General features: G+C 73.8%; 47 protein-coding genes (2 of these 47 only partly in view). 30 read left to right on the top strand and 17 right to left on the bottom strand.

From position 1 onward, the window contains the following. The 6 genes in view from ABD236_RS15905 to cobI are tightly spaced (each overlapping or abutting the next) and all read left to right on the top strand, a layout consistent with a single transcriptional unit that may run on beyond the window. On the top strand, positions 1 to 1149 hold the 3' portion of the coding sequence (locus ABD236_RS15905) for a cobyric acid synthase (RefSeq protein WP_344074342.1). 360 nt of this gene lie to the left of the window's left edge; only the last 1149 of its 1509 coding nucleotides appear in the window; the start codon falls outside the window, past its left edge; the stop codon is at positions 1147 to 1149. Then, the gene (gene cobN, locus ABD236_RS15900) at positions 1146 to 4799 is read left to right on the top strand and encodes a cobaltochelatase subunit CobN (protein ID WP_344074341.1); all 3654 of its coding nucleotides are present in this window, start codon (positions 1146 to 1148) and stop codon (positions 4797 to 4799) included. Before ABD236_RS15905 ends, cobN begins: the two co-directional genes overlap by 4 nt. Continuing rightward, positions 4796 to 6820, top strand: coding sequence for a putative cobaltochelatase (locus tag ABD236_RS15895; protein ID WP_344074340.1), 2025 nt, complete (start codon positions 4796 to 4798; stop codon positions 6818 to 6820). Before cobN ends, ABD236_RS15895 begins: the two co-directional genes overlap by 4 nt. After that, positions 6820 to 7419 (top strand): cob(I)yrinic acid a,c-diamide adenosyltransferase, encoded by a 600-nt coding sequence (gene cobO / locus ABD236_RS15890; protein WP_344074339.1) that lies wholly within the window; start codon positions 6820 to 6822, stop codon positions 7417 to 7419. The genes ABD236_RS15895 and cobO overlap by 1 nt, the downstream gene beginning before the upstream one ends. Beyond that, complete coding sequence (locus tag ABD236_RS15885) at positions 7413 to 8978, top strand: cobyrinic acid a,c-diamide synthase CobB (protein ID WP_344074338.1); 1566 nt, start codon at positions 7413 to 7415, stop codon at positions 8976 to 8978. Before cobO ends, ABD236_RS15885 begins: the two co-directional genes overlap by 7 nt. After that, positions 8975 to 9703 (top strand): precorrin-2 C(20)-methyltransferase, encoded by a 729-nt coding sequence (gene cobI, locus ABD236_RS15880; RefSeq protein ID WP_344074337.1) that lies wholly within the window; start codon positions 8975 to 8977, stop codon positions 9701 to 9703. Before ABD236_RS15885 ends, cobI begins: the two co-directional genes overlap by 4 nt. A 32-nt stretch (positions 9704 to 9735) precedes the next feature. Here cobI and ABD236_RS15875 read toward each other — a convergent pair whose 3' ends face one another. Beyond that, entirely contained in the window at positions 9736 to 10455 is a 720-nt protein-coding gene (locus ABD236_RS15875; RefSeq protein ID WP_344074336.1) for a ZIP family metal transporter, read from the bottom strand. A gap of 77 nt (positions 10456 to 10532) precedes the next feature. Here ABD236_RS15875 and cobM point away from each other — a divergent pair, with 77 nt between their 5' ends. From cobM to cobC, 6 genes are read left to right on the top strand one after another with little or no spacing between them, the layout of a single operon-like run. Continuing rightward, positions 10533 to 11369, top strand: a complete 837-nt coding sequence (gene cobM / locus ABD236_RS15870) for a precorrin-4 C(11)-methyltransferase (RefSeq protein WP_344074335.1) — start codon at positions 10533 to 10535, stop codon at positions 11367 to 11369. Continuing rightward, positions 11366 to 12625, top strand: coding sequence for a precorrin-6y C5,15-methyltransferase (decarboxylating) subunit CbiE (gene cbiE, locus ABD236_RS15865; RefSeq protein ID WP_344074334.1), 1260 nt, complete (start codon positions 11366 to 11368; stop codon positions 12623 to 12625). The genes cobM and cbiE overlap by 4 nt, the downstream gene beginning before the upstream one ends. Further along, complete coding sequence (cobJ, locus tag ABD236_RS15860) at positions 12622 to 14334, top strand: precorrin-3B C(17)-methyltransferase (RefSeq protein WP_344074333.1); 1713 nt, start codon at positions 12622 to 12624, stop codon at positions 14332 to 14334. Before cbiE ends, cobJ begins: the two co-directional genes overlap by 4 nt. Before the next feature lie 53 nt (positions 14335 to 14387). Then, entirely contained in the window at positions 14388 to 14927 is a 540-nt protein-coding gene (locus ABD236_RS15855; RefSeq protein WP_425543881.1) for a precorrin-8X methylmutase, read from the top strand. Beyond that, positions 14924 to 15835, top strand: a complete 912-nt coding sequence (locus ABD236_RS15850) for a sirohydrochlorin chelatase (protein ID WP_344074331.1) — start codon at positions 14924 to 14926, stop codon at positions 15833 to 15835. Before ABD236_RS15855 ends, ABD236_RS15850 begins: the two co-directional genes overlap by 4 nt. Continuing rightward, on the top strand, positions 15807 to 16877 hold the full coding sequence (gene cobC / locus ABD236_RS15845) for an Rv2231c family histidinol phosphate aminotransferase CobC (RefSeq protein WP_344074330.1): 1071 nt from the start codon (positions 15807 to 15809) through the stop codon (positions 16875 to 16877). The genes ABD236_RS15850 and cobC overlap by 29 nt, the downstream gene beginning before the upstream one ends. A gap of 401 nt (positions 16878 to 17278) precedes the next feature. On the opposite strand, the gene ABD236_RS15840 is transcribed toward cobC, so the two are convergent. Together ABD236_RS15840 and ABD236_RS15835 are read right to left on the bottom strand one after the other, a co-directional pair. Further along, positions 17279 to 18181 carry an SCO1860 family LAETG-anchored protein gene (locus ABD236_RS15840; protein ID WP_344074329.1) on the bottom strand — a complete coding sequence of 301 codons (903 nt, stop codon included), beginning with the start codon at positions 18179 to 18181 and terminating at the stop codon, positions 17279 to 17281. Positions 18182 to 18530: 349 nt separating this feature from the next. Further along, on the bottom strand, positions 18531 to 19622 hold the full coding sequence (locus ABD236_RS15835; protein ID WP_344074328.1) for an amidohydrolase family protein: 1092 nt from the start codon (positions 19620 to 19622) through the stop codon (positions 18531 to 18533). Positions 19623 to 19740: 118 nt separating this feature from the next. Between ABD236_RS15835 and ABD236_RS15830 the strand changes: the two genes are divergently transcribed. From ABD236_RS15830 to ABD236_RS15805, 6 genes are all read left to right on the top strand, one after another. Continuing rightward, a complete protein-coding gene (locus ABD236_RS15830; protein ID WP_344074327.1) occupies positions 19741 to 20838 on the top strand; it encodes a pyridoxal-phosphate-dependent aminotransferase family protein in 1098 nt (365 codons plus the stop codon). A 291-nt stretch (positions 20839 to 21129) separates the two neighbouring features. Continuing rightward, positions 21130 to 21639 carry a diaminobutyrate acetyltransferase gene (gene ectA, locus ABD236_RS15825; RefSeq protein WP_344074326.1) on the top strand — a complete coding sequence of 170 codons (510 nt, stop codon included), beginning with the start codon at positions 21130 to 21132 and terminating at the stop codon, positions 21637 to 21639. After that, the gene (gene ectB / locus ABD236_RS15820; protein ID WP_344074325.1) at positions 21636 to 22910 is read left to right on the top strand and encodes a diaminobutyrate--2-oxoglutarate transaminase; all 1275 of its coding nucleotides are present in this window, start codon (positions 21636 to 21638) and stop codon (positions 22908 to 22910) included. The genes ectA and ectB overlap by 4 nt, the downstream gene beginning before the upstream one ends. Before the next feature lie 32 nt (positions 22911 to 22942). Next, positions 22943 to 23347: an ectoine synthase gene (locus ABD236_RS15815; protein WP_344074324.1), complete on the top strand. Its 405-nt coding sequence runs from the start codon at positions 22943 to 22945 to the stop codon at positions 23345 to 23347. Between the two features lie 5 nt (positions 23348 to 23352). Further along, entirely contained in the window at positions 23353 to 24207 is an 855-nt protein-coding gene (gene thpD, locus ABD236_RS15810) for an ectoine hydroxylase (protein WP_344074323.1), read from the top strand. A 99-nt stretch (positions 24208 to 24306) separates the two neighbouring features. Continuing rightward, complete coding sequence (locus ABD236_RS15805) at positions 24307 to 24960, top strand: hypothetical protein (protein WP_344074322.1); 654 nt, start codon at positions 24307 to 24309, stop codon at positions 24958 to 24960. Here the strand turns inward: ABD236_RS15805 and ABD236_RS15800 are convergent. The 4 genes from ABD236_RS15800 to ABD236_RS15785 all read right to left on the bottom strand — a co-directional run bounded on the left by ABD236_RS15800 (position 24954) and on the right by ABD236_RS15785 (position 29112). Then, the gene (locus ABD236_RS15800) at positions 24954 to 25718 is read right to left on the bottom strand and encodes a hypothetical protein (RefSeq protein ID WP_344074389.1); all 765 of its coding nucleotides are present in this window, start codon (positions 25716 to 25718) and stop codon (positions 24954 to 24956) included. The two genes, ABD236_RS15805 and ABD236_RS15800, sit on opposite strands and share 7 nt — an antisense overlap. Before the next feature lie 402 nt (positions 25719 to 26120). Then, positions 26121 to 27170: an aminotransferase class V-fold PLP-dependent enzyme gene (locus tag ABD236_RS15795; protein ID WP_344074321.1), complete on the bottom strand. Its 1050-nt coding sequence runs from the start codon at positions 27168 to 27170 to the stop codon at positions 26121 to 26123. Between the two features lie 116 nt (positions 27171 to 27286). Beyond that, on the bottom strand, positions 27287 to 28006 hold the full coding sequence (locus ABD236_RS15790; protein ID WP_344074320.1) for a DsbA family oxidoreductase: 720 nt from the start codon (positions 28004 to 28006) through the stop codon (positions 27287 to 27289). A 116-nt stretch (positions 28007 to 28122) separates the two neighbouring features. Beyond that, the gene (locus ABD236_RS15785) at positions 28123 to 29112 is read right to left on the bottom strand and encodes a GlxA family transcriptional regulator (protein ID WP_344074319.1); all 990 of its coding nucleotides are present in this window, start codon (positions 29110 to 29112) and stop codon (positions 28123 to 28125) included. 76 nt (positions 29113 to 29188) lie between these two features. Here ABD236_RS15785 and ABD236_RS15780 point away from each other — a divergent pair, with 76 nt between their 5' ends. After that, entirely contained in the window at positions 29189 to 30574 is a 1386-nt protein-coding gene (locus ABD236_RS15780) for an MFS transporter (protein ID WP_344074318.1), read from the top strand. Positions 30575 to 30955: 381 nt separating this feature from the next. Here ABD236_RS15780 and ABD236_RS15775 read toward each other — a convergent pair whose 3' ends face one another. Then, positions 30956 to 32509: an aldehyde dehydrogenase (NADP(+)) gene (locus tag ABD236_RS15775; protein WP_344074317.1), complete on the bottom strand. Its 1554-nt coding sequence runs from the start codon at positions 32507 to 32509 to the stop codon at positions 30956 to 30958. A 193-nt stretch (positions 32510 to 32702) separates the two neighbouring features. On the opposite strand from ABD236_RS15775, the gene ABD236_RS15770 reads away from it, so the two are divergent. From ABD236_RS15770 to ABD236_RS15750, 5 genes are all read left to right on the top strand, one after another. Further along, positions 32703 to 33473 carry an IclR family transcriptional regulator gene (locus tag ABD236_RS15770; RefSeq protein ID WP_344074316.1) on the top strand — a complete coding sequence of 257 codons (771 nt, stop codon included), beginning with the start codon at positions 32703 to 32705 and terminating at the stop codon, positions 33471 to 33473. A gap of 34 nt (positions 33474 to 33507) precedes the next feature. Continuing rightward, on the top strand, positions 33508 to 34764 hold the full coding sequence (locus tag ABD236_RS15765) for a sensor histidine kinase (protein ID WP_344074315.1): 1257 nt from the start codon (positions 33508 to 33510) through the stop codon (positions 34762 to 34764). After that, positions 34761 to 35414, top strand: coding sequence for a response regulator transcription factor (locus ABD236_RS15760; RefSeq protein WP_344074314.1), 654 nt, complete (start codon positions 34761 to 34763; stop codon positions 35412 to 35414). The genes ABD236_RS15765 and ABD236_RS15760 overlap by 4 nt, the downstream gene beginning before the upstream one ends. A gap of 95 nt (positions 35415 to 35509) precedes the next feature. Next, positions 35510 to 36964, top strand: a complete 1455-nt coding sequence (locus ABD236_RS15755; protein WP_344074313.1) for a peptidoglycan D,D-transpeptidase FtsI family protein — start codon at positions 35510 to 35512, stop codon at positions 36962 to 36964. A gap of 109 nt (positions 36965 to 37073) precedes the next feature. Beyond that, positions 37074 to 38291, top strand: a complete 1218-nt coding sequence (locus ABD236_RS15750) for an MFS transporter (protein ID WP_344074312.1) — start codon at positions 37074 to 37076, stop codon at positions 38289 to 38291. 144 nt (positions 38292 to 38435) lie between these two features. Here the strand turns inward: ABD236_RS15750 and ABD236_RS15745 are convergent, their stop codons facing one another. After that, positions 38436 to 39626, bottom strand: coding sequence for a TerD family protein (locus tag ABD236_RS15745; protein WP_344074311.1), 1191 nt, complete (start codon positions 39624 to 39626; stop codon positions 38436 to 38438). 93 nt (positions 39627 to 39719) lie between these two features. Beyond that, a complete protein-coding gene (locus tag ABD236_RS15740; protein WP_344074310.1) occupies positions 39720 to 40544 on the bottom strand; it encodes an NAD-dependent epimerase/dehydratase family protein in 825 nt (274 codons plus the stop codon). 327 nt (positions 40545 to 40871) lie between these two features. On the opposite strand from ABD236_RS15740, the gene ABD236_RS15735 reads away from it, so the two are divergent. The 3 genes from ABD236_RS15735 (at position 40872) to ABD236_RS15725 (ending at position 45594) form a co-directional block, all read left to right on the top strand. Continuing rightward, positions 40872 to 41858 carry a 5-dehydro-4-deoxyglucarate dehydratase gene (locus ABD236_RS15735; protein WP_344074309.1) on the top strand — a complete coding sequence of 329 codons (987 nt, stop codon included), beginning with the start codon at positions 40872 to 40874 and terminating at the stop codon, positions 41856 to 41858. Further along, positions 41855 to 42994: a hypothetical protein gene (locus ABD236_RS15730; protein ID WP_344074308.1), complete on the top strand. Its 1140-nt coding sequence runs from the start codon at positions 41855 to 41857 to the stop codon at positions 42992 to 42994. Before ABD236_RS15735 ends, ABD236_RS15730 begins: the two co-directional genes overlap by 4 nt. 341 nt (positions 42995 to 43335) lie before the next feature. After that, a complete protein-coding gene (locus ABD236_RS15725; RefSeq protein ID WP_344074307.1) occupies positions 43336 to 45594 on the top strand; it encodes a protein kinase domain-containing protein in 2259 nt (752 codons plus the stop codon). Between the two features lie 7 nt (positions 45595 to 45601). On the opposite strand, the gene ABD236_RS15720 is transcribed toward ABD236_RS15725, so the two are convergent. Both ABD236_RS15720 and ABD236_RS15715 read right to left on the bottom strand, forming a co-directional pair. After that, positions 45602 to 47038: an alkaline phosphatase PhoX gene (locus ABD236_RS15720; protein ID WP_344074306.1), complete on the bottom strand. Its 1437-nt coding sequence runs from the start codon at positions 47036 to 47038 to the stop codon at positions 45602 to 45604. Positions 47039 to 47439: 401 nt separating this feature from the next. Beyond that, positions 47440 to 48879, bottom strand: coding sequence for a hypothetical protein (locus ABD236_RS15715; RefSeq protein WP_344074305.1), 1440 nt, complete (start codon positions 48877 to 48879; stop codon positions 47440 to 47442). 354 nt (positions 48880 to 49233) lie between these two features. On the opposite strand from ABD236_RS15715, the gene ABD236_RS15710 reads away from it, so the two are divergent. Then, positions 49234 to 51072 (top strand): endonuclease/exonuclease/phosphatase family protein, encoded by a 1839-nt coding sequence (locus ABD236_RS15710; protein ID WP_344074304.1) that lies wholly within the window; start codon positions 49234 to 49236, stop codon positions 51070 to 51072. Position 51073: 1 nt separating this feature from the next. Here ABD236_RS15710 and ABD236_RS15705 read toward each other — a convergent pair whose 3' ends face one another. The 3 genes from ABD236_RS15705 to ABD236_RS15695 form a co-directional block, all read right to left on the bottom strand. Continuing rightward, positions 51074 to 51799, bottom strand: coding sequence for an antibiotic biosynthesis monooxygenase family protein (locus ABD236_RS15705; protein WP_344074303.1), 726 nt, complete (start codon positions 51797 to 51799; stop codon positions 51074 to 51076). Between the two features lie 104 nt (positions 51800 to 51903). Beyond that, positions 51904 to 52560: a hypothetical protein gene (locus ABD236_RS15700; protein ID WP_344074302.1), complete on the bottom strand. Its 657-nt coding sequence runs from the start codon at positions 52558 to 52560 to the stop codon at positions 51904 to 51906. Beyond that, positions 52557 to 52730 carry a hypothetical protein gene (locus ABD236_RS15695; protein ID WP_344074301.1) on the bottom strand — a complete coding sequence of 58 codons (174 nt, stop codon included), beginning with the start codon at positions 52728 to 52730 and terminating at the stop codon, positions 52557 to 52559. Before ABD236_RS15695 ends, ABD236_RS15700 begins: the two co-directional genes overlap by 4 nt. Positions 52731 to 52865: 135 nt before the next feature. Here ABD236_RS15695 and dapA point away from each other — a divergent pair, with 135 nt between their 5' ends. After that, on the top strand, positions 52866 to 53738 hold the full coding sequence (gene dapA, locus ABD236_RS15690) for a 4-hydroxy-tetrahydrodipicolinate synthase (RefSeq protein ID WP_344074300.1): 873 nt from the start codon (positions 52866 to 52868) through the stop codon (positions 53736 to 53738). Positions 53739 to 53852: 114 nt separating this feature from the next. Here the strand turns inward: dapA and dapD are convergent, their stop codons facing one another. Next, complete coding sequence (gene dapD, locus ABD236_RS15685) at positions 53853 to 54860, bottom strand: 2,3,4,5-tetrahydropyridine-2,6-dicarboxylate N-succinyltransferase (RefSeq protein ID WP_344074299.1); 1008 nt, start codon at positions 54858 to 54860, stop codon at positions 53853 to 53855. A gap of 10 nt (positions 54861 to 54870) precedes the next feature. Then, positions 54871 to 56112, bottom strand: a complete 1242-nt coding sequence (locus tag ABD236_RS15680) for an MFS transporter (protein ID WP_425543880.1) — start codon at positions 56110 to 56112, stop codon at positions 54871 to 54873. A gap of 151 nt (positions 56113 to 56263) precedes the next feature. Here ABD236_RS15680 and ABD236_RS15675 point away from each other — a divergent pair, with 151 nt between their 5' ends. After that, positions 56264 to 57100: the 5' portion of a winged helix-turn-helix transcriptional regulator gene (locus ABD236_RS15675; RefSeq protein ID WP_344074297.1), read on the top strand. It continues 51 nt past the right edge of the window; only the first 837 of its 888 coding nucleotides appear in the window; its start codon is at positions 56264 to 56266; the stop codon falls past the right edge of the window.

The raw sequence follows: 57100 nt of genomic DNA, 5'->3' as shown, positions 1-57100 counted from the left end.
GAGCGGCTGCGGGGCACATATGACGCCGTGATCTGCGAGGGGGCGGGCAGTCCGGCCGAGATCAACCTGCGGCGCACCGACATCGTCAACATGGGCATCGCGCGCGCCGCGAGGCTCCCGGTGGTGGTGGTCGGCGACATCGACCGGGGCGGGGTGTTCGCCTCGTTCTTCGGTACGACGGCGCTGCTGAGCCCCGAGGACCAGACCCTGGTCGCCGGGTACATCGTCAACAAGTTCCGCGGCGACGTCTCGCTGCTCGAACCCGGCATCGACATGCTGCGCGGGCTCACCGGGCGCCACACGTACGGGATCCTGCCGTTCGCGCACGGGCTCGGCATCGACGAGGAGGACGGCCTGCGGGTGTCCCTGCGCGGCGCCGTGCGCGAGTCGGTGGTGGCGCCGCCGGTGGGCGAGGACGTGCTGCGGGTCGCGGTCTGCGCGATCCCGCTGATGTCCAACTTCACCGACGTGGACGCCCTCGCCGCCGAACCGGGCGTGGTCGTGCGGTTCGTGGACCGGCCCGAGGAGCTGGCCGACGCGGATCTGGTCGTCGTGCCGGGAACCCGGGGCACGGTCCGGGCGTTGGAATGGCTGAGGGAACGGGGGCTGGCGCGGGAGCTGGCGCGCAGGGCGGCCGAGGGGCGTCCGGTGCTGGGGATCTGCGGCGGGTTCCAGGTGCTCGGCGAGCACATCGAGGACGAGGTCGAGTCACGGGCGGGTTCCGTGACGGGTCTCGGACTGCTGCCCGTACGGGTGCGGTTCGCGGCCGAGAAGACACTTGCACGGCCGACCGGTGAGGCGCTGGGCGAGCGCGTGGAGGGATACGAGATCCACCACGGCGTCGCCGACGTGCTGGGCGGGGAAGCCTTCTTGGACGGATGCCGGGTCGGTGCGGTCTGGGGGACGCACTGGCACGGGTCACTTGAGAGCGACGGATTCAGGCGACGGTTCCTGGAGCTGGTGGCGAGCGCCGCGGGACGGCGTTTCGTGCCCGCCCCGGACACGTCGTTCGGCGCGCTGCGCGAGGAGCAGCTGGACCGCCTCGGCGACCTCATCGAAGAACACGCGGACACGGACGCGCTCATGCGGCTCATCGAGCAGGGCGCGCCCGCAGGACTTCCCTTCATCGCACCTGGAGCACCCGCATGAGCACTGTGCTGTTGTTGTCGACCGCCGACACGGATCTGCTGGCGGCCTGGGCCTCCGGGGCGCCCTTCCGGATCGGCAACCCGACCCGTATCGACGTGGCCGAGGAGCTGCCCGCGCTGATCGAGGGCGCGTCGGTGGCCGTCGTGCGCCTGCTCGGCGGCAAGCGCGCCTGGGAGGACGGGCTCGCCGCGCTGAAGGCGTCCGGGATCCCCACGGTGCTGCTGGGCGGCGAGACCGTGCCGGACGCGGAGCTGATGGCCGAGTCCTCGGTCCCGGCCGGAGTGGTCGCCGAGGCCCTGCGCTATCTGGTCGAGGGCGGCCCCGGCAACCTGGTGGAGCTGTCCCGGTTCCTCTCCGACACCGTGCTGCTGACCGGTGTGGGCTTCGCCGAGCCGCAGAAGATGCCCGAGTGGGGCGTGCACGGCACGCGCGCGTACGTGGCGGGCCGCCCCACCGTCGGCGTGCTCTTCTACCGCGCCCACGAGCTCTCCGGCAACACCGCCTTCGTCGACGTCCTGTGCGACAGCATCGAGGCCCAGGGCGCCAACGCCCTCCCGGTGTACGTGGGTTCGCTGCGCGGCGCCGAGCCCGCGCTCTACGAGACGCTGGGCAAGGCGGACGCGCTGATCGCCACCGTGCTCGCGGCGGGCGGCACCACCGCCTCGCAGGCGAGCGCGGGCGGCGACGAGGAGGCGTGGGACATCGGCGCCCTGGCCGAGCTGAACGTGCCGGTGCTGCAAGGCCTCTGCCTCACCTCCTCCAAGGCCGCCTGGGAGGCCTCGGACGCCGCGCTCTCCCCCATGGACGCGGCGATGCAGGTCGCCATCCCGGAGTTCGACGGCCGGCTGATCACCGTCCCGTTCTCCTTCAAGGAGCAGGGCCCGGACGACGTCCCGGTCTACGCCGCCGACCCCGAGCGGGCCTCGCGGGTCGCCGGGATCGCGGTGCGCCACGCCCGTCTGAAGCACAAGCCGAACGCGGAGAAGAAGCTCGCCCTGGTCTTCACCGCGTACCCGACCAAGCACTCCCGGGTGGGCAACGCGGTGGGCCTGGACACACCCGCCTCCGCCGTGCGCGTCCTGGACGCCCTGCGGGACGCCGGTTACGTGGTGGAGGGCCACCCGGACAACGGCGACGAGCTGATCCACCGGCTGATCAACGCCGGCGGCCACGACGTGGAGTGGCTCACCGAGGAGCAGCTGGCGGCCGCCCCCGCGCGCGTGCCGCTCGCGGACTACCGCGCCTGGTTCGAGAAGCTGGAGCCCGAGCTGCGCGACGGCATGCTGGAGCACTGGGGCGAGCCCCCGGGCCAGTTGTACGTGGACGGCGACGAGATCGTGCTCGCCTCCCTCCAGTTCGGCAACGTCGTGGTGATGATCCAGCCGCCGCGCGGCTTCGGCGAGAACCCGATCGCGATCTACCACGACCCGGACATGCCGCCCTCGCACCACTACATGGCGGCTTACCGCTGGCTGGAGAACAGTTTCGGCGCCGACGCGATCGTCCACATGGGCAAGCACGGCACCATGGAGTGGCTGCCCGGCAAGGGCCTCGGGCTGTCCTCCGGCTGCGGCCCGGACGCGGTCCTGGGCGATCTGCCGCTGGTCTACCCGTTCATCGTCAACGACCCGGGCGAGGGCACCCAGGCCAAGCGGCGCGGCCACGCCACGGTCGTGGACCACCTGGTGCCGCCGATGGCCCGCGCCGACACCTACGGCGACCTGGCCAAGCTGGAGCAACTCCTCGACGAGTACGCCCTGGTGAGCGATCTCGACCCGACGAAGGCCCCGGCCGTGCGGGCCCAGATCTGGACGCTGGTGAAGGCTGCTGAGCTCCACCACGACCTGCATGTCGACGAGCAGCCGGACGACGGCGACTTCGACGAGTTCGTCATGCACATCGACGGCTATCTGTGCGAGATCAAGGACGTCCAGATCCGCGACGGCCTGCACATCCTGGGCGGCGGCCCCGAGGCCGAGCCCCGGGTGAACCTGGTGCTCGCGGTGCTGCGCGCCTCCCAGGTGTGGGGCGGCCAGGCCAACGCGCTGCCCGGGCTGCGCGCCTCGCTCGCCGAGCACTTCGGCTTGGTGGAGAAGGAGCTGCTGGCCGAGCCGGGCGCGCCGGTGAAGGTGGCGGTGGAGCTCAGCGACCTGGTCGACGGCCCCGCGCGCACGGCGGCCGACGCGATCGACCTCCTGGAGCAGCTGTGCCGCCGCCTCGCGGAGGGCATGGAGGAGCGCGACTGGGCCACCCCGGCGTGCGGCCCGCTGGTGAGCGAGGTCCTGGGCGCCGAGCTCGCCCCGGCCGTGGCGGTCCTGGAGTTCGCCTGCCGCGAGGTGGTGCCGCGCCTGGCGCGCACGACGGACGAGATCACCCACATCCTGCGGGCCCTGGACGGCGGCTATGTCCCGGCGGGGCCGTCCGGCTCCCCCACCCGGGGCCTGGTCAACGTCCTGCCGACCGGCCGCAACTTCTACTCGGTCGACCCCAAGGCCATCCCGTCCAGGCTGAGTTGGGAGGTCGGCCAGGCGCTGGCGGACTCGCTGGTGCAGCGCTACCTCGCGGACACCGGCGCGTACCCGAAGTCGGTGGGCCTCACCGTGTGGGGCACCTCCGCGATGCGCACCCAGGGCGACGACATCGCGGAGATCCTGGCGCTGCTGGGCTGCCGCCCGGTCTGGGACGAGGCCTCCCGCCGGGTCACCGGCTTCGAGGTGGTCCCGGTCGCGGAGCTGGGCCGTCCCCGCATCGATGTCACCGTCCGCATCTCCGGCTTCTTCCGGGACGCGTTCCCGCACGTGGTCGGCCTGATCGACGACGCGGTGCGGACGGTGGCGGAGCTGGACGAGCCGGCCGAGTCCAACTACGTACGGGCGCACGCCGACGAGGACACCGCCGAGCACGGCGACCGCCGCCGCGCCACGGCCCGTATCTTCGGCTCCAAGCCGGGGGCGTACGGGGCGGGCCTGCTCCCCCTGATCGACGCGCGCAACTGGCGCTCGGACGCGGACCTCGCCGAGGTGTACGCGGTGTGGGGCGGCTACGCGTACGGGCGGGGCCTCGACGGGCGCGCGGCGCGCGGCGACATGGAGACGGCGTTCCGGCGGATCGCGGTGGCGGCGAAGAACGTCGACACCCGCGAGCACGACCTGGTGGACGCCGACGACTACTTCCAGTACCACGGCGGCATGGTCGCCATGGTCCGCCATCTGACGGGCGAGTCGCCCGAGGCGTACGTGGGCGACTCGGCCACCCCGGACCAGGTCAAGACCCGCACCCTGGGCGAGGAGACCCACCGCGTCTTCCGCGCGCGCGTGGTCAACCCGCGCTGGATGGCGGCGATGCGGCGCCACGGCTACAAGGGCGCCTTCGAGATGGCCGCGACCGTGGACTACCTGTTCGGGTACGACGCGACGGCGGGCGTGGTCGACGACTGGATGTACGAGAAGCTCAGCGCGGAGTACGTGTTCGACGAGACGAACCGGGACTTCATGAAGAAGTCCAACCCCTGGGCGCTGCGCGGCATCACGGAGCGGCTCCTCGAGGCGGCCGACCGCGGCCTGTGGGCCGAACCGGACGCGGAGACGCTGGAGCAGCTCCGCGCGACCTATCTGCAGCTCGAAGGCGACCTGGAGGGTGACGACGCATGAGCACGCCTTATCCGTTCACCGCGATCGTCGGTCAGGACGACCTGCGTCTCGCGTTGCTGCTGAACGCGGTGTCACCGGCAGTGGGCGGTGTCCTCGTCCGGGGCGAGAAGGGCACCGCGAAGTCGACCGCCGTGCGGGCGCTCTCCGCGCTGCTGCCCGAGGTCGACGTGGTCACGGGCTGCCGGTTCTCCTGTGACCCGGCCGCGCCCGACCCGGCGTGCCCGGACGGGCCGCACGAGGCCGGGACGGGGGCCGCGCGGGCCGCGCGGATGGTGGAGCTGCCGGTCGGTGCCTCCGAGGACCGCCTCGTCGGCGCGCTCGACATCGAGCGGGCGCTCGCCGAGGGCGTGAAGGCCTTCGAGCCCGGCCTGCTGGCCCACGCCCACCGCGGGATCCTCTATGTGGACGAGGTCAACCTCCTCCACGACCACCTGGTCGACCTCCTGCTCGACGCCGCCGCCATGGGCGCCTCGTACGTGGAGCGCGAGGGCGTGTCCGTACGGCACGCGGCGCGGTTCCTGCTGGTGGGCACCATGAACCCGGAAGAGGGCGAGCTGCGGCCGCAGCTCCTCGACCGGTTCGGGCTGACCGTGGAGGTCTCGGCCTCCCGTGAGCCCGACCAGCGGGTCGAGGTGGTCCGCCGGCGCCTGGCGTACGACGACGGGCCGGCGGCCTTCGCGGCGCGCTGGGCCGGCGAGGAGAGCGCGGTACGGGCGCGCATCGTCGCGGCGCGTGCGCTGCTCCCCCAGGTGCGGCTCGGGGACGGCGCGCTGCGCCAGATCGCGGCCACCTGCGCGGCCTTCGAGGTCGACGGCATGCGGGCCGACATCGTGATGGCGCGCACCGCCACGGCGCTGGCGGCGTGGGCGGGGCGTACGGACGTGCTCGCCGAGGACGTCCGGCAGGCGGCGCTGCTGGCGCTGCCGCACCGGCGCCGGCGCAACCCCTTCGACGCCCCGGGTCTGGACGAGGACAAGCTCGACGACACCCTCCAGGAGTTCGGGGACTCGGGCGAGGACGACGACCCGGATCCGGACGGGCCGGGCGGCGGAGGCGGACAGCCCCCGCAGGACGGCGGCCCGACGCCGGACGCCGGCCCGACGCCGGACGCCGGCGCGGGCGACACCCCCGCGCGCCCCGAGGCGGGCGAGGGCGGCGAGCCGCAGGCGTCCGGCGGCGGCGAGCAGCAGGCCGCCCGGGCGGGCGAGCCGTTCCGTACGAAGATGCTGAGCGTGCCGGGCCTGGGCGAGGGCGCGGCCGGGCGCCGCTCACGGGCCCGCACGGCGCACGGGCGCACCACCGGCGCCCGCCGCCCGCAGGGCGCCCTCACCAAGCTGCACCTGGCGGCGACGGTCCAGGCGGCCGCGCCGCACCAGCGGGCGCGCGGGCGTTCGGGGCGCGGCCTGGTGGTGCGGCGCGACGATCTGCGCCAGGCGACCCGGGAGGGCCGCGAGGGCAATCTGGTGCTCTTCGTCGTCGACGCCTCCGGCTCGATGGCGGCCCGCCAGCGGATGGGTGCGGTCAAGGGCGCGGTGCTCTCGCTGCTGCTCGACGCCTACCAGCGGCGCGACAAGGTCGGCCTGATCACCTTCCGGGGCAAGGACGCGGAGGTGGCCCTGCCGCCGACGTCGTCGGTGGACGCGGCGGCGGCCCGGCTGGAGACGCTGCCGACGGGCGGGCGCACCCCGCTCGCGGCCGGGCTGCTCAAGGCGCACGACGTGCTGCGGGTGGAGCGGATGCGCGACCCGTCGCGCCGGCCGCTGCTCGTGGTGGTGACGGACGGGCGGGCCACCGGTGGCGTGGACCCGGTGGCGCTGGCGGGCCGCTCGGCCCGGCTGCTCGCGGCCGAGGGCGTGGCCTCGGTGGTCGTGGACTGCGAGGCGGGCCCGGTGCGCCTGGGGCTGGCTGCGGAGCTGGCGCGCGAGCTGGGCGGCCCGGCGGTGACGCTCGACGAGCTGCGGGCGGACTCGATCGCCGGTCTGGTCAAGGACGTGCAAGGGACTTCGAGGAGGGCCGCCTGATGCCGCAGGGACAGCCGAGTGTGGTGCCGGAGGACGGCCTGACGACACGTCAGCGCCGTAACCGGCCGCTGGTCGTGGTGCACACGGGCATCGGCAAGGGCAAGTCGACGGCCGCGTTCGGGCTCGCGCTGCGGGCCTGGAACCAGGGCTGGCCGATCGGGGTGTTCCAGTTCGTCAAGTCGGCGAAGTGGAAGGTCGGCGAGGAGAACGCGCTGAAGGTGCTGGGCGCCTCCGGCGAGGGCGGCAGCGTCGACTGGCACAAGATGGGCGAGGGCTGGTCGTGGGTCCAGCGCGACGCGCAGCTCGACAACGAGGAGAAGGCCCGCGAGGGCTGGGAGCAGGTCAAGCGGGACCTGGCGGCCGAGACGTACAAGCTCTACGTGCTCGACGAGTTCGCCTACCCCATGCACTGGGGCTGGGTGGACACGGACGAGGTCGTCGCGGTGCTGCGGGACCGCCCGGGCACCCAGCACGTGGTGATCACGGGGCGCAACGCGCCGGAGAAGCTGGTGGACTTCGCCGATCTGGTGACCGACATGTCCAAGGTCAAGCACCCGATGGACGCCGGTCAGAAGGGGCAGCGGGGTATCGAGTGGTAGCACGTCTCGTCATCGCGGCCCCCTCGTCGGGCAGCGGGAAGACCACGGTCGCGACGGGCCTGATGGCCGCGCTCGCCGCGACCGGGCTGACCGTGTCCCCGCACAAGGTCGGCCCCGACTACATCGACCCCGGCTACCACGCCCTGGCGACGGGGCGGCCGGGGCGCAACCTCGACGCGTATCTGTGCGGGGAGTCCCTGGTGGCTCCGCTGTTCGCGCACGGGGCGCGCGGGTGCGACATCGCGGTGGTCGAGGGCGTGATGGGGCTGTACGACGGGGCGGCCGGGCTCGGTGAGCTGGCCTCCACCGCCCAGGTGGCGAAGCTGCTGCGGGCACCGGTGGTACTGGTCGTCGACGCGTCCTCGCAGTCGCGGTCGGTGGCGGCGCTGGTGCACGGGTTCGCGTCCTGGGACCCCGAGGTGCGGATCGGCGGGGTGATCCTCAACAAGGTCGCCTCGGACCGGCACGAGGCGCTGCTGCGTTCGGCGCTGGACGAGTCGGGGGTGCCGGTGCTGGGCGCGCTGCGGCGCGCCGCCCCCGTCTCGACGCCGTCGCGCCACCTGGGCCTCGTGCCGGTCGCCGAGCGGCGGGCGGACGCGGTGGCCGCCGTGGCGGCGATGGCGGAGCAGGTGCGGGGCGGGTGCGATCTGGCCGCGCTGGTGGGGTTGGCGCGGTCGGCGCCGCCGCTGGGGTGCGAGCCGTGGGACGCGGCGGCGGTGTTGTTCCCCCACCCCGCCCCTTCCCCGAACCCTCCGGGGGTGGGTGGGGGTGAAGGCGGTTACCCGGGGGCTGCGCCCCCGGACCCCGAGCGGGGCCTGCGGCCCCTGCACCCCGCTTCGGGGCTCCGCCCCGGGCCCCGCTCCTCACACGCCGGAGGGGCTGGAGGTGCCCTTGAGGGGCGCGGGGAACTGCGCGACCAGCCACCGACTGCCCGCAGACGAACACCGGGTTCAGGGCCGCGCCCCGTCGTCGCCCTCGCCGGTGGCCCCGCCTTCACCTTCTCGTACGCCGAGCACGGTGAGCTCCTGGCCGCCGCCGGGGCCGACGTCGTCGTGTTCGATCCGCTGCGGGACGAGCAACTGCCGCCGGAGACGGCCGGGATCGTCATCGGTGGCGGCTTCCCCGAGGTGTACGCCGCCGAGCTCAGTGCCAACGAGCCGCTGCGCAAGGCCGTCGGCGAGCTCGCGCGCTCCGGGGCGCCCGTCGCCGCCGAGTGCGCCGGGCTGCTCTATCTGGCCCGGTCGCTCGACGGGCAGCCGATGTGCGGCGTCCTGGACGCCGACGCGCGGATGTCGGAACGGCTGACACTCGGGTACCGCGAGGCCGTGGCCGTGGGCGACAGTTGCCTGGCCGAGGCCGGAACCCGGCTGCGCGGGCACGAGTTCCACCGGACCGTCCTCGACCCGGGGGCGGGGCCCGCGCCCGCGTGGGGGCTGGTGCACCCGGAGCGCCGGGTCGAAGGGTTCGTACAACAGGGCGTGCACGCGAGCTATCTGCATACGCACTGGGCCGCTCGGCCCACCATCGCCCGTCGGTTCGTGGAGAGGTGTGCCGGATGAGCAGGCTGGTCGGAGTCGGAGTCGGGCCCGGGGACCCGGAGTTGGTGACCGTCAAGGGCGTCAAGGCGCTCCAGGGCGCCGACGCCGTGGTCGTGCCCGTGATGGACACGGGCGAGCGCGGGCGTGCCGAGGCGACCGTGCTCCACTACGTGGCCGGCGCCAAGGTCGTCCGGGTCGTCTTCGCGCTCAACGAGCGGTCCGACCGGGGCCGGCGCGAGGCCGCCTGGGACGCGGCGGGCGAGCAGGTCGCGGAGCTGCTGCGCGCCCACGAGAGCGTCGCCTTCGCCACCATCGGCGACCCCAATGTGTACTCGACGTTCACCTACCTCGCCCAGACGATCACCGAGCTGGTGCCGGGCACCGAGATCGCGACCGTGCCCGGGATCACCGCGATGCAGGACCTCGCCGCGCGTTCGGGCGCCGTGCTCACGGAGGGGACGGAGCCGCTCACCCTGGTCCCGGTCACCGCCGGGGCGACTGTGCTCAAGGACGCGCTGGAGGGGCCGGGCACGGTGGTGGCGTACAAGTTCGGCCGCCAGGCGGGCGAGGTGGCGGCGGCGCTGCGGGCGACCGGCCGGATCGACGACGCGGTGTGGGGCTCGGCGCTGGGCCTGGACGAGGAGTTCATCAGCCCGGCCGCCGAGCTCGACGGCGGCGCCCTCCCGTATCTGTCCACGCTCATCGCGCCCGCCCGGCGCGAGGGCGGCCGCGGCGGCAAGCTGTGACCCCGCCGCCGAGCCCGCCCCGGGCGCCGCGCTCACCCCGCGATGCCCACGACCAGCCAGATGAAGGCCACGCCCGCGACCGTGCAGAGCAGGGTCGAGCGGGCGGGGTGGTCGTGGTGCGCCTCGGGCAGGATCTCGGCGGCGGCCAGATACAGCAGCACCCCGCCGAAGAAACCCAGATAGCTTCCGAGCAGCTCGGCCGGAAGGGTGAACAGCAGCGTCGAGGCGGCGCCGACCATCGGCGCGAGCGCGTCCGCGACGAGCATGGCGACGGCCTTGCGCTTCTCGTTCCCGTACAGGCTGGTGATCGTGTAGGTGTTGAAGCCGTCGGCAAAGTCGTGGGTGATCACGGCGACCGCCACGGCCGCGCCCATCCCGCCGCCCACCTGGAACGCGGCGCCGATCGCGATGCCGTCCATCAGGCTGTGCCCGACCATCGCCGCGGCGGCCGTCAGGCCCACCTGCGGCGCCCTCTCGTCCGCCCCGTGGGCCGCCCGGCGCACCGCCAGCAGGCGTTCCACCAGGTGGCCGAGGAGGAAGCCGCCGACGAAGAGCAGCAGCGCGGCGGGTACGCCGAAGACCTCGTCGCCGGCCGCCTCCAGCGCCTCCGGCAGCAGGTCGAGCCCGACCACCCCGAGCATCAGCCCGCCCGCGAGCCCCAGCACGAGATGGCGCCGGTCGGTGACGCGCTGGGCCGTCCAGCCGCCGACCAGTGTCATCAGGAACGCGCCGAGCGCCACGAACACCGCCATGCGCCCTTGCTAACCGACTGACCCACCCCCGCGCATTTCGCTTTACCGACTGTGTGACGTACGAGAGGACCCCTCCCATGGCCGATGCCCCCACCGGCAGGCTGACCGTCGTCGGCGCCGGCCCCGGCGCCGCCGATCTGCTGACGTTCCGCGCCGCCCGCGCGATCGCCGAGGCCGATGTGGTCATCTGGGCCGCGAGCCTGGTGCAGGCCGAGGTCCTGGACCACGCGCGCGAAGGCGCCGAGATCCTGGACTCGGCGGCGATGTCCCTGGAGGACGTCGTCGCTGTGTACGAGCGGGCCGCCCGCGAGGGGCTGAAGGTCGCCCGTATCCACTCCGGCGACCCGGCGCTGTGGGGCGGCACCCAGGAGCAGCTGGACCGCGTCGAGGGCCTGGGCCTCGAGGTCGAAGTCATCCCGGGCGTCTCGTCGTTCTCGGCGGTCGCGGCGATCGCCCGGCGCGAGCTGACCATCCCGGAGATAGCGCAGTCCGTGATCCTCACCCGGCTCGGCGGCGGCAAGACGCCGATGCCGCCGGGCGAGGAGGTCCGCGAGTTCGCGCGGCACGGCACCACCATGGCGGTCTTCCTGTCGGCGGCCCGCTCCGGCCAGCTGGTGGAGGAGCTCCTGGAGGGCGGCTATCCGACCTCGACGCCGGTCGTGGTGGCGTACCAGGCGACCTGGCCCGAGGAGCTGGTGCTGCGCTGCACGATCGGCACGCTGGAGGAGACGGTCAAGGAGCACAAGCTCTGGAAGCACACGCTCTTCCTGGTCGGCCCGGCCCTCTCGGCCTCCGGCACCCGCTCGCACCTCTACCACCCGGGCCACTTCCACGGCTTCCGCCGCGCGGACCCGGTGGCCCGGCGCGCGCTGAAGGCCGAGAACGCCGAGAAGACGGAGCGCTCCCCGTCATGATCACCGTCATCGGTACGGGGACGGGCGCGCCGCTGGCCCCGGACGCCCTGGAGGCGTTGGCCGAGGCCACGCTGGTGACCGGCGCCGCCCGCCATCTGGCGGCGGCCGAGATCCCGCCCGGCGCCAAGCAGGTGGTGCTGGGGCCGCTGGCGCCCGCCCTCGACGCCATCGCCGAGCACCGCGAGCGGGGCGGCCGGGTCGTGGTGCTGGCCTCCGGGGACCCCGGCTTCTTCGGGATCGTGCGGGCGCTGGCCGAGCGGTTCGGGCCACGGGAGCTGGACGTACGGCCGGGGACCGCCTCGGTGGCGGTCGCCTTCGCCCGCCTCGGGCTGCCCTGGGACGACGCGCTGGTGGTCAGCGCGCACGGCCGGGACCTGCGGACGGCCGCCAACGTGTGCCGCGCGCACCCCAAGACCGCCGTGCTGACCGGGCCCGGCGCCGGGCCCGCCGAGCTGGGCGCGGAGCTCGCCCGCCGGGCGCCCGAGCGGATCCTGGTGGTGGCCTCGGCACTGGGCGACCCTCGGCGGGAGCGGCTGGTGCGGGTGACCCCGGCCGAGGCCGCGGCCCGGGAGTGGGACGCGGTCAGCGTGATCGTCTGCCTGGACGAGGAGAAGGCGCTCTCGCCGCTGCGCACGGTCGCGGGAGGCCGGACCACGCCCGAGCGCTGGGCGCTGGAGGAGAGCGCGTTCGCCCACCGCGACTCGATGATCACCAAGGCGGAGGTACGGGCGCTCGCGCTGGCCCGGATCGGTCCCCGGCTGGGCGATCTGGTCTGGGACATAGGGGCCGGGTCGGGCTCGGTGGCCGTGGAGTGCGCCCGGTTCGGGGCGGCGGCGGTCGCGGTCGAGAAGACCGCCGAGGGCTGCGAGCACGTCCGGGCCAACGCCTCGGCGCACGGCGTGGACGTCCGGGTGGTGCACGGCGCGGCGCCCACGGTCCTGTCGGATCTCACGGATCCGGACGCGGTGTTCATCGGCGGGGGCGGCCGTGAGCTGCCCGCGATCGTGACCGCGTGCGCCCGGCGGGCCCGGCGCTCGGTCGTGGTGGCGCTGGCCGCCCTCGACCGCGTCCCGGCGGTCCGGGTGGCGCTGGCCGGGGCCGGTCTGGAGACCGACGGGGTGCTGCTCCAGGCGTCCCGGCTGGCCCCGCTGCCCGGTGACGTGACCCGGCTCGCCGCCACCAACCCCGTCTTCCTGCTGTGGGGCGACCGCCCCGCACCCCCTGCTGTATCGGTTGTCGAAGGAGCTGTTCAGTGATCGGCCTGATCTCCGCCACCGCGGCGGGCGCCGTAGCCCGCGACCGGCTGGCCGCGGCCTGGCCCGGCCGGGTCCGGGTGTACGAAGGACCCGTGCGGGAGGCCGTGGAGCGGGCCTTCGCGGAGTGCGACCAGCTGGTGTGCTTCCTCGCCACCGGCGCGACCGTCCGGCTGCTCGCCCCGCTCCTCGCGGACAAGGCCTCCGACCCCGGTGTGGTCTGCGTGGACGAGGCCGGGCGCTTCGCGGTGTCGCTGCTCGGGGGCCACGGCGGCGGCGCCAACGCGCTCGCCGGCGAGGTCGCCGAAGTCCTCGGCGCCACGCCGGTGGTGACCACCGCGACGGACGCGGTGGGCGTGCCGGGCCTGGACACCCTGGGCCTGCCGGTCGAGGGCGCGGTGGCGGCGGTCTCCCGGGCGATCCTGGACGGCTCGCCGGTGGCCCTGCGGGCGGACGGCGTGTGGCCGCTGCCGGCGCTCCCGGCCCAGGTGCGCCCCGACGCCGAGGGCTCCGCCGCTCTCCACATCACCGACCGGCTGCTCGAACTCGGCCCGGACGAGGCCGTGCTGCGCCCGAAGTCGCTGGTCGTCGGGGTCGGCGCCTCCAAGGGCGCCCCCGTCGACGAGGTGCTCGGGCTCATCGGGGAGGCGCTCGCGGACGCCGGTCTCAGCCCGCTGAGCGTGGCCGAACTGGCCACCGTGGACGCGAAGTCCGAGGAGCCGGGGATCGTGGCGGCCGCCTCCCGGCTCGGGGTGCCGCTCACCACGTACAGCGCGGAGGAGCTCGCCGGGATCGCCGTTCCCAACCCCTCGGACGCGCCGCTCGACGCGGTCGGCACGCCGAGCGTGGCGGAGGCGGCGGCGCTGGCGGGCGGCGGTGAACTCCTGGTGCCCAAGCGGAAGTCGAGCCCCGAGGGGCGTGCCGCGATGGCCACCTGCGCCGTGGTGCGGCGTCCCGCGCGCGGGCGGCTGGCGGTCGTCGGGCTCGGCCCCGGCGCCCGCGACCTGCTCACCCCGCGCGCCAAGGACGAGCTGCGCCGGGCCTCGGTGCTCGTCGGCCTCGACCAGTACGTGGACCAGATCCGCGATCTGCTGCGGCCCGGCACCACGGTGCTGGAGTCGGGGCTCGGCGCCGAGGAGGAGCGGGCCCGTACCGCCGTGGCGCAGGCGCGCGCCGGGCACGCGGTCGCGCTGATCGGCTCGGGCGACGCGGGGGTGTACGCGATGGCCTCGCCCGCGCTCGCCGAGGCCGCCGACGACATCGAGGTGGTGGGCGTGCCGGGCGTGACGGCCGCGCTGGCCGCCGCCGCGATCCTGGGCGCGCCGCTGGGGCACGACCACGTCTCCATCTCGCTCTCGGACCTGCACACGCCGTGGGAGGTCATCGAGCGCCGGGTACGGGCGGCGGCCGAGGCGGACATCGTGGTCACCTTCTACAACCCGCGCAGCCGGGGCCGCGACTGGCAGCTGCCCAAGGCGCTCGGCATCCTCGCCGAGCACCGCGCCGCGCACACCCCGGTCGGCGTGGTGCGCAACGCCTCGCGCCCCGACGAGAGCAGCCGGCTGACCACGCTCGGCGCGCTGGATGCGGCGACCGTGGACATGATGACGGTGGTGACCGTGGGCAACACGGCCACCCGCGAGATCGCCGGCCGCATGGTGACCCCGCGCGGCTACCGGTGGCAGACCGGCACCGCCGAGGAGGCCTCGTGAACCGGCCCTGGGAGCGTACGGTCCACCCCATCGAGGTGGAGTCGTACCGGCGGATGCGCGCCCGCCTCGACACCTCGCACCTCGCGCCGCTGACCAGGGCCGTGGTGGAGCGGGTCGTCCACTCCGCCGCCGACCTCGGCTATGCCGCGGACCTCGTCATGGACGAGGACTGCCTGGTGAAGGCCCATGCGGCGCTGCACGCCGGGGCGCCGGTCGTCACCGACGTGGAGATGGTCGCGGCCGGCATCACCCGGCGCGAGACCGTCTGCCGGCTGCGGGACGCCGAGTCCGGCCCCGGGCTGACGCGTTCGGCGCACGCCATCCGCCTGGCGTACGAGGAGGTCGGCCCCGGCGCGCTCTGGGTGATCGGCAACGCGCCCACCGCCCTGGAGGAGCTCCTCACGCTCGACACCGCGCCCGCGCTGGTGATCGGGCTGCCGGTCGGCTTCGTCGGAGCCGTCGAGTCCAAGCAGGCGCTCCGCGAGAGCGGTCTGCCCGCCGTCAGCAATGTTTCCGAGAAGGGCGGCTCGGCGGTGGCCTCCGCCGCGCTCAACGCCCTTCTGTACCACCCCCTCACCGAGGAGAACCAGTGACCACCCCCCAGACCAAGCCCGCCCTGCTCATCGCCGGGCACGGCACCCGGGACGACGCCGGGGCCGAGGCGTTCCGCGCGTTCGTCGAGGAGCTCGGGCGCCGCAACCCCGAACTGCCCGTCGCGGGCGGCTTCATCGAGCTGTCCCCGCCGCCGCTGGGCGAGGCCGTCACCTCACTGGTGGAGCGCGGGGTGAAACGGTTCGCTGCGGTGCCGCTGATGCTGGTGTCCGCCGGACACGCCAAGGGCGACATCCCGGCCGCGCTCACCCGCGAGAAGGAGCGCCACCCCGGTATCTCGTACACCTACGGGCGCCCGCTCGGCCCGCACCCGTCGCTGCTCGCGGTCCTGGAGCGCCGGGTCGACGAGGTCATCGGCGACCTCGACCGCTCCGAGGTGACGGTCCTGCTCGTCGGCCGCGGCTCCACCGACCCGGACGCCAACTCCGAGGTCCACAAGGCGGCCCGGCTGTTCTGGGAGGGGCGCGGTTACGCGGGCGTGGAGACCGCGTTCGTCTCGCTCGCGGCGCCGGACGTGCCGTCCGGTCTGGACCGCTGCGAGAAGCTGGGCGCCCGCCGGATCGTGGTCCTGCCGTACTTCCTGTTCACCGGCATCCTGCCGGACCGGGTGCGGGAGCAGACCGAGGAGTGGGCGGCCGCGCACCCCGAGCTCGACGTCCGTTCCGCCGAGGTCATCGGCGCGGCCGAGGAGCTGCACGCGCTGGTCCTGGAGCGGTACGAGGAGGCGGTGAAGGGGGATCTGCGGATGAACTGCGACTCCTGCGTCTACCGGATCGCGCTGCCCGGCTTCGAGGACAAGGTGGGAATGCCCCAGCAGCCCCACTTCCACCCGGACGACGACGGCCACCATCATCACCACCATGGCAGCCATGCGCACGCACATCACTGAGCACGATCTGCGCCACCACGGTGACGCGGAGGTCCGTGACGGCGGCGAGGGTCTGACCGACCTCGCCGTCAACGTACGGACGGGCACTCCCCCGGAGTGGCTGCGGGAGCGGATCGCCGCCTCCCTGACCGGGCTCGCCGCCTACCCCGACGGGCGGGCGGCGCGCGCGGCGGTCGCGGCGCGGCACGGGCTGCCGGTGGAGCGGGTGCTGCTCACGGCGGGGGCGGCGGAGGCGTTCGTGCTGCTCGCGCGGGCGCTGCCGTTCCGCCGTCCCGTGGTGGTGCACCCGCAGTTCACCGAGCCCGAGGCGGCGCTGCGGGACGCGGGGCACTCGGTGCGGCGGGTGCTGCTGCGGCCGGAGGACGGCTTCCGGCTCGACCCGGCGGCGGTCCCCGAGGAGGCGGACCTGGTGGTGGTGGGCAACCCCACCAACCCCACGTCGGTCCTCCACCCGCGGGGAGTCCTGGCCGCGCTCGCCCGGCCCGGGCGGACGCTGGTCGTGGACGAGGCGTTCATGGACGCGGTGCCGGGTGAGCGGGAGGCGCTGGCGGGGCGTACGGACGTGCCGGGTCTGGTGGTCCTGCGCAGCCTCACCAAGACCTGGGGTCTGGCGGGTCTGCGGATCGGCTATGTCCTGGCCGAGCCGTCCGTGGTGGACGCGCTGTCCCGGGCCCAGCCCCTGTGGCCCGTCTCCACGCCCGCCCTGGTGGCGGCGGAGGCGTGCGTCTCGCCCCGGGCGCTGGCGGAGGCGGAGGAGGCGGCGCGCCGCCTCGCCGCGGACCGGGCGCATCTGGTGGCGGGGCTGGGGGAGTTCGAGGAGGTACGGGTGGTGGGGGCGGCGGAGGGGCCGTTCGTACTGGTCCGTACGGGGGCGGCGGTCGCGGTGCGGGCGCGTCTTCGGGGGCTGGGGTTTCTGGCCCGTCGGGGCGATACGTTTCCGGGGCTGGGGCCGGAGTGGCTGCGGCTCGCGGTGCGGGATCGGGGGACGACGAATCGGTTCTTGCAGGCGTTGGATCAGGCGTTGACGCTGACGTCGGGCTGACCGGGAGCGGCTCCCCCACCCCGCCCCTTCCCTAAACCCTCCGGGGGTGAGGGCGGGGGCTGAGGGCGCACTTTCCCGGGGGCTGCGCCCCCGGACCCCCTTTTCGGCACGGGCGTTGTCTGCGGGCCGGTGGGGGCTGGTCGCGCAGTTCCCCGCGCCCCTGAAAGGACGGGGCCTGCGGCCCCTGTCCTGCCCCGGGCGCCGAAGGCGCCTTCAGGGGCGCGGGGAACTGCGCGACCAGCCACAGACAACCCGCAGACAAAGACCGGGCCGATCAGGGGCGCGGGGAACTGCGCGACCAGCCCACCCCCACCCGCAGACGAACACCTGACCCCTTCCCGAAAGCCCCCGGCCGCCCGCCAGAGGGCTTTCGGGAAGGGGCGGGGCGGGGAGCGAGACCCTCAGGGCCGACGCGCCCGCGCCAGCGCGATCCCGCCCGCCGCCACCAGCGCCACCGCCCCGCCCACCACATACCCGGTCCACGACGACCCGCCCGTCTCCGCCAGCTCCGGCCCCGCCGCCACCGTCTGCGGCCGCACCTCCCGCGGCGGGACCCGCGGCGGCCGCGCGGCGGGCGACTCGCACGTGGCCGACGCCAGCGTCACCTCCCCCTCCACCTCCGCCACGTTCAGCTTCAGCGGATTGACCGACACCCGCAGCCGCAGCGCCGTCGCCGCGGCCGTACGGGACGTCGTACGGGTCGACGACAGGTCCAGGGTCACCTCGCCCACCCCCGGCACCGCCACCCGCGTCGTCCCGGCCGTCGTCAGGGTCAGCTTCTTGCCCAGGACGGTGACGGCGCCCAGCAGGTTGGACGACGCCGTCGGGCGCGCGCCCGGCTCGCAGACCGCCTTCGAGGTCACGTCCTGGACCTCGACCAGGGACAGCAGCGGCAGACCGGGCACGTGCAGCCGGGCGTGGAGCAGGTGCACGGCGCCCGACGCCCGGTCCGCCGTCGCCGTCGCCGTCGCGGTCGCCACGTCCGCCTTCAGGACGTTCACGGGGCGGTCGCGCTCGACGCCGTCCAGCTTCACCTCCAGCGCGGTCCTGCCCGCCGTGCCCGAACCGGCGGGCGCCCGGACCTCGTTGAGCGTGGCCTTCAGGGGGACCTGGATCGTCTTGTCGAGGAGGGAGACGTCCAGGCCGGTGCGGAGCACTACCGCGCTCGCGCTGCCCTGAGCGTTCGCCCCCGCCCCCGCCCCCGTCGCATGCGCCGGGACGGGCGTCGCGAGGGCCAGGGAGCCGAGGGTGAGGGCCAGCGCGGCCGAGGTGCGTACGGGCAGGCGGAAGTCGATGGTGTTCAAGGTGGTGGAACCCCCACGGGAGACATGAGCCGTCACCCGCGCGCCCTCCCACGGGGACTCGTGGGACTCACGGGACTGGGGTGAGCCAGGGGCGCGCCGGTGACTTGAGACACCGGCATCTTTACGCACGGAGAGTGAACATGCGGATACCTGGCGTCAGTTCACCCCAAGGGGGGTCGACTTGACCATGCGTTCGACGCGGGTCGCGCACCCGTTCCCGCGCGGCTGCCCCGCCCTCCCCCGTGCGGCGTACGCCGGTGGTCCGCACCCGCGTACAAGCCACCACGGCCGAAGCAGCTACAACGACCCCCGCCCCCGGACCGTCACCCTCCGCGTCAACCGCGCGCCGTCATCCGACGATCCGCCCGTTGAGCACGATCCGGCTCGGCGCCGCCAGCACCCGTACGTCCGCCCGGGGGTCCTCCTCGTACACCACGAGGTCCGCCGGGGCGCCCTCCTCCAGGGCCGGGCGGCCCAGCCACGCGCGGGCGCCCCAGGCCGTGGCGGAGAGGGCGTCGAGCGGCGGGAGGCCGGCCTCGACCAGCTCCGCCACCTCCTCGGCCACCAGGCCGTGCGCCAACGAGCCGCCCGCGTCGGTGCCGACGAAGACGGGGATCCCGGCGTCGTGGGCCGAGCGGACCGTGTCGTAGCGGCGGGCGTGCAGCCGGCGCATATGGGCCGACCAGTCGGGGAACTTGGCCTGCCCGCCGTCCGCGAGGTGCGGGAACGTGGCGATGTTGACCAGGGTCGGCACGATCGCCACGCCGCGCTCGGCGAAGAGCGGGATCGTCTCCTCGGTCAGCCCCGTGGCGTGCTCGACGCAGTCGATGCCCGCCTCGACCAGGTCGCGCAGCGAGTCCTCCGCGAAGCAGTGTGCCGTCACCCGGGCGCCCAGGCGGTGTGCCTCGGCGATCGCCGCCTCGACCTCGCCGCGCGGCCAGCACGGCGTCAGGTCGCCCACCTCGCGGTCGATCCAGTCGCCGACCAGCTTGACCCAGCCGTCGCCGCGCCGCGCCTCGCGGGCCACGTACGCGACGAGGTCGCCGGGCTCGATCTCATGGGCGTAGTTGCGGATGTAGCGCCGGGTGCGCGCGATGTGGCGGCCCGCCCGGATGATCTTCGGCAGGTCCTCGCGGTCGTCGATCCAGCGGGTGTCGGAGGGCGAGCCCGCGTCCCGTACCAGCAGGGTGCCCGCCTCGCGGTCCGTCAGGGCCTGCTTCTCGCTGGTCTCGTCGTCGACCGGGCCGTGCTGGTCGAGGCCGACGTGGCAGTGCGCGTCGACCAGGCCGGGCAGCGCCCAGCCGCTGACCGTGACGGCGTCCACCGCGCCCGGCGGGCGCTCGTAGGTGATCCGGCCGTCCACCGCCCACAGTTCGTCCCGCACCTCCTCGGGACCGACGAGCACCCGCCCCTTCACATGCAGCACCACGTGATCGCTCATGGTCAGCACTGTACGAGGCGCTGGGTAGGCTCGACCGGGTACACCCACCGAAGTACCGGGCGCACCCCGCCGATCCGGGGTCCGCCCGAGCACCCGCTGATGTGAAGAAGGCACCGCTGTGACGCACCCGTTCCTCGATCTGGCCCCGCTGACCGCCGCCCGCTTCGCGGCCATCGAGCGGCGGGTGGCCGCGCTGCTCGGCACCGAGCAGGACGTGGTGATCATGCAGGGCGAGGCGCTGCTGCCGCTGGAGGGCTGCATCCGGGGCGCCGCGCACCCCGGCTCCACCGCGCTGAACGTGGTGACCGGCCCGTACGGCCAGACGTTCGGCGACTGGCTGCGGGACTGCGGCGCGCACGTGGTCGATCTGGAGGTGCCCTTCCACGCGGCGGTCTCCGCCGAGCAGGTCGACCGGGCGCTGACCGAGCACCCGGAGATCGACTTCGTCTCCCTGGTGCACGCGGAGGCGGCGACCGGGAACACCAACCCGGTGGCGGAGATCGGCGAGGTGGTCCGCCGGCACGGCGCCCTGTTCATGCTGGACGCGGTCGCCTCGGTGGCCGCCGAGCCGCTGCTGCCGGACGCCTGGGGCGTCGACCTGTGTGTGATCGGCGCGCAGAAGGCGATGGGCGGCCCGGCGGGCGTCTCGGCGGTGTCGGTGAGCGAGCGCGCCTGGGAGCGGATCGCCGCCAACCCGAGGGCTCCCCGCCGCTCCTACCTGTCGCTGCTCGACTGGAAGCAGCGCTGGATCGACGGCGGCCGCAAGGCGCTGCTGCACGCCCCGGCGCAGCTGGAGATGCTGGCCCTGGAGGCCTGTGTGGAGCGGATCGAGGCGGACGGCCCGGAGACGGTGATGGCCCGGCACGCGTCCGCCGCCGCCGCGACCCGGGCGGGCGCCTCGGCGCTCGGCGGCGGTCTGGAGCCGTATGTGCGCCAGGCGCGGGACGCGGCCCCGGTGGCCACGACGCTGCGCACCCCCGAGGGCGTCGACGCCGCCGCTCTGGTCGCGCGGGCGCTGGCCCTCGACCCCTCGCTGCCGCTGATCGCGGGCGGCGGGGCGCTGGCCAAGGAGATGGTCCGGGTCAACCACTACGGGGCGGACGCCACCGCACAAGCGGTGCGCGGCTCGCTCGCGGCGCTGGGGACGGCGCTGGCCGAGGCAGGCCGCGAGGTCGATACGGAAGCTGCCCTGAAGGCCGTTTCACAAACCTGGTAGCACCTTTACCGCACCTGAATAGACGATTAATTCCAGTAACCGGGAAGCCGCTTTATACAGAGCAGCTTCCCGTTTTCTTCTGCCCCGGCTTGTTGATCTCAAACGCACGACCTCAACAAGGTTTTCGGAGTGGTTGTACGGGTGTGATCGACTCCACAACGGTGCCGTTTTGTCCGGTAATTACCGGACAAAACGCCTCGCGCGTACACCTGCGTGATAACACAGACCGGCGCCGATCACACCCCCTCCCGGGAATGCGATTTCGATTTCCGCTGGGTAAATTCCCTCCGCATGACCGCCGCACAGACCGTTGTCCATATCGACACCCCACGCGTCGAGGACGGCGCCGCGATCTGGCGTATCGCCCGCGACTCGCAAGTCCTGGACCTCAACTCCTCGTACAGCTATCTGCTCTGGTGCCGCGACTTCGCCGCGACCTCCGTGGTGGCGCGCGACGCCGCCGGTGAGCCGATCGCCTTCGTCACCGGGTACGTCCGGCCCGAGCGGCCCGACACGCTCGTCGTCTGGCAGGTCGCCGTCGACCGCGAGCACCGGGGGCGCGGCCTGGCCGGCACCCTGCTCGAAGCGCTGACCGGGAAGGTCGCCGACACCCACGGCGTCAGCTCCGTCGAGACCACCGTGACCCCCGACAACACCGCCTCCGACCGGCTGTTCACCTCCTTCGCCGAGCGGCGCGGCACCGCGCCCCGCCGCGAAGTGCTCTTCGACAGCGGCCTGTTCCCCGACGAGGGGCACAAGGCGGAAGTCCTCTACCGGATCGACCTGGGAGTACGACTGTGACCATCACCCCGCCCGCGCTGAGCGTCTTCGAGACCGTCGAGTCGGAGGTCCGCAGCTACTGCCGCGGCTGGCCCGCCGTGTTCGACCGGGCCCAGGGCGCCCGGCTCACCGACGAGGACGGCCACGAGTACCTGGACTTCTTCGCCGGGGCCGGCTCACTCAACTACGGGCACAACAACCCGGTGCTCAAACGCGCGCTGCTCGACTATCTCGAACGCGACGGCATCACCCACGGCCTAGACATGGCCACCACCTCGAAACGCGCGTTCCTGGAGACCTTCCAGAACGTGATCCTGCGCCCGCGCGACCTGCCGTACAAGGTGATGTTCCCGGGGCCGACCGGCACCAACGCGGTGGAGGCGGCGCTCAAGCTGGCGCGCAAGGTCAAGGGCCGCGAGTCGATCGTCTCCTTCACCAACGCCTTCCACGGCATGTCGCTGGGCTCGCTCGCCGTCACCGGCAACGCCTTCAAGCGGGCCGGGGCCGGCATCCCGCTGGTGCACGGCACGCCGATGCCGTTCGACAACTACCTGGACGGGCAGGTGCCCGACTTCCTGTGGTTCGAGCGGCTCCTGGAGGACCAGGGCTCCGGGCTCAACAAGCCCGCCGCGGTGATCGTGGAGACCGTGCAGGGCGAGGGCGGCATCAACGTGGCGCGGCCCCAGTGGCTGCGCGCGCTCGCCGACCTCTGCCGGCGCCAGGACATGCTCCTGATCGTCGACGACATCCAGATGGGCTGCGGCCGCACCGGCGCCTTCTTCTCCTTCGAGGAGGCGGGCATCACGCCGGACATCGTCACCCTGTCCAAGTCGATCAGCGGCTACGGACTGCCCATGTCGCTCTGCCTGTTCAAGCCGGAGCTGGACGTCTGGGAGCCGGGCGAGCACAACGGCACCTTCCGCGGCAACAACCCGGCCTTCGTCACCGCGACCGCGGCCCTGGAGGCGTACTGGGCCGACGGCGGCGCGCTGGAGAAGCAGACCCGGGCGCGCGGTGAGCAGGTCGAGCAGGCGCTGATCTCCATCACCGAGGAGAACCTGGTCGACGTCAAGGAGTACCGGGGCCACGGCCTGGTCTGGGGCATGGAGTTCCACGACAAGGAGCGGGCGGGCAGGGTGGCGCGGCGCGCCTTCGACCTCGGCCTGCTGGTCGAGACCTCGGGCCCGCAGAGCGAGGTCACCAAGCTGCTGCCGCCGCTGACCATCACCGAGGACGAGCTCGACGAGGGGCTGCGCACCCTCGCCCGCGCCGTCCGCGAGACGGCCGTCTGAGCCGTACGTACGAGGAAAGAGAGCAACCCACTGTGATCGTCCGCTCGTTGAAGGACATCGAGAACACCGAGCGCCATGTTCGCGCCGCCTCCGGCACCTGGGAGAGCAAGCGGATCGTGCTCGCCAAGGAGAAGGTCGGCTTCTCGCTGCACGAGACCGTCCTGTACGCGGGCACCGAGACGTCGATGTGGTACGCCAACCACATCGAGGCGGTGCTGTGCGTGGAGGGCGAGGCCGAGCTCACCGACCACGAGAGCGGCGAGACCCACTGGATCGAGCCCGGCACGATGTACCTGCTGAACGGCCATGAGCGCCACACCCTGCGCCCCAAGACCGACTTCCGCTGCGTCTGCGTCTTCAACCCGCCCGTCACCGGACGGGAGGACCACGACGAGAACGGCGTCTACCCCCTGATGACCGAACCCGAGGAGGGCTGATCGACATGCAGGACCTGTACCCCACCCGCGGCGCCACCGAAGTGGTGACCCCCCGTCAGGACCCGGTCGTCTGGGGCCCGTCCGAGGGCTTCGAGTCGTACGAGAAGGACGGCTTCCTCACCGTCGACCAGCTGCTCGCCGACGACGAGGTGGCCTTCTACCGGCGCGAGCTGGAACGGATGATCGCCGACCCGGCGATCCGCGCCGACGAGCGCTCGATCGTGGAGCCCCAGTCCCAGTCGGTGCGCTCGGTCTTCGAGGTGCACCGCATCAGCGAGATCTTCGCGGGCCTGGTGCGCGACGAGCGGGTGGTCGGCACCGCCCGGCGGATCCTGGGCTCGGACGTCTACGTCCACCAGTCGCGGATCAACGTGAAGCCGGGGTTCGGCGCGTCGGGCTTCTACTGGCACTCGGACTTCGAGACCTGGCACGCCGAGGACGGTCTGCCGAACATGCGCACCGTCTCGGTGTCGATCGCGCTCACCGAGAACCACGACACCAACGGCGGCCTGATGATCATGCCCGGCTCGCACCGGGACTTCCTCGGGTGCGCCGGGGCCACGCCCAAGGACAACTACAAGAAGTCGCTCCAGATGCAGGACGCGGGCACGCCGTCCGACGAGGCGCTGACCAAGATGGCGGACCGGCACGGCATCCGGCTGTTCACCGGCCGGGCGGGCTCGGCGACCTGGTTCGACTGCAACTGTATGCACGGCTCCGGGGACAACATCACCCCATATCCGCGCAGCAACGTCTTCATCGTCTTCAACAGCGTGGAGAACGCGGCGGTCGAGCCGTTCGCGGCTCCGATCCGCCGCCCGGAGTTCATCGGCGCCAGAGACTTCACGCCGGTGCGGTGACCGGCGGGGGGTGCGCGGGGGCCGCCGGGANNNNCAGCGCGGGGGCCGCCGGGACGGCCCCCGCGCACCCCCCGCGGTGATCGTTGGTACCGTCGGCCCATGGCTGATGCATCTTCACGAACTCCCGTCACCGCGGCCGACGTCGAGCACTCCGTACGGCTCTCGGTCACCGCGCTGCGGGCGGGGCTGGCCGCGGACTGGAGCGTGAAGGCGGGTTCCCTGGAGTGGGACTGCTGGGAGACCGTCGAGCACCTCTCGGACGACCTCTTCGCGTACGCCGTGCAGCTCGGCCCGCAGCAGCCGCCGCTGGAGGGCGACGTGCCGTACCTGTGGGAGCCGAGGCGTCCGGGCGGGCCGAGCAACGCGGTGCACGCGGATCGCGCGGCCGGGCCCGCCGGGCTGCTGCTGACCCTGGAGGCGAGCGGCGCCCTGCTGACCGCGATGGTCCGCACGTCCTCCCCGGACGTCCGCGCCTACCACTCCTTCGGCGTCTCGGACCCGGAGGGCTTCGCGGCGATGGGCATCGTCGAGACCCTGCTGCACACCCACGACGTGGCCGAGGGCCTCGGCGTCACCTGGGCGCCGCCCGCCGGGCTGTGCGACCGGGTGCTGGCCCGGCTGTTCCGCGAGGTCCCGGCGGACCCGGACCGGTGGCGGGTGCTGCTGTGGGCCACCGGCCGGGCGGATCTGCCGGAGCTGCCGCGCCAGGAGTCCTGGCGCTGGTACGGCGAGCCGCTCGCGGACCCTCAGTGACGTAGCCAGACCCTGAGCCCGCCCACCGGGGTGAACCCCGCGCGTACGGCGGCCGCGAGGTCGTCGCCGCTCTCGTAGCCGACCACGTCGAGGCCGGGCCGGTGCCGGGCGAGCGCGCCCAGGCAGCCGGCCCAGGCCGCGTCGAGGTCGCCGTCGGCCGCGAAGAGGTTGGAGACGCCGACCACGGCCTCGGTGCCCTCGCTGGTGCCTCCGCTGGCGCCTCCGCTGGTGCCTCCGCTGGTGCCTCCGCTGGTGCCTCCGCTGGTGCTGGCGACCGCGCCCGCGACGGTCCGGCCGCTCGCGTCCTTCGCCGCGAGGAAGGTGTGCGCGTCGTCGGCGAGCAGCGCGGCCGGGAACAGGCCGCTGCTGTCCCCGTCCGACCAGGCCCGCTCCCACTGGGCCAACCCGCCTTCCGTACGCACGACTTCCCAGCCGCTCCCGCCCGGCTCGGGCGCGGGGCGGTGGATCCACCGGGCGTCGAAGAGGACCTCGAAGCCGTCGGCCGTCAGGTCCAGGGTGGCGAAGCTGTCCTTGACGGAGGCGCCAGGGGAGGCGTCGATCCCCGCCACGAGCTCGCGCGGTGCGGCGTCCGGGTGGAGGGTCACCGCGTCGGGGTAGAGCGGCGGGGTGCGCTGCGCGCTGGTCCAGGCGTGCGGGGTCCATACGCCCGTGATGCCGTGTGCGCGGCAGAGTGCCTCGCACCACTCGGCGTTGTTACGGGCTGCGGCGCGCGCCCGTACGTCCTGCTTGATGTCCATGGTCACGGCCCGATCGTCCCTCGGGGGACGGGGCCGTGACGACGGGTTTTTCTGCCCGGTCTTCGTCTGCGGGTGTGTGGTGGGCCGCTCGCGCAGTTCCCCGCGCCCCTTCTTGTGCCCGGACCTTGTCTGCGGCTGGGTGTGGGCTGGTCGCGCAGTTCCCCGCGCCCCTGGGTAGAACGGCCCGTTCGGGCGGTTGCCGTGCTGCCTGGAAGCCCGCTTTCGTCTGCGGGTCGTGGCCGCTTCTCGCGCAGTTCCCCGCGCCCCTAAAGGCCTGTGGCTGAGCTGGGTTCCTAAAAGCCTGGTGGCTGAGCTGGGTTCCCCGGCTGCCGGGGACTACCTAAGGGGCGCGGGGAACTGCGCGAGCAACCCACCACACACCCGCAGACAAAGACCGGGCACCTACGCCAGTACCTCCAGCACCCGGTCCACGTCCGCGGACGAGTTGTACAGGTGGACCGCGAAGCGCAGGTTGCCGCCGCGGGCCGCCGCGTAGATCCCGGCTCGCAGCAACTCCGGCTGCGCCCCGTCGAGGCCGGGCACGGCCACCACGGCCGAGTCCGTCGCGACCGCCTCGTGGCCCAGCGCCGCCAGGCCCGCCCGCAACCGTGCCGCCAGCGCCATGTCATGTGCGTACACGGCCTCGATCCCCACCGACTCCAGCACCGCCAGCGACTCCGCCGCGGCGTGGTACGAGAGGAACGAGGCGGGCTCGTCGTATCTGCGCGCGTCGCCCGCCAGGGCCCGTACCGGCCCGTAGTTGTCGACCAGGTCCTGCGCCGCGAGCCAGCCGGAGTGCAGCGCGGCCAGGCCCTCCTGCGCCTCCTCGGTCACCGTGAGGAACGACGTGCCGCGCGGGCACGTCAGGAACTTGAACCCGGCCGTGACGGTGTAGTCGTACGCACCCGCGTCCAGCGGCAGCCAGCCCGCCGACTGGCTGGCGTCGAGGAGCGTTCGGGCCCCGTGCGCGGCGGCCGCGGCCCGTACGGCCGCGAGGTCCGCGACCCGCCCGTCGGCGGACTGCACGGCCGAGAAGGCGACGAGCGCGGTCTCCGGCCGCACCTCCTCGGCGAGCGACTCCAGCGGCACGTACCGCGTCTTGAGGTCGCCGCGCACCGCGAACGGCTGCACCACCGAGCTGAACTCGCCCTCGGGAGCCAGGACTTCGGACCCCGCGGGCAACGAGTGGGCGACGAGGGCGACGTGCACCGAGACGGACGAGCCGAGCGCGACCCGGTCGGCGCCGACCCCCACGAGCCGGGCGAACGCGCCCCGGGCGGCGGTGAGCGCGTCGAAGCCCCCCGCGCCCTCCCGGGTGCCCGCCGCGTTCTCCCGCGCGAGCCGCGTGATGGCGTCCACCGCGCGCCGGGGCAGCAGACCGCAGGTGGAGGTGTTCAGATACGTCGTCTCGGGCGCGAAGGCGTCACCGGACAGGGGCTCCAGGATTTCCATGATCCCACCCTGCGTTCCCCCCGCCCCGGGGTCAATCGACAAAGGGCCGGGGGAACCGTCAAGGCACGCTTACGGGTTGGAGCCGCACACGCAAGGGCGCAACGGCCGTACGGGCGTCACGCGCCCGGGACCTCACACCCGTCCGGCCCGCAGGCCTCCCCCTCGGCCCCGGCGGTGGCGAGCGTGGCGAGGACCGGGGTGCGCTCCCGCCAGGCCTGCTCCAGGGCCTGGGTGAACACCTCGGCGGGCTGGCCGCCGGAGATCCCGTACTTGCGGTCGACCACGAAGAACGGCACCGCACTGGCGCCCAGCGCGGCGGCCTCGGCCTCGTCGGCGCGCACCTCGTCGGCGTAGGCGGCCGGGTCGGCGAGCACCCCGCGCACCTCGTCGGCGTCCAGACCCGCCTCGACGGCCAGCTCCAGCAGGACGCCGTCGTCGAAGACCGAGCGCTCCTCGGCGAAGTTGGCGCGGTAGGCGAGGTCGAGCAGCGCCTCCTGGCGGCCCCGGGCCTTGGCCAGGTGGAGCAGCCGGTGGATGTCGAAGGTGTTGCCGTGGTCCCGGCCCTCGGTCAGATAGCCCAGCCCCTCGGCGTGCGCGTTGGAGGCGACGTGCTCCTCCATGCCCCGGGCCTCGTCCAGGGTGCGGCCGTACTTCTCGGCCAGCATCGGGATCACCGGGCCGACCGCGTCCTTGGGCCGGTTCGGGTCGAGCTCGAAGGAGCGGTGCACCACCTCGATGTCGTCGCGGTGGGCGAACTCCGCCAGGCCCTTCTCGAACCGGGCCTTGCCGATGTAGCACCACGGGCAGGCGATGTCGCTCCAGATCTCGACGCGCATGTCACTTCTCTCAGGAGTTGTTTGTGTCACTTTCAAGCATTCCAACGTACGGGATGCTCCGCGCATTCCCCGCCGTACGGAACGCCTCGCGCCTTCCCCTGCCCGCCGCCCCGCCCTCAGCCCACCCGCTCCAGCCTGCTGAAGCTGGCCCGGTACGCGCTCGGGGTCAGACCGGTGCGCCGGACCAGATGGGCGCGGAGCGAGTCGGCGCTGCCCAGGCCGCTGGCCTCGGCGATCTGGTCCATGGCGAGCGCGGTGGTCTCCAGCAGCTCCTTGGCCCGCTCGATGCGCTGGTGCAGCAGCCACTGGAGCGGGCTGACCCCGCTCTCGGCGTGGAAGCGGCGGGTCAGGGTGCGCACGCTCACCCCGGCGTGCCGGGCCAGGTCGGTGAGGGTGAGCGGCCTGTCCAGGTTGCGCATCGCCCAGCCCCGGGTGTCGGCGCAGGCCACACCCCGCTCGGCGGGCAGCGGGGTCTGGGTGAACTGGGTCTGCCCGCCGGGCCGCACCGGGGCGACCAGCGCGGCCCTGGCCACCCGGTTGGCGACGGCGGCGCCGTAGTCGGTGCGGATGACGTGCAGACACATGTCGATCCCGGCCGCATACCCGGACGAGGTCATCACGCCCTCGTCCTCGACATAGAGGACGTCGCCCTTGAGGTCGAGGGCCGGGTAGCGCCGTCGCAGCTCCTCGGACAGCTCCCAGTACGTGGTGGCGCTGCGCCCGTCCAGCAGCCCGGCCTCGGCGAGGACGAAGGCGCCGCTGCAGATGGAGGTGATCCGGCGCCCCTCGGCGGCGGCCGTGCGGACGGCCTCGACCGTACGGGGATCGAGCGCGTAGCGCTCCCCCGTGCCCGCGACCAGCACGGTGTCGGCGTCCGCCACGGCGTCCAGGCCCCGCTCCACGTACAGGTCGAGCCCGCCGGTGGTGGCGACCCGGCCGGGCTCGGGGGTGCAGACGGTCAGCTCGTACCCCGGGGCGCCGTCGATCTCCACTTTGGCGAAGAGCAGCTCGGGGATGGCCAGGTTGAACATCGAGACGGGGGAGGGGGCGATGACGACGACGCGGTGCGGCCGCCAGGGCCGCGCCGGGGACGGCGGCTCGTTCATGGTGATGGCCAGAACCTCCGGTTGCATGGCGTTCGGGCCACTACTGTAACCGGCGGCGGATCGTCAGGCTGAGGACATGCCAACCGACGCGGTACGCCAATCCCTCCCTGCCACAGCCCCGTTGACCGCCCGGGGGCCGGCCCCGAGAGGGTCGGCCTCCCCCGGCCTCGCCCTGGCCGCCGCCCTCCTCGGCTTCGCGCTGATCACGCTGGACGCGTCCGTGGTGAACGTGGCGCTCCCCGCGATCGGCTCCGACCTCGGCGGCGGGATGTCCGGGCTGCAGTGGGTGGTCGACGCGTACACGCTGGCGTTCGCGGCGCTGATGCTGTCGACGGGCGCCCTCGCGGACCGGATCGGGGCGGCGCGGGCGTACGCGCTGGGCACGGTCGTCTTCGTCCTCGCCTCCGCCGCGTGCGGGCTCGCGCCGGGGCTCGGGGTGCTGATCGGGGCCCGGGTGGCGCAGGGCGCGGCCGCCGCCGTGGTGCTGCCCGCCTCGCTGGCGCTGGTCCGCCAGGCGTACCCGGATCCGGCGCGCCGGGCCCGCGCGGTGGCGCTGTGGGCGGCGGGCGGGTCGGTCGCGGTGGCGCTGGGCCCGGTCGCGGGCGGGGCGCTGACCACGGCGTGGGACTGGCGCGGCATCTTCTTCATCAACCTCCCGCTGGGCCTGGCCGCCCTGGCCCTGACGACCCGGGCCCCGCGCTCCGAGCGCCGCCCGGCGCCGCTGGACCTGCCGGGGCAGCTGACGGCGGTGGTGGCACTGGCCGCGCTGGCCTTCGCGGTGATCGAGTCCGGGCCGGTACGGCTGGTGGCGGGCGCGGTCGCCCTGCTCTCCGGCTCGGCGTTCCTCCTGATCGAGTCCCGCGCGGCGCACCCGGTCGTGCCGCTGGGCCTGTTCCGTACGCCGACGGTCGCGGTGGCGGTGGCGGTGGGCGCGGCGGCGAGCGTCGCGTTCTACGGCGTGATCTTCGCTTTCAGCCTGTACTTCCAGCGGATACGGGGAGAGTCCGCGCTGGTGACGGGGCTGATGTTCCTGCCGATGACGGCACTGATCCCGGCGACGAACGTCCTCTCGGGCAAACTGGCCAACCGCTACGGCCCGCACCGCCCGATGCTGCTCGGCCAGCTCCTGTCCCTGGCGGGCCTGCTCCTGCTCTTCCTCCCCGACGAGCACACCCCACCGCTCCTGGTGGCCTCCCTCCTCGTCCCCATGGCCCTGGGCTGCGCCCTGGCGATCCCGGCCCTGACGGCGGCGATGATGGAAGCCCTGCCCCAGGAGCGGGCGGGCCTGGCGGCAGGCGTCCTGAACGCGGCCCGCCAGGTCGCCGGAGCCCTGAGCGTGGCGGTGTGCGGGGCGCTGGTCGCCGGGGGCGACGCGGGATTCGTACCCGGGATGCGGGTATGGCTGGTCCTGGCGGCCGCCCTGTTCGCCGTAACGGCGGTGGCGACGCGGCGGGTTCGGTAGGGGGCGGCCCGGTTGTGCCCGGTCTTTGTCTGCGGGTGTGTGGCCGGTTGCTCGCGCAGTTCCCCGCGCCCCTTTTCGGCCCGGTCTTTGTCTGCGGGCCGGTGGCCGGTTGCTCGCGCAGTTCCCCGCGCCCCTTTTCGGCCCGGTCTTTGTCTGCGGGTGTGTGGCCGGTTGCTCGCGCAGTTCCCCGCGCCCCTAGGGGGTCGGCCGTAGCCGGAGAACCCAGCTCAGCCACAGGCGCTTTTAGGGGCGCGGGGAACTGCGCGACCAGCCCGCCACCGGCGCGCAGACAAAGGGCTTCCGGGGCACAGCCCCGCCTACGGGGGCCGGGGCGCAGCCCCGGGAAAAGCGGACCCCCACCCGCCCCCACCCCCGGAGGGTTTAGGGAAGGGGCGGGGTGGGGGCCTCACACCGGCCATCCACCCACCGGGGAACCCCCACCCCACCCCCCTCCCGCAACTCCCCCGGCAACAACCCCTCCGGCGCATCCTGGTACACAACCGGCCGCACCCACCGCTCCACCGCCGTCGCCCCCACCGACGTGGACGTCGACGTAGTGGCCGGGTACGGCCCCCCGTGGTGCTGCGCGGGCGCCACCGCCACCCCCGTCGGCCAGCCGCCCACCAGCACCCGCCCCGCCAGACCCGTCAGCGTGGCGAGCAGCGACGCCGCCCCGCCGCCGTCCGAGCCCGCCGCCTCCCCGGCCGACAGATGCAGCGTCGCCGTCAGGTTCCCCGGCAGCCGCGAGAGCACCGCTCCGATCTCGGACGGGTGCTCATACCGCGCCACCACCGTCACCGGCCCGAAGCACTCCTCCAGCAACTCGTCATACGGGCCCTCCTCGGCCAGCGCCGACGCCGCCACCGTCAGGAACCCCGGACGCACCGTGTGCTCCCCGCCGGACCCCGGCGCGACCGGTGCCTCGACCCCGTCCAGCGCGGCCCGCGACGCGACGCCCGCCACGAACGCCTCCCGCATCCGGTGGTCCAGCATCACCCCCGCCCCGGCGTCGCCCACCACCTCCGTCAGTGCCTTCACCAGCGCGTCCCCGCCGGAACCGGCCGGCGCCAGCACGAAGCCCGGCTTGGTGCAGAACTGGCCGACGCCCAGCGTCATCGACGCCCCGAGGCCCGCCCCGATCTCCTCGCCCCGCTCCTCGGCCGCCTCCCGCGTGACCACGACCGGGTTCAGCGACCCCAGCTCGCCGTGGAAGGGGATCGGCACCGGCCGGGCCGCCGCCGCGTCGAACAGGGCGCGGCCACCCCGTACCGAACCGGTGAAGCCGGCCGCCGCGACCAGCGGGTGGCGCACCAGCGCGACCCCCGCGTCGAAGCCGTGGACCAGGGCCACCACCTCCTGCGGCAGCCCCACCCGTACCGCCGCCCGCCGCAGCAGCGAGGCGCACAGCTCGGAGGTGGCCGGGTGGGCCGGGTGCGCCTTGACCACGACCGGGCACCCGGCGGCCAGCGCGCTCGCCGTGTCCCCGCCGGGGACGGAGAAGGCGAGCGGGAAGTTGGACGCCGAGTACACCGCGACCACCCCCAGCGGCACCTTCATCCGCCGCAGGTCCGGCCACGGCGGGGTGCGGCTCGGGTCGGCGTGGTCGATGCGCACGTCGAGGAAGGCGCCCTCGTCCACGACGTCCGCGAAGGCCCGCAACTGGGCGGTGGTCCGGGCGAGTTCCCCGGTGAGCCGGACCTGCCCGAGGGCGGTCTCGGCGTCGGCGACCGACACCACCTGCTCCACGGCCCCGTCGAGCAGCTCGGCGGCGGCCCGCAGCAGCGCGGCCCGCGCCCCCCGGTCGGCGAGCGCGCCGCGCGCCGCCCACGCGGCCCGTACCGCCTCGTCGACCTCGCGCTCGCCCGCCTCCACCGCGACCTGCTCGCGCGGCTTCCCGGTACGGGGGTCGACACTCCAGACTGGTGCTGTGCTCACCGCGATGTCCTTCCGGCTTCCGGTCCTGCCCGTCGCCCGGGAACGGGACCATGCTGGTCTTCCTTGCCCGTCCTGCTCCACCACCAGGGTTTGTTCGGTATTCTGAACAGAGTTCCTGCTGATGAATATGCTGGACTCTATTGACGGGCGTTCTGCGTTGGCAAGACGCGCAGACAAGAAGGGGCGAGGTCGAATGTCGGCTGCCGAGACAGGTGGGGCCCAGGTCAAGTCCGCCGTGCGTACGGTGGAGTTGCTGGAGTACTTCGCGGGGCGCCCCGGAATGCACTCCCTCGCGGCGGTCCAGGAGGCGGTCGGCTACCCCAAGTCCAGCCTCTACATGCTGCTGCGCACCCTGGTGGAGCTCGGCTGGGTGGAGACGGACGCCACCGGCACGCGGTACGGGATCGGCGTGCGGGCCCTGCTGGTGGGGACCTCGTACATCGACGGCGACGAGGTCGTCGCGGCCGCCCGGCCGACGCTGGACCGGCTCTCCGACGACACCACGGAGACCATCCACCTCGCCCGCCTCGACGGCACCAACGTGGTCTACCTCGCCACCCGCCAGTCCCAGCACTACCTTCGCCCCTTCACCCGCGTCGGCCGCCGGCTGCCCGCGCACTCGACCTCGCTGGGCAAGGCGCTGCTGGCCACCCACAGCGACGAGCAGGTCCGCAAGCTGCTGCCGCAGACCCTCCAGCAGCTGACCGAGCACACCATCACCGACCGCGAGAAGCTCATCGAGGAGCTGCACCAGATCCGCGAGCAGGGGTACGCGGTGGACCGCGAGGAGAACACGCTGGGGCTGCGCTGCTTCGGCGTCGCCATCCCCTACCGGACTCCCGCGCGCGACGCGATCAGCTGCTCGGTGCCGGTGGCACGGCTCACCCCGGCGCACGAACAGATGGTGAAGGACGCCCTGTTCGACGCCCGCGACCGGCTGACCCTGGCCACCCGCAGGCTCTGACCGCCGCCCCGCCGGCCTCCCCTACGCTGTACGGATGATCATCGCCACGCGGCTGCTCGGCCGGACGGCCCGGCTGCGCTGGGTGCATCTGGTGCTCGGCGGCGCGGCGCTGATGCCGTACTTCCTGCTCGGCACGGTGATCGTCGGCGCGGCCACCGGCGGCGCGAACGTCTACGGCAGCCTCCCGCTCCAACTCGCCTCCTTCGCCTGCGCGCTGCCGATCGCCGCCGTCTCCGCCCTGTTCCCGATCGCCCGCCCGCTGTCGGTGGCGGCGGCCCGGGCGCTGTGCGGGGTGGACCCGGCCGCGCTCGCGGACGGCCCGGCCCGCTCACGGGCGGCCCGGGTGCGCACCGCCGGGTGGTTCACCCTCCACATCGGCGTCGGCGGGGTGATCAGCGGGATGACGCTCGCGCTGCCGCCGTTCGCGATCACCCTGGTCGTGCTGCCGTTCGTCGCGGCGCTGCGCGACTCCCGCCTCGGGCTGCCCCTGACCGACGGCCGGGCCGTGCTGTTCGCCCCGCCGCTCGGTCTCGCCGCGCTGCTGGCGCTGGTCTGCTGCGCGGTGGGCTGCGGGGCGCTGCTCGCCCGCTGGGCGCCCGTGCTGCTGGGCCCCACGCCCGCGGACCGGCTGGCCGCGGCCGAGCAGCGGGCCACGGAGCTGGCCGTGCGCAACAGGCTGGCGCGCGAGCTGCACGACTCGGTGGGCCACGCGCTGAGCGCGGTGACGCTCCAGGCGAGCGCGGCCCGCCGAGTGTTCGACAGCGACCCCGCCTTCGTACGGGAGGCGCTGGCGGCGATCGAGGAGACGACCCGGCGCACGGTCGGTGAACTGGACGCCGTGCTCGGCCTGTTGCGACAGGGGGACGACGAGGCGGCGGCCGTCGCCGGCCCGGGGCTCACCGGTCTGGACGGGCTGCTGTCGCGTACCGGGGTGAAGGTGGCGTACACGGCGGACGGCGACCTCGCCGCCGTGCCGGAACTGGTCTCGCGCGAGGCGTACCGGATCGTGCAGGAGGGGCTCAGCAACGCCCTGCGGCACGGCGGCGCCGCGCCGGTGGCCCTGCGGATCGCCGTCGGCGGCGAGGAAGTGGAGATCGTGATGGAGAACCCCCTGCCCACGACGGCCCGGGTGGTGCGGCCCGGGGGCGGCCGGGGCCTGCGCGGGATCGCCGAGCGGGCCGCGCTGCTCGGCGGCCACGCGCAGGCGGGCCCCCAGGACGGCCGCTGGCGGCTCAGCGCCCGCTTCCCGCTCACCGAGAAGCCCGCGAACGAGCCCGGGGGTGCGCGATGAGCGCGATCCGTGTGGTGCTCGCGGACGACGAGCGGATGGTGCGGACCGCGCTGCGGGCGATCCTGGAGGCGGAGCCGGACCTGGAGGTCGTCGGCGAGGCGGCGACCGGCGCGCAGGCGGTCTCGGTGGTGCGCGAACTCGCGCCGGACGTGGTCCTGATGGATGTGCGGATGCCCGAGATCGACGGCATCCGGGCCACCGAGCAGATCCTGGCCACCCTCGCCTCGCCGCCGAGGGTCGTGGTGGTGACGACCTTCGAGAACGACTCGTATGTGTACGACGCGCTGCGCGCCGGGGCCGCCGGGTTCCTGCTGAAGCGGGCGGCGGCCGAGGAGCTGGTCCAGGCGGTGCGCCTGGTGGCCCGCAGCGACTCGCTGCTCTACCCCTCGGCGGTGCGCGAGCTCGCGGCGCTGCACTCCTCGGCCCGGCCCGCGCCCCCGCCCTGGGCGGCCCGGCTCACCGAGCGCGAGGCGGACGTCCTGCGGCTGATGGCGACTGGGCTCTCCAACGCGGAGATCGCCGAGCGGATGGGCGTCGGCCCGGCGACGGCCAAGACGCATGTGGCGTCGGTGCTCGCCAAGACGGGCACACGGGACCGCACCCAGGCGGTGATCGCGGCGTACGAGTCGGGGTTCATCACCCCGCGCTGAGCTCCGATGGCCAAGCCCCTGCCCGAGATGAGAGCTTCCTGAGAAAACCGGCCAAACGGAACGATTCACGTCATCCGCCTCGTCCTGTCCATGGGATGAACAAGACGATCAGGCGCAGCGCGGTCTTCTGTCTGCTCATGGTGCTCGCCCTCCTGGGCCGGGCCACCTATGTGCAGTTCTACCAAGGCCAGGCCCTCGCGGACGACAAGCTGAACCGGCGGAACACCATCGCGCAGTACGCGAACCCGCTCGGGGACATCATCGTGGCCGGCTCCCCGGTCACCGGATCACAGAGGACGGCCGGCGGCGATCTCGCGTACAAACGCACCTACAAGAACGGCGAGCTGTACGCGGCGGTGACCGGCTTCAGCTCGCAGGTGTACGGGGCGACCCAGCTGGAGGGGATCTACGGCAAGGTGCTCGACGGCACCGACACCCGGATGAAGGAGCCGCTCTCGGTGCTCACCGGCGAGCGGGCCCCCGGCGGCGACGTCCTGACCACCATCGACCCGGCGGTGCAGAAGGCCGCCTATGACGCCCTCGGCGGCAAGAAGGGCGCGGCCGTCGCCATCGACCCCGGGACCGGCCGCGTCCTCGGCATGGTCTCGACGCCCTCGTACGATCCGTCGAAGATCGCCGGTTCGACCGACGGCGACGCCTGGAAGGCACTCTCCGAGGACCCGGACAAGCCGATGGTCAACCGGGCGCTGCGCCAGCCGCTGCCGCCGGGCTCGACGTTCAAGCTGGTGGTGGCGGCAGCGGCGCTGGAGAACGGCCTCTACCCGTCGGTGGACACCAGGACGGACAGCCCCAACCCGTACACCCTGCCCGGCACCCGGACCGTGCTGAGCAACGAGAACCCGTCCGCGCCGTGCGAGAACGCCACCATCCGTACGGCGCTCCAGTACTCGTGCAACAACGTCTTCGCGAAGCTGGCGGACCGGCTGGGCCAGGACAAGGTCCGGGCGACGGCGGAGAAGTTCGGCTTCAACGACGCCCAGCAGGACGTGCCGGTGCGCGCCTCGGCGAGCGTGTACCCCAAGGGCATGGACAAGGCGCAGACCGCGCTCACCGGCATCGGCCAGTTCGATGTGACGGCGACGCCGCTCCAGATGGCCATGGTGTCCGCCGCCATAGCCAACGACGGAGTGCTGGCCGCGCCGCACATGGTCTCCCAGGTGACGGACGCCGACGGCACCGCCCTTCAGTCGTACGCGGACGGCGACGGCAAGCGGATCATGTCCTCGGACACCGCACGCCAGCTGCGCTCCGCGATGGTGACGGTCGTCGAGGAGGGCACCGGCTCCAACGCCAGGGTGAGCGGCGCCGAGGTCGGCGGCAAGACGGGCACGGCCCAGCACGGCGTGGGCAACTCCAAGACGCCGTACGCCTGGTTCACGTCGTACGCGAAGTCCTCCTCCACCGGCAAGGAGGTGGCGGTGGCCGTGCTCGTCGAGGACTCCGGCGCGGCGCGCTCGGAGGTCAGCGGCAACGGTCTGGCGGCGCCGGTGGCGCAGAAGATGATGCGGGCGGCGTTGCGCGCGTCCTGAGACCGGTGGTCCTATGCCAGGTCATCGGCCTTCCCTAGGTCGTCGGCTCCCGTGGGAATAAGGCATCCTCCCGATCCGCCGACGCCGCCTCACGGGCGAGATTTCCCCCGTGAACACGACAGCGGTGAAGAGTGCGGGGCGGGGCGGCCCGCTGGGGCGGGTGCTGACCGACCGCAACGCGGGGCTGTATCTGACCGGGGTGGTGGTGTCCGGCTTCGGGACGTCGGCGATGTGGCTGACGGCCGGGATCTGGGCCAAGTCGCTGACCGGCTCGGACGCGTTGGCGGCGCTCACCGTCTTCGCGATGTGGGCGCCGACGCCGGCCGGCCCGCTCCTGGGGACGGTCGCGGACCGGGTGCGCCGGCGTCCGCTGCTGGTCGGGCTCAACCTCGCGATGGCGGCCCTGCTGCTTTCCCTGCTGGCGCTGGACTCGGCGGGCAGGATCTGGATCCTGTTCACGGTCCTCGTGCTGTACGGCGTGAACGGCGTCGTCCAGGACGCGGCCGAGGCGGCGCTGGTGGCCGAGGCCGTGGACCATGACCTGCTGGCCGACTTCAACGGCCTGCGGATGACGGCCAACGAGGGCATGAAACTGCTCGCCCCGCTGCTGGGGGCGGGGATCTGCACGCGGTACGGCGGGGCGGCGGTGGCAGTCCTGGACGCGGTGACGTTCGTGCTGGCGGCGGGGATCTTCGCGCTGGTACGGGTGCGGGAGGCGCGGCCGGTGCCGGGCGGCCACTGGCTGGCCGACACGGCCGAGGGGGCGCGTACGGTGTGGCGCTCTCCGGTGCTGCGGCCGCTGGTGCTCGCGGGCGCGGCGACGATGCTGTGCGCGGGCCTCAACGGCGCGGCGATCTACGCGGTGGTCGACGACCGGCTCGGCCACTCGGCGGCGTACGTGGGGGTGCTGTACGCGGTGCAGGGCGCGGGCTCGGTGGCGTCCGGGCTGCTCGCGGGCCCCCTGCTGCGCCGGCTGCCGGCCCACCGCTACGCGGCCGCGGGCATCGCGGTGTTCGCGGTGTCGGTGTGCGGGCGGGCCCTGCCGTACGACGCGGTGGCGCTGGTGTGCAGCGCCGGGGTCGGGCTGGGACTGCCGTGTGTGCTGGTGGCGTCGATGACGGCGGTGCAGCGGGCCACGCCGTCCGCGCTGCTCGGCCGCACGGCGTCGACGGCGAACACGCTGCTGTTCGTGCCGAACGCGGTGGGGACGGGCGTGGGGGCGGGGCTGGTCGGTCTGATGGGGGCGGAGGGACTGGTCCTGGTGGTGGGGGCACTGGCGCTGGCCGCGGCCTTGACGCTCTGGGCTCCCGCCCGGTCCCTTCCCTGACGCTCCAGGGGTGGGTGCTTCGTCCGCGGGCCGTGGTGGGTTGCTCGCGCGGTTCCCCGCGCCCCCAGGTATGCAGGGGGCGCGGGGACCTGAGCGGCCGGCCGGCCGCTCAGCCGCAGACAGAGGCGGAACACACAGGGCGGGCTAGAGCGCCTCGGCCGACGGCTTCACCATCCCGCGCACCGTCCGGGACTTCACGAAGTTCCCCAGCGCCGTCATCTCCCATTCGCCGGAGAACTGGCGGATGAGCTTCGCCATCATCACGCCCGTCTGCGGCTCGGCCGTGGTCAGGTCGAAGCGGACCAGCTCCTCGCCGGTGGCCGCGTCGATCAGCCGGCAGTACGCCTTGGCGACCTCGGTGAACTTCTGGCCGGAGAACGAGTTCACCGTGAAGACCAGGCCCGTCGCCTCCGCCGGGAGCCGGCCGAGGTCGACGACGATCACCTCGTCGTCGCCCGCGCCCTCGCCCGTGAGGTTGTCGCCGGAGTGCTTGACCGCGCCGCCCAGGATCGAGAGCTTGCCGAAGTAGCAGCTGTCCAGGTGGTTGCGCTGCGGCCCGTACGCGATCACCGAGGCGTCCAGGTCGATGTCCTTGCCCCGGAACGCGGGCTCCCAGCCGAGGCCCATCTTGACCTGGGAGAGCAGCGGGCGGCCGCCCTTGACCAGCGACACCGTCTGGTTCTTCTGGAGGCTGACCCGGCCCTTGTCCAGGTTGATCTTCCCGCTCGGCGCGGCCGGAGCGGCCGGCGCCATGGCCGGCGGCGCCGCGGGCATCGGGGGCGCGGCCACGGGGGCGGGCGGAGCCGCGGCGGCGGGCGCGGCGGCGGGCGGCTCCTCCTCGACCGAGACCCCGAAGTCGGTGGCGATGCCCGCCAGGCCGTTCGCGTACCCCTGGCCCACCGCGCGGGCCTTCCAGGCGCCGCCGCGCAGATAGACCTCCATGACGACCAGCGCGGTCTCGCTGCCGAGCTGCGGCGGGGTGAAGGTGGCGATGACGCTGCCGTCGTCGGCGTTGCGCAGGGTGGCGGTGGGCTCGATGCCCTGGAAGGTCTGGCCCGCGGCGTCCGGGCTGGCGGTGACGACGATCTTCTCGATGCCGGGCGGCACCGCCGTCGTGTCCACCACGATCGCGTCGGGCCCGGTGCCGCCGCCGGACCGGTAGGTGACCCCGGGGCCCGAGGGCTGGTTGTAGAAGATGAAGTCGTCGTCCGAGCGCACCTTGCCGTCGGCGGTGAGCAACAGGCCCGACACGTCGAGCCGCACCGGAGCGGAGACGTCCACCGCCACGCGGGCGGCCGGGAGCGGAAGGTTCGAGCCAGGTGTCATTGCGGTCATGCACCGGGAACGAGCGGCGCGGCTTTACGGTTCCTTGAACGTCCTGCCAATTGGTGAGCGGCCCGCCCGACCGCTCACACCCCCCGCCGGGGCTCAGTAAGGCCACACCGGTGGATTGCTGGTGAAGTGGCCCCCGAGGTAGGCGTGGTCCGGGTTGCCGGGGTCGGGCTCGCCCTGCTCGGCGATCAGCTTCTCGGCGTACTGCTCGGAGTCGTCCCTCGGCTCGTAGCCGAGCGCCCGCGCCGAGGAGAGGTCCCACCACAGCCGGGTGTTGGCGGAGGAGCCGTAGACCACGGTGTGGCCGACGCCCTCGGCGGTGAGCGCGGCGTGGAAGAGCCGGGCGCCGTCGCCGGGGCTCATCCAGATCGACAGCATCCGTACGGAGGTGGGCTCCATGAAGCAGGATCCGATCCGCACCGAGACGCTCTCCAGGCCGTACTTGTCCCAGTAGAACTGGGCCAGGTCCTCGCCGAACGCCTTGGAGAGGCCGTAGAGGGTGTCGGGGCGGTGAGGGGTGTCGACCGGGATCAGGGCGCCCCGCTCCCCCGGCGCCTCACCGTGCGGGCGCGGGGTGAAGCCGACCGCGTGGTTGGAGGAGGCGAAGACCACGCGCGCGACGCCCTCCTGGCGTGCGGCCTCGTAGAGGTGGTACGTGCCCTCGATGTTGGCCCGCACGATCTTGTCGAAGGTCGACTCCAGCGAGATGCCCGCGAGGTGCAGGACCGCGTCGACGCCCTGGACCGCGTCCCGCAGCGCGCCCCGGTCGCCGAGGTCGGCGGTGATCGCGTCCGGCTCCCCCGGGATGGCCCGCGAGTCGAGGAGGCGCAGCTCGTAGCCGTACGCCGGGAGCAGTCCGCGCATCAGGGTGCCGAGTCCGCCGGCGGCGCCGGTGAGCAGGAGGGTGCGGGGAGCGGGCATGGGGTCTCCTCAGTGCGGCGGGCGGACGGGTGGCCAGGGGGAGCGATGGAGGGTGGCCGGATGGACATCACCATGGACGCCATTCATATGAGTGGACACGCTAGGGAGCGGTCTCCGACCCCGTCAAGTGTGGCGTGGGGGGCGCGGCGGCGCCATGGCGGCGGGGGCGTCAACCTTGGGGAAAACACCCGGGTGCCGGGGTTGCGCGTCTTGACCGCCGTCCGGCGGCTGGCCTAGCGTGCTGATGTTCAGAAATATAGACGCCGATCAGAATTGTGCACGACGGCCTTAGCTGACGGCCTTGCCCTGGGAGCGCCCGTGACGCCCGTGACGCCTGAGAACCCCGCCCCGCTCGCCGCCCGCCTGGACGGACTCCTCTTCTTCCCCGTCACCCCCTTCGGCCCGGACGGCGGCCTCGACCTCGACGCCTTCCGCGCCCATGTGAGGAGCGGCATCGACGCCGGCGCGGGCGCGGTGTTCGCCTGCTGCGGGACGGGTGAGTTCCACGCGCTCACCCCGGAGGAGTTCCACGCGTGCGTGGCCGCGGCCGTGGCGGAGGCCGCCGGCCGCGTCCCGGTGGTGGCGGGAGCGGGGTACGGGACGGCCCTGGCGGTCCGATACGCCCGGCTCGCCGAGGACGCGGGCGCCGACGGGCTGCTCGCCATGCCGCCCTACCTCGTCGTCGCCGACCAGGAGGGCCTGCTGCGCCACTACACGGCGCTGGCCGCCGCCACCTCGCTCGACGTCATCGTCTACCAGCGCGACAACGCGGTCCTCACCCCCGCCACCGCCGTGGCACTCGCCCGCGCCGACGGCATCATCGGCCTCAAGGACGGCGTCGGGGACCTCGACCTGATGCAGCGGATCGTCAGCACGGTCCGCCGGGAGGCCCCCGAGCACGCGTTCCTCTACTTCAACGGGCTGCCCACGGCCGAACTCACCGGCCCCGCCTACCGGGGCATCGGCGTCACCCTCTACTCGTCGGCCGTCTTCTGCTTCGCCCCCGACATCGCGCTCGCCTTCCACCGGGCGCTCGCCACCGGCGACGACGCCACCGTGAACCGCCTCCTGGACGGCTTCTTCGTCCCGCTGGTCGAACTGCGCAACCAGGGCCGCGGCTACGCCGTGTCGCTGGTCAAGGCGGGCGTACGGCTGACCGGCCTGGAGGTCGGCGAGGTGCGTCCGCCGCTGAGCGAGCCCGACGCGGCCCACGTCAAACAGCTCGGCGCGCTCATCGAGCGGGGCCGGGCCCTGCTGGCGGAGGGCGAGTCCGTACGGGACGCGTCGGACGTACGGGACGGGGCGGGTGCGTGAGGGCCTCGGCGTTCCTCTACCCCTGGGACGTCATCGGCGACCCGGACGCACCCGCGCGGATCGCCGACGCCGGGGTCGCGCAGGTGACGCTCGCCGCCGCCTACCACTCGACCCGCGCGCTCACCCCGCACCACCCCCGCCACCGCGTGGTCACTGCCGAGTACGCGGCGGTCCTGTACCCCCTCGACGAACGGCGCTGGTCCGGCGCCGCGCTGCGGCCGTACGCCGCCGGCCGCTGGGCGCCCGGGGACGCGTACGGCGAGGCCGCCGAGGCCCTCGCGGCGGCCGGTCTCGACGTCCACTCCTGGGTCGTCCTCGCCCACAACTCGCGCCTGGGCGCGGAGCACCCCGACACCTCGGTGGTCAACGCGTACGGGGACCGCTACCCCTGGGCGCCGTGCATAGCGCGGCCGGAGGTGCGCGCGTATCTGGTGGGCCTGGCGGCGGAGGCGGCGGTACGGCCCGGGGCGCGCGGGACGGAGCTGGAGTCCTGCGGCTGGTACGGGCTGGCGCATCTGCACGCCCACGACAAGATCGCGGGGGTGCCGCTGGACGAGACGGCCCAGTACCTGATGTCGCTGTGCTTCTGCGACGTGTGCCGACGGGGGTACGGGGAGGTGGGCCTGGACGCGGAACGCCTCGCGGCGCGGGTGCGCGGGGCGCTGGGGCCGGTGTGGGCCGGGGCGCCCTGCGCGGGCACCGGGCTCCTCGCGGCCACGGTCGGCTACCGGGCGGCCGTGGCGCGCTCCCTCCAGGAGGAGGTGGTGCGGGCGGTACGGGGGGCGGCGGGGCCAGGGTTCCAGGTGTTGCTGCACGCGGATCCCGCGGTGCACCGGTGCGGGGCGAACGCGGGGGTCGATCCGGCGGGGGTGTTCGGGGTGGCGGACGGTGTGGTGGTCCCGTGCGCCGGGGGCTCGGTGGACCTTCTGCGGCCGTTCGCGGCGGGGGCGCCCGGCGGGGCGGTGGTGGCGGCGAACGTCACGGTGGTGTCGGGGATGGGGGGTGCGCCGGGGGCGCTTCGGGAGTTCGCGGGGCGGGCGGCTGTCGCCGGGGCGACGGAGTTGCGGCTGTATCACGGGGGGTTGGTGTCGGGGGAGGACTGGGGGGTGGTGCGGCGGTCCGGGGCGCTGGGTTGACCCCCACCCCGCCCCTACCCGAAAGTCCTCCGGCGGACGGCCTGCCCCCCCCTTCGTCCGCGGGTGAGTGGCCGGTTGCTCGCGCAGTTCCCCGCGCCCCTAGGGGGTCGGCCGCAGCCGGAGAACCCAGCTCAGCCACAGGCCTTCAGGGGCGCGGGGAACTGCGCGACCAGCCCACCACCGGGCCGCGGACGAGCGCGTAGCGGGGCGGCGGGGGGCTCCGGGGCGTAGCCACGGAGGAAAGGATTCACTCGCGCCGTCGGGACGCAACCGCAGGCCACCCCCCTCGCGTCGCACATCCTGACGACCATAAGGTCAGGGGGGCGACAGGGAGGGGTGCGGTGCGGAACATCGGCGGGTACCGCCTCGTCGCCCTGCTCGGCGACGGCGGCATGGGCCAGGTCCATCTCGCCCGCGCCCCCTCGGGCCGTCTCGTCGCGCTCAAGACCGTGCACCCGCACCTCGCCGCCGACCCCCGCTTCCGTGAGCGCTTCCGCCGCGAGGTGGCGGCGGCCGGAGCGGTGGAAGGCCCGTACACCGCATGCGTCCTCGCGGCCGACCCGGACGCCGACCCCCCGTGGCTGGCCACCGCGTACGCCGCCGGACCCGCCCTCTCCGAGGCCGTCTCCGCGCTCGGCCCGCTCGGCCCCGGCCAACTCGCCGCCCTCGGCGCCCTGCTGGCCGAGGCGCTGGCCGCCGTGCACGCCGCGCATCTCGTGCACCGCGACCTCAAGCCCGCCAACGTCGTCGTGACCCGCGACGGGCCGAAGGTCATCGGCTTCGGGATCGGCACGGGGGCCGGGGCGCGAAGAGCGGCGGAGGGAGCCCTCACCCGTACCGGCGAGACCCCCGGCTCCCCCGGCTCCCCCGGTTTCATCGCCCCCGAGACCCTCGCCCACGACGGTGAACCCGGCCCGCCCGCCGACGTCTTCGCGCTCGGCGCACTGCTCGCGCTCTGCGCCACCGGCCGCAACCCGTTCGGCGCGGGCAGCGCAGCGCGCGTGCTGTACCGCACCCTCCACGAGGAGCCGGACCTCGACGGGGTGCCGGGCGACGACTGGCGGGAGTTCCTGGGACGGTGCCTGGCACGCCGGCCCGCCGACCGGCCCTCCGTCGCCGAGGTGCTGGCCTGGTGCGCCGAGCGCGGCAGCCCCGAGCCCTGGTGGGAGCAGGAGCCGGTCACCGGGCTCATACGCCAGCACGAGGAGGCGGCCGAGGAGCTCGTCGAGGCGGCGCCCGCCCCGGACGGCGACCCCGGCCCGGCCGCGCCCGTCGCGCCCGTCGCGCCCGCCGACCCCGCCCGTGCCTCCCGGCGCCGCTTCCTGTTCTGGTCCGCCTCCGGCGCCGTCGCCGCCGCCGGCATCTCCACCGCCGTCGCCCTCGACACGGACGAGGGCGAGGAGGAGCGGGCCGGCGGCACGGCCGCCTGGGCGCGCGGGCGCGTCCTGTGGTCCCGCGACCTCGGCCGCGCCCAGGACGGCGGCGCCCTCCTGCGCCACGGCGACGCCCTCTACGTCCACGACGACGCCCACCTCACCCGGCTCGACCCGGCCACCGGCGCCGTCCGCTGGCAGCGGGACGCCAAGGGCACCGTGCAGGTCGTGCCGCACGGCGAGGACGTCGTCCACGTCGTCCGCACCGGGCCCGGCGCCGCCCCCACCCTGGCCGCGCTCGACGCCGCCACCGGCGAGACCCGCTGGGAGACCCGCGACCCACGGCTCGAAGGGCTGCGGCCGCGCACCTCGCTGCTGCCCGACGGCGCCGGACAGGAGGGCTCCCGAGGCACGGTCGCGCTCGGCGACACCGTCGCGTGCCTCGTCACGTACGAGCCGTACGACACCCTCGGGGCGCGGCGCACGGCCGGACGGCGGCCCTGGCGGGCGTACGGCTACGACATGGCGACCGGTGAGGGGCTCTGGTACCACGAGGGGACGGCCGCCACCGTGACGGCCGTACGGCAGGCGGGCGGGCGGTTCGCGGTCGCCTCGTCCGTGCCCGCCCGGCCGGACGAGCCGGCGCGGCCGAAGGGGCGCGCGCAGGACCCGCTCCATGTGCTGCGGGCCCGGGACGGCCGGCTGGAGACGACCCTGGCGGGCGGGGCGGCACGGCCCGACGCCCACCCGGGGGCCACCGGCACGGGCTACTTCGCCCTCGGCGAGGCCGTCAGCGCCGTCGACCTGACGACCCGGACCACCCTGTGGTCCCGGGGCGTCACCGGCTCGGTGTCCGTGACGCCGACGGCCACCGGCGGTCTGGTGCACGCCGGTTCGTACGCGGAGGTCAGCGCCCTGGACGCGGCCACCGGCCGGACCCGGTGGCTGCGTACGGACGTACGGCGGCTGGCCGAGGGCGACGACGCGCCGCCGCTGCTCTGCGAGGGCCGGCTGTACGTCACCGGTCCGGAGCCGGGCAGCGACCGGCTCGCCCTGGGCGGGCCGCGGTGGGGGCTGCACGCGCTCGACCCGGCGACGGGCGAACTGGTGTGGGCGGTGCCGTTCGCGGGCCGGGGCGAGCTGAGCGGGAGCGCGGGAGGCGGGCTGGTGCACGTGTGCGCCGGGTCGGTCCTCACCACCTTCCAGGGCCCGGACGGCTCCGGATGACGAACCCCTAGCAGGGCTGGCGGCGCCAGGGGCCGGTGATGGCGAGCATGATGCCCGGCTCCTGGATGTTGGCGAACAGGGTCCGCCCGTCGGGCGAGAAGGTCACCCCGGTGAACTCGCTGTACTCCGGGGCCTGTTCGGTGCCCTGGTTGAGTTCGTTGCGGGCGATGGGATACGTACGCCCGGAGTCGGTCGCGCCGAACAGGTGCTGGATCCCCTCGCCGTCCTCGGCGATGACCAGTCCGCCGTACGGCGAGACGGTGATGTTGTCGGGGCCGTCGAAGGCGCCGTCCTCGCCGGGCTCGGCGTTGACGCCCAGCAGCACCTTCAGGGTGAGGGTCCGGCGGCGCGGGTCGTAGAACCACACCTGGCCGTCGTGCTGGACCGGGGACTCGGCGCGGGCGTACGAGGAGACGATGTACGCACCCCCGTCGCCCCACCACATGCCCTCCAGCTTGCGGGCGCGGGTGACGGTCTCACCGGTGAACTGCTTGCGCACGGAGGTGGTACGGGCGTCGCGGTCGGGTACGTCGACCCAGTCGACCCCGTACACCGTGCCGATCCTGGTGGCCCGCGAGAGGTCGTCGACGAACCGGCCGCCCGCGTCGAAGCACCGGGTGGCCTGGAGCACCCCGGCGTCGGCGGCCAGGGTGCGCAGCCGGCCGCGGCCGTGCTTGAAGCCGTGCGGCGGGGTCCAGCGGTAGAGCAGGCCGTTGGGGCCGGAGGCGTCCTCGGTCAGATAGAGGTGGCCGCGCCGGGGGTCGACGACCACGGCCTCGTGGGCGTAGCGGCCGAGTGCCTTGACCGGCTCGGGGGCGCGGTTGGCGCGGCGGTCGTACGGGTCGACCTCGAAGACATAGCCGTGGTCCTTGGTCATGCCGCCGGACCCGGCCCGGTCCTCGGTCTCCTCGCAGGTCAGCCAGGTGCCCCAGGGGGTGGCGCCGCCCGCGCAGTTGGTGGAGGTACCGGCGATGCCGACCCACTCGGCGACCGGGCCGCCGTGCGGGTGCACCTCGACGACCGTGCAGCCGCCGGACGCGGCCGGGTCGTACACCAGGCCCTCGGTGAGCGGCACCGGGTGCGGCCAGTTCTTGCGCGGACCCCGCAGCTCGTGGTTGTTGACGAGCAGGGTGACCCCGCGCGGGCCCTCGAAGGCGGCGGTGCCGTCGTGGTTGGACGGGGTGCTCTCGCCGGACTCCAGCTTGGTGACGCCGCTGTGGGTGACGATCCGGTACGAGAAGCCCTTCGGCAGCGCGAGTATGCCCTGGGGGTCGGGCAGCAGCGGGCCGTAGCCGGGCTCGTGGTGCCCGTGTCCGGCGCCCCGGACGTCCTCGGCGGCCAGCGCGCCCGGCGCGGTGGCCAGCGCCCCGACGGATCCGGTGAGGGCGACCCCGGCACCGGTGAGGGCGGATTTCCTGGCGAACTCCCTGCGGCTGAGCGACATCGGGGGTCTCCTGAGGGGGTTAGCGGCGACGGGGGGGGCGGGGCCAGGGTCTCGTCAACGGGAGAACCCCACGCGAACGCCGGGCATCCCCCAAGCCAACTCCCTTACCCCCGGGCCCACCACCCACTGCCCTGCGCCCAGCGGAAGGTCGCTCGCGCAGTTCCCCGCGCCCCTTCTTGGCCCGGCCTTTGTCTGCGGGCGAGTGGTGGGTCGCTCGCGCAGTTCCCCGCGCCCCTAGGGGGTCGGCCGCAGCCGGGGAACCCAGCTCAGCCACGAGCTTTTAGGGGCGCGGGGAACTGCGCGAGAAGCGGCCACGACCCGCGCCCGACGAACTACCCAGGGGCGCGGGGAACTGCGCGAGCAACCACCCACCGGCCCGCAGACGAAGGCCGGGCACAAAACTACCCCCGCGAGCGGGCCTTGAAGGCCGCCTTGCGGGCCTCCTTCGCCACCCTCTTGTCCGGGTGCAGCCGCCCCATCGCCTCCAGCACATCCCCCGTCGCCGGATGCTCCACCCGCCACGCCGCGTCGAAGAACCCGCTGTGCTGCCCGACCAGGCCCTCCACCAGGCCCTGGAGCTCCTCCAGATCCCCGTCCACCGCCAGCTGCGCGGCAATCGTGTCCACGGCCAGCCAGAACACCATCGCCTCCGGCGGCGCGGGCACGTCGGAGGCGCCGCGCTCGGCGAGCCAGACCCGGGCGAGCCCGCCCAGCTCCGCGTCGTCCAGGACCTCGCGCAGTGCGGGCTCGGCCTCCGGGCCGGTGAGGGCGAGCGCCTGCTGGCAGTGCAGCCGGCGCAGCGGGCCGCGCTCGTCCGAGCCTCGTGCGGCGGCCAGCAACTCCCGTACCGCCGCAGGCAGTTCGTGCCGCGCCAGCCACTGCTCGGTCTCGGCGCGCGCCGCCGCCTCCGGGTAGTACGCGATGCCGTCGAGCAGCACGTCCGCACCCTTGTCCGCGAGATCCCCCACGGCCGGCGCCTCCACGCCCGCCTCCAGCATCCGGGCCCGTACGCCGTACAGCCCGAGCGGGGTGAGGCGGACCATGCCGTACCGGGCGACGTCCTCGTCGTCGACCGGCGGCGCGGGCTCCTCGCCCTCCTCGGCCATCAGCGCCTCGTCGACCGGCCGGTACTCCACCAGGCCGATCGGCTCCAGGAGGCGGAACTGGTCGTCGAGGCGCATCATCGCGTCCGACACCTGCTCCAGGATGTCGTCGGTGGGCTCCCCCATGTCGTCGGGGACGATCATCGACGCGGCGAGCGCGGGCAGCGGCACCGGGCCCTCGCCCGCGCCACCCTCGGTGACGGTGAGCAGATACAGGTTGCCGAGCACGCCCTCCAGGAAGTCCGCCTCCGCCTGCGGGTCCCAGTCGAGCCGGTCGAAGTCGAGCTCGCCGTCGTCCCCGATGAGGTCGGCGAAGTCGTCGAGCACCGGGGCCGTCGCGTCCGCGAAGACCGCGTCGAAGGCGTCCAGCCAGGTGGTGAGGACGTCCTGCGGGGAGCCCGAGGTGAGCAGGTCGAGCGCCTCGCCGGGCGCGGCCGTCCCCTCGCCGTCCTCCTCCTCGGCGTCGGTGACCTCGACGAGCCCGGCGTCGACGGCCACCCGCCACGCCTCGCTCGCGTCCGCCGCGCCGTCGTCGTCCGGGGTGAGGCCCAGTACTTCGGCGGCCGCGGGCAGTTGCTCCTCGACGAGCTCGCCCCCGGCGCCGACGCGGGTCTGCGGCCCGGTCCAGCGGGCGAGCCGCACCGCGCGGGCGAGCAGCGGGGCGGCCAGCGCCGCCCTGGCGAGTTCGGCCTCGGAGTGCAGCCGCACCGGCGGCAGGGTGGGGCGGTCTCCGGACATCTGTGGCGTACTCCTCGGGCGAAGCGGCGTGAACGCGGTGTCGTCCATGCGGGGTGATTCGAGAGACACCCAGCGTAGACGTATTTCACCGGGTATCGCCGCGCCCGCCCACCGCCCCGGCCGGGGCCTACGACGGGTTCCGGCCGGGGTCGTGGCGGTTGCGGACGGAAATCGCCGGACGGCGTCCGGCCTCCCCCGACGGCCTGTTCATCCGGCCGTCGAATTCCGGCCACCCGGCGACCCTTGACAACTACCCCGTTCAGCCAAGAGATTGACGCGCGTAGAACTTGCTGCACACCTGAGCAGCCCCGCACCCGCACGTGCACCGATCCCTCATCCTCCCGGAGTTTGTTGATGCCCGTTCCGAGATCCGCCGCCGTCTCCGCCGTCGTCGCCGCCGCGCTGGGCGCCGGTCTGCTGGCCGCCGGCTCGTCGGCCGCCGCCGACCCGGCCGCCGCCACCGCGGCCCGCATCCACGACATCCAGGGCACGACCCGCACCTCGCCGCTGGCCGGCCAGCAGGTGGCGGACGTGCCGGGCGTCGTCACCGGTGTACGGACGTACGGCTCCTCGAAGGGCTTCTGGTTCCAGGACACCGCACCGGACGACGACCCGGCCACCAGCGAGGGCGTCTTCGTCTTCACCGGCTCGGCGCCGAAGGTGGCCGTCGGTGACGCGGTGACGGTCTCCGGCACGGTCACCGAGTACGTCCCGGGCGGCCTCTCCTCCGGCAACCAGTCGCTGACCCAGATATCCAAGCCGGCCGTGACGGTCGTCTCCTCGGGCAACGCGCTGCCCGCCCCGGTCGCCGTGACGGCCCGTACCGTCCCCGACCGCTACACCCCGGCGGGCGACCCGGCCGCCGGCAACAGCGTCAACGCGCTGACCCTGAAGCCGAAGAAGTACGCCCTGGACTACTACGAGTCCCTGGAGGGCATGAACGTCCGCATCGGCACCTCGCGGATCGTCGGCGCCACCGACCCGTACAGCGAGCTGTGGGTCACCGTGAAGCCGCACGAGAACCGCACCAGGCGGGGCGGCACGCTCTACGCGTCCTACGACGACCAGAACACCGGCCGCCTCCAGATCCAGAGCCTGGTGCCGGCCGCCCAGCAGCCGTTCCCCAAGGCGAACGTCGGCGACACGCTGACCGGCGCCACCGAGGGGCCGCTGGACTTCAACCAGTTCGGCGGGTACACGATCACCGCCCGTACGCTCGGCACCGTCAAGGACAACGGCCTCAAGCGGGAGAGCACCCGCAAGCAGCGCACCGGCGAGCTCGCGGTCGCCACGTACAACGTGGAGAACCTGGACCCGTCCGACCCGCAGGCCAAGTTCGACGCGCTGGCCGACGGCGTCGTCAGCCACCTCGCCTCGCCCGACATCGTGGCCCTGGAGGAGATCCAGGACAACAACGGCGCCAAGAACGACGGCACGGTCGACGCCTCCGCCACCCTCAAGAAGTTCACGGACGCGATCGTCGCCAAGGGCGGCCCCGCCTACCAGTGGCGCTCGATCGACCCGGAGAACCTGAAGGACGGCGGCGAGCCCGGCGGCAACATCCGCCAGGTCTTCCTCTTCAACCCGGCGCGGGTCTCCTTCACCGACCGCCCCGGCGGCGACGCGAAGACCGCCGTCGGCGTCACCGGCACCAAGGGCCACCCGGCCCTCACCCTCTCCCCCGGCCGGATCGACCCGGCCAACCCGGCCTGGGCGGACAGCCGCAAGCCGCTCGCGGGCGAGTTCGTCTTCCAGGGGCGGACGGTCTTCGTGATCGCCAACCACTTCGCCTCCAAGGGCGGCGACGAGGGCCTGGTCTCGCAGCACCAGCCGGTGCCGCGCTCCTCCGAGGCCAAGCGGCTGCTCCAGGCGCAGGCCGTGAACGGCTTCGTGAAGCAGCTCCTCGCGGTCGACAAGCACGCCCGGGTGCTGGCGCTCGGCGACATCAACGACTTCGACTTCTCGGGCACCACCAAGGCCCTGGAGGACGGCGGCGCGCTGCGCTCGGCCTTCCGCACGCTGCCGCGGAAGGACCGTTACTCCTACGTCTACCAGGGCAACACCCAGGTGCTCGACCAGATCCTGACCAGCCCGGCCGTGCGCGGTTTCGACTACGACAGCGTGCACATCAACGCGGAGTTCGCGGACCAGAACAGCGACCACGACCCGCAGGTCATCCGCTTCCGCCCGTAGGTCAGTCGGCGGCCGGGGTGACGGTCAGCGCCGGAAGGTAGCGCGTCACCCCGCCCCCGCTCACGCCGGGGTAGCTCTGCACCCGCTCCCACTGCGGGGTCCTGGAGCCGACCCCGGCGCCGGGCGCGGCCAGCGCGTCGATGTGGGCCTGCTCGCTCTCCCACTCGGCGTAGTTGAGCACCCGGGTGCCGTCCTGGCTCACGTGGAAGTGGGCGGAGATACCGCCGGACGGCAGGTCCGGGTCGGTGTCCAGGGCCTCGAAGACGGCGTCCACCCAGGCCCGCTGGCGCTCCGGGTCCGGTCCTTCGAACTCGACGTCGACGAGCACGACGCAGCCGGGCGTACGGGGGTCGCCGGGCCGCGGACCGCTGCTGCGGTAGAGCTCGTACGAGTGCAGTCCCACGCGCTCGATGCCGGGGACGGCCGCGTCGATCTCGGCGACGCGGCCGTCCCGGAAGGTGCGGAAGAAGTCCTGGTAGGCGGCCTCACTCCGCCACTGCGAGTAGTGCAGCAGCGCGTCGCCGTCGGTGCCGGTGTAGACGCTGTACGAGAGCAGGCCGACGTCCGGCCAGTCCCGGCGGCCCCACGCCTCGGCGATGGCCTCGACGGCGGCCCGCTGCCGCTCGGGCGTGCCCACCCGCCAGACACTGGACTTGACGACTCCCACGCCGGTGCGGCGCGGGTCGGGCAGGGCGTGGAACGTCACGTCGGTGGGCGTCGGGGCCATGGCGGTCTCCTGGTGATCGTGCGGCGCTGCGCCGCGTGGACGATCACCATCCTGAAACGTCAAGGCAACTTGAGGTCAAGCGCGGCCGGGGCGCTGCCGCCGTCTCACCGCTCCTGGTCGCCGAGCCGCGCCAACTCGCTCTGGAACCAGTCGAGCCGGGCCTGGAGCAGCGCGGCCTCCGCGACGAGCTCCGGAAAGGTCCGCCCCGGACCGACCGAGTCCGCGGCCGGCGCGGCCAGGACCTTCAGCCCGTCGCCGCCCCGCCGGGCGAACTCGTCGAACCCCACGGTCACGCGCGGCCCGGCGCACCCCGGGCAGACCGGCTCCACGACCCGCCACCCGGGCCGCCCCCAGCCCGCGTCGGCCAGCCCGGTCGCCCGCCGCCGGCAGCGGCACGGCCCGGCGGTCGCGGTGCGCACCCGCTGGCGGGCGTAGCGCATCCCGAGCTCGAAGCGGATATAGCGCCCGAGCACCGCGACCTCCAGCAGCAGCGCCCCTCGGTGCTCGGCCGTGCAGGTCAGCGCCGCCGCCCCGGCGCGCTCGTGCAGACAGTGGAAGCCGCAGTCGCAGAGCCTGGACGGCGAGCGGTGGCGGCGCCCGTACGCGCAGTGCGCGTCGTCCAGGACGCCGTAGGGCAGCACGGCACCCAGCGAGACACCGAGGAAGGCGGCCCGGGAGCCGTCCTGGGAGAGCGCCGCATGGGCGATCTTGTAGCCGGTGGGCGGCTCCGTCGGGCGTTCCTCGGGGAGCCGCAGCCTCATCGGGCGGCCGTCACCTCGACGGGCACCTCGGCCGGGACCTCCTCGGGCACGGGCGGCGCCTCGTCCCGTACGACGTCCTCGGGCCGTTCCTCCGCGACACCAGTGGCGAGAGCCTTGCCGAGCCTCATGACGACCTCCGACGGGACGACGGTACGGACATGAACGGACACACCGGTCTCTCATGGTGACGTACGCGTCCACGCACGCCAAGAGCGCCTGCGCAGCCCATACTTCAGCGATGCTATGGATGAACAGCAAGCAGAACTAAGTAGACCTTTACGGTCACTCCACCCGAGACTGCGTCAATGAGCACTCCCCGCCCCTTCGGGCGCGCACTCTGCGCCATGGTCACGCCGTTCACCGCCGATGACACGCTCGACCTCGACCACGCCCGGCGCCTGGCGGCGCGCCTGGTGGCCCAGGGCTGCGACGGCCTGGTCCTGAGCGGCACCACCGGCGAGTCCCCCACCACGACCGACGCGGAGAAGGCGGCGCTGGTACGGGCGGTACGCGCCGAGGTCGGCCAGGACGTCCATGTCGTGGCCGGGGTCGGCACCGCCTCCACCCGGCACACCGTGGAGCTGGCCCGGCAGGCCGAGGAGGCGGGCGCGAACGGCCTGTTGGTGGTCTCTCCGTACTACAGCCGCCCGCCGCAGGACGCGGTGGAGGCGCACCTGCGCACGGTGGCGGACGCCACGGAGCTGCCGGTGATGCTCTACGACATCCCCGGCCGCACAGGCGTCCGGATCGGCACCGACACGCTGCTGCGGCTCGCGGAGCACGAGCGGATCGTGGCGGTCAAGGACTGCGCCTACGACCTGCTCGGCTCCACCAAGGTCATCGGCCGCACCTCGCTGGCGTACTACTCGGGCTGCGAGGAGATGAACCTGCCGCTGTACGCGGTGGGCGGCGCGGGCTACGTCAGCACGGTGGCGAACGTGGCCCCCGCCCAGATGCGGGCCCCCCTGGACGCGTACGACAAGGGCGACGTCGACGAGGCCACCCGCCTCAACCACCTCACGCTCCCCCTGGCGGAGCTGATGATGGCGTCGGGCCTGCCGGGCACGGTGACGGCGAAGGCGCTGCTGGACACTCCGGTGAGAGAACCGCTGCGACCGGCGACCCGGGACCAGGCCGCCGCGTTGCGGAGCGCATACGACGACCTGGTCCGGGACTAGTCACGGGTTCTCACCGCGTGGTGGGGCCGGCCGCACCCGCGCCTTCAGGGGCGCGGGGAACTGCGCGACCAGCCCACCACCGGCCCGCAGACGAACACGTACCCCACAGCCCACTCAATTGTGCGCGTGCAGAACCTCGTTGAGCCCGCCCCACACGGCATTGTTGGGCCGAGCCTCCACCGCACCCGTGACCGAGTTCCGCCGGAACAGAATGTTCGACGCACCGGACAGCTCACGGGCCTTGACGATCTGCCCGTCCGGCATGGTGACCCGCGTCCCCGCGGTGACGTACAGCCCGGCCTCGACGACGCACTCGTCGCCGAGCGCGATCCCCACCCCGGCCTCCGCGCCGATGAGGCAGCGCTCGCCGATGACGATCCGTACGTTTCCGCCGCCGGACAGCGTGCCCATCGTGGACGCGCCGCCGCCGATGTCGGAGCCGTTGCCGACGACGACACCGGCGGAGATACGGCCCTCCACCATCGAGGTGCCCAGCGTGCCCGCGTTGAAGTTCACGAAGCCCTCGTGCATGACCGTGGTGCCCTCGGCCAGGTGCGCGCCCAGGCGCACCCGGTCGGCGTCGGCGATACGGACGCCCTTGGGGGCCACGTAGTCCGTCATACGCGGGAACTTGTCGACGGAGGTCACCTGGAGGTGCAGCCCGGCGGCGCGGGCGTTCAGCCGCACCTGCTCGATCTCGTCGACGGCGACCGGGCCGAGCGAGGTCCAGGCGACGTTGGCGAGCAGGCCGAAGAGGCCGTCCAGGTTCTGGCCGTGCGGCTTGACCAGGCGGTGCGAGAGCAGGTGCAGACGCAGATAGGCGTCGTGGGCGTCGAGCGGCTTGTCGTCGAGCGAGGCGATGACCGTACGGACGGCGACGACCTCGACGCCCCGGCGCTCGTCGACGCCGAGGGCCGCGGCGGCGCCCTTGCCGAGGAGGGCGGTGGCCCGGTCGGCGGTGAGTCGCTCGGTTCCCGCGGGTCCATGGCCCTCGGCATTCGCGGCGACGAGCTCGGGGGCGGGGAACCAGGTGTCGAGGACGGTGCCGTCGCCGGCGAGGGTGGCGAGGCCGGCGGCGACGGCGCCGGTGGAGCGAGAAGCAGTAGCAGTCGTGTCGGTCATAGCGGAAAACCTAACCGGCGACGGCCCGCCGGGGCGAACCGGTCTCAGGTGCCGGTCGCGCGTCGCCCCGCACCTCACCCGCCGCGTCGCTTCGCACCTCATCCGCCGTATCGCCCCGCGCGTCGCTCCCGGTCAGCGCCCCCGGCAGCCGCCGGGTCCACAGCACCGCGAGCCCGGCGAGCCCCGCGAGGGCGGCGCACAGCGGCCACAGCAGGCCGGGCGCGGCGGTGTAGAGCGCGCCGCCGAGCGGCGGGGCGAGCACCTGGCCGCTGATGGAGGCGCCCGCGTACAGACTCTGGAAGCGGCCCTGGGCGTGGGCGGGCGCCTGGTCGGCGACGTACGCGGTGGCGGTGGTCTTGTAGAGGATCTCGCCGAGGGTGAGCGACAGCATCAGGGCGAGCGCCCAGCCGAGGGCGGCGCCCGGGATGACCAGCGCGTAGCCGAGGCCGACCAGGAGCAGCCCGCAGCCGACGACGGACAGCGGCGCGCGGCCGCGCAGGGCGTGCGCGGCGGGCAGTTCGAGGCAGAGGATCACGCCGCTGTTGAGCGCGATCAGCCACCCGTAGATGTGGGCGTCCATGCCGTGGTCGCCGAGGAAGACGGGCAGGGTGGAGTACTGCTGGCGGTAGACGAGGTCGACGCAGACGATCGCGGCGAGCAGCACCGGCACGGCGGGCCGCACCCGCAGCTCCCGCCACAGACCGGGGGCGGCGGGATCGTGGACCGGCTTGGCGTGGGCGGCCGCGCGGGCGGGCAGCACCTTGGCCGCGTACGCCGCGAAGAGCAGGGTGCCGACGCCGTCGGCGGTGAACAGCCAGTCGTACGACCAGTGGTCGGCGACCAGCGCGCCGAGCGGCGGCCCGACGGTGAAGCCCGCGTTGGCCGCGAACCGCATGACCGCGAAGCCCTGGCGGCGGCTGCCTTCGGGGACGCCGACGGCGACGAGCGCGGAGTTGGACGACCGTACGACTCCGGAGGCGTACTGGGCGAGCGGCAGGGCGGCGGCCAGTGCCGGGGTCGGCAGCAGCGCGAGCACGGCCAGCAGGGAGCCGCTGACCAGCGCCCCGGCGAGCAGGGCGCGCCGGTGGCCGTAGCGGTCGCCGAACCAGCCGCCGGTGAAGTTCCCGGCGACCAGTCCGACGCCGCCGATGCCGCTGAGCACTCCGGCCTGGCCGACGCTCAGTCCGCGCGGGCCGGTCAAGTACACGAAGAGGTAGATGAAGGTGAAGCTGACGACCGCGTTGAAGAACATGCCGAAGCACAGCAGCCGGACGGTTCTCGGCACCGCTCGCAAGGTCTTCACGTTGGCCGCCCCCTGGTCCCGATCCTGAGTGAGTTCCTTATGGGAACGGACTATGTCAGCATGGGGGCCGCAGGTCAACGGCGTACGGAAGGATGGAGGCATGCCTCAACGCACCCGGCTCGACGACGAGCACTGCGCCATCGCCCAGGCACTGGACGTCGTCGGCGACTGGTGGACCCTGCTGATCGTGCGCGACGCCGCACGCGGGGTGCACCGCTTCGACGCGCTCCAGCGCGAACTCGGCCTGTCCCGCAAGGTGCTCGCCGAACGCCTGAAGCTGCTGGTCGAGACGGGGGTGCTGACCCGGGAGCCCTACCAGGAGCGCCCGGTGAGGCATGAGTACCGCCTCACTCCGCGCGGCCGTGCCCTGCTGCCCGTACTGATCGCACTCCAGGACTGGGGAGACACCTGGGTGCTCGGAGAAGGAGAGACGATGGCCACGGCGACGGAGCGGTCCGGGGAGACCGAGCGGGTGCGGGAGCTGGCGGGCACCAAGGTGCCGGACCTGCTGCTCACCGACTTCGACGGGGACCCGAGGGACCCGGTGGCGGCGGAGAGCGCCTGCACCGTCCTGTACTGCTTCCCCGGCGCCTACGCCCGCAAGGAGTCCTATCCGCCCGGCTGGGCGGGCATTCCGGGGGCGCCGGGCTGCACGCTGGAGTCGTGCACATACCGCGACCAGCTCGCGCGGTTCACGGCGGCGGGCGCGAGCGTGCACGGCGTGTCCACCCAACGCCCGGACGAGCAGCGGGCGTTCGCGGACAAGGAGCGGCTGCGCTTCCCACTCCTGTCGGACGCGGACCTGGAGCTGACGGCGGCACTGCGGCTGCCGACCTTTCGCACGGCGGGAGTGAGCCGGCTCAAGCGCCTGACGCTGGTGGTGGACCGCGACCGTACGGTGATCGAGGCGCTGTACCCGATCACCGACATCGAGGCG

Source organism: Streptomyces crystallinus, from assembly GCF_039521265.1.
In the GTDB taxonomy this organism is placed as follows: domain Bacteria; phylum Actinomycetota; class Actinomycetes; order Streptomycetales; family Streptomycetaceae; genus Streptomyces; species Streptomyces crystallinus.
The sequence above is the reverse complement of the archived record's forward strand: the minus strand, read 5'-3'. Positions and strand labels throughout refer to the sequence as shown.

Excerpts from the sequence above, each read along its gene's own strand:
- ABD236_RS15760 (WP_344074314.1), top strand. The coding sequence starts at position 34,761 with ATGAGCGCGATCCGTGTGGTGCTCGCGGACGACGAGCGGATGGTGCGG.
- ABD236_RS15785 (WP_344074319.1), bottom strand. The coding sequence starts at position 29,112 with ATGAACGAGCCGCCGTCCCCGGCGCGGCCCTGGCGGCCGCACCGCGTC.
- cobM (WP_344074335.1), top strand. The coding sequence starts at position 10,533 with ATGGCCGATGCCCCCACCGGCAGGCTGACCGTCGTCGGCGCCGGCCCC.
- cobC (WP_344074330.1), top strand. The coding sequence starts at position 15,807 with ATGGCAGCCATGCGCACGCACATCACTGAGCACGATCTGCGCCACCAC.
- ABD236_RS15780 (WP_344074318.1), top strand. The coding sequence starts at position 29,189 with ATGCCAACCGACGCGGTACGCCAATCCCTCCCTGCCACAGCCCCGTTG.
- ABD236_RS15740 (WP_344074310.1), bottom strand. The coding sequence starts at position 40,544 with ATGCCCGCTCCCCGCACCCTCCTGCTCACCGGCGCCGCCGGCGGACTC.
- cobN (WP_344074341.1), top strand. The coding sequence starts at position 1,146 with ATGAGCACTGTGCTGTTGTTGTCGACCGCCGACACGGATCTGCTGGCG.
- cobO (WP_344074339.1), top strand. The coding sequence starts at position 6,820 with ATGCCGCAGGGACAGCCGAGTGTGGTGCCGGAGGACGGCCTGACGACA.
- ABD236_RS15790 (WP_344074320.1), bottom strand. The coding sequence starts at position 28,006 with ATGCGCGTCGAGATCTGGAGCGACATCGCCTGCCCGTGGTGCTACATC.
- ABD236_RS15835 (WP_344074328.1), bottom strand. The coding sequence starts at position 19,622 with ATGAGCGATCACGTGGTGCTGCATGTGAAGGGGCGGGTGCTCGTCGGT.
- ABD236_RS15710 (WP_344074304.1), top strand. The coding sequence starts at position 49,234 with ATGCCCGTTCCGAGATCCGCCGCCGTCTCCGCCGTCGTCGCCGCCGCG.
- dapD (WP_344074299.1), bottom strand. The coding sequence starts at position 54,860 with ATGACCGACACGACTGCTACTGCTTCTCGCTCCACCGGCGCCGTCGCC.
- ABD236_RS15715 (WP_344074305.1), bottom strand. The coding sequence starts at position 48,879 with ATGTCCGGAGACCGCCCCACCCTGCCGCCGGTGCGGCTGCACTCCGAG.
- ABD236_RS15720 (WP_344074306.1), bottom strand. The coding sequence starts at position 47,038 with ATGTCGCTCAGCCGCAGGGAGTTCGCCAGGAAATCCGCCCTCACCGGT.
- ABD236_RS15805 (WP_344074322.1), top strand. The coding sequence starts at position 24,307 with ATGGCTGATGCATCTTCACGAACTCCCGTCACCGCGGCCGACGTCGAG.
- ABD236_RS15755 (WP_344074313.1), top strand. The coding sequence starts at position 35,510 with ATGAACAAGACGATCAGGCGCAGCGCGGTCTTCTGTCTGCTCATGGTG.
- ABD236_RS15765 (WP_344074315.1), top strand. The coding sequence starts at position 33,508 with ATGATCATCGCCACGCGGCTGCTCGGCCGGACGGCCCGGCTGCGCTGG.
- dapA (WP_344074300.1), top strand. The coding sequence starts at position 52,866 with ATGAGCACTCCCCGCCCCTTCGGGCGCGCACTCTGCGCCATGGTCACG.
- ABD236_RS15895 (WP_344074340.1), top strand. The coding sequence starts at position 4,796 with ATGAGCACGCCTTATCCGTTCACCGCGATCGTCGGTCAGGACGACCTG.
- cobI (WP_344074337.1), top strand. The coding sequence starts at position 8,975 with ATGAGCAGGCTGGTCGGAGTCGGAGTCGGGCCCGGGGACCCGGAGTTG.
- ectA (WP_344074326.1), top strand. The coding sequence starts at position 21,130 with ATGACCGCCGCACAGACCGTTGTCCATATCGACACCCCACGCGTCGAG.
- ABD236_RS15770 (WP_344074316.1), top strand. The coding sequence starts at position 32,703 with ATGTCGGCTGCCGAGACAGGTGGGGCCCAGGTCAAGTCCGCCGTGCGT.
- ABD236_RS15700 (WP_344074302.1), bottom strand. The coding sequence starts at position 52,560 with ATGAGGCTGCGGCTCCCCGAGGAACGCCCGACGGAGCCGCCCACCGGC.
- ABD236_RS15800 (WP_344074389.1), bottom strand. The coding sequence starts at position 25,718 with ATGGACATCAAGCAGGACGTACGGGCGCGCGCCGCAGCCCGTAACAAC.
- ABD236_RS15705 (WP_344074303.1), bottom strand. The coding sequence starts at position 51,799 with ATGGCCCCGACGCCCACCGACGTGACGTTCCACGCCCTGCCCGACCCG.
- ABD236_RS15745 (WP_344074311.1), bottom strand. The coding sequence starts at position 39,626 with ATGACCGCAATGACACCTGGCTCGAACCTTCCGCTCCCGGCCGCCCGC.
- cbiE (WP_344074334.1), top strand. The coding sequence starts at position 11,366 with ATGATCACCGTCATCGGTACGGGGACGGGCGCGCCGCTGGCCCCGGAC.
- ABD236_RS15855 (WP_425543881.1), top strand. The coding sequence starts at position 14,388 with ATGCGCGCCCGCCTCGACACCTCGCACCTCGCGCCGCTGACCAGGGCC.
- ABD236_RS15875 (WP_344074336.1), bottom strand. The coding sequence starts at position 10,455 with ATGGCGGTGTTCGTGGCGCTCGGCGCGTTCCTGATGACACTGGTCGGC.
- ABD236_RS15680 (WP_425543880.1), bottom strand. The coding sequence starts at position 56,112 with ATGTTCTTCAACGCGGTCGTCAGCTTCACCTTCATCTACCTCTTCGTG.
- ABD236_RS15795 (WP_344074321.1), bottom strand. The coding sequence starts at position 27,170 with ATGGAAATCCTGGAGCCCCTGTCCGGTGACGCCTTCGCGCCCGAGACG.
- thpD (WP_344074323.1), top strand. The coding sequence starts at position 23,353 with ATGCAGGACCTGTACCCCACCCGCGGCGCCACCGAAGTGGTGACCCCC.